We start from the raw sequence: 56233 nt of genomic DNA on the forward strand, positions 1-56233 counted from the left end.
CTTGGGCTTACCGGTGGTGCCCGAGGTGTACATGATCAGCGCGACGGTGTCTTCCGAAACGTCCAGCTCCGGCAGGTCCGAGCCGTCCTCGGCCACGAGCTCTTCGTAGCGCAGGTGCGCCTCGCTGTCGGTGTCGCCGACCACGATCACGTTCTCGATGCCCGTCATTCCGGCCACTGCGTCGGCCAGCGGCGCGAGGAGCGATTCGGTGACGATCATCGTCGAACCCGAGTCCTGCACGATGAAGCCGATCTCCGGCGGCGCCATCCGGATGTTCACCGGCACCGGGATCGCGCCGAGCAGGTTGGCAGCGAAGACCAGCTCCACGTATTCCGAGCGGTTGAGCATCAGGACCAGGATGCGGTCGCCGAAGCCCACGCCGCGGCGACGCAGGGCCGCCGCCAGACGGTGGGTGCGCGCATCCAGCTCGGACCAGGTGGTCACCTCACCCATGAACTTGAGGGCAGGTTTGTCCGGCGTCATCTGCGCGTGGCGACGGCACTGGTTGTTCCAGTGGTTGCGGCGCGAACGCGTCGGTTCGGTATTCAGGTCGATGCCGAGGGCGTTGGTCACGGGGTCTCCTTGATCGGATGTGCAGTGCACGGTCGGGGAATCGGGTCGTCGGGTGTGAACAGTGGTCGGGTCAGCCGTGTGGGCGTCAGCGGCCGGCCGCGGCGAAGGCGGCGATCGCGGCTTGGAACTGGGGGGATTGCAGCAGTCGGGTCTGGCCGGCGATCTCCCGATCGATGGCGCCGTCGTACTGCGGGAGCGTCGCGGCGTCGAGGGCGGCCTTGGTCAGCGCCAGCGCTTCCGGCGACGACGCGCACAGCTTGGCGGTCACCCGAGCGACGACGGCATCCAGACCTTCCGCCTCCTCGATGACGCCGTTGATCAGTCCGACCTCGAAAGCTTCGGTGGCACAGAGCTTCTCGCCGAGCAGCGCCATCGAGTTGGCCCGCGCGCGGCCGAGAGAAGCGGCGAAGGTCGCGGTGGCGGCACCGTCGGGCATGAGCCCGATCCGGACGAACGTCAACAGGAAGTAGCTGCGCGCACTCGCGTAGATCAGATCGGCGGCCACCGCGAGCGAGGCGCCGATCCCCACCGCGGGACCGTCGATCGCCGCGATCACCGGCATCGGCAGCGCGCGGACGGCGCCCACCAAACGGGAACCGTTCTCGATGATGGCCCGCGAATCGGCCTCGTCGAAACCGCCCTTGGCGGACGCAGCGGAGGCCATGCCCGCTACATCAGCGCCGGCACAGAAGGCACCGCCGCGACCGGAGATCACCACCGCCCGCACTCGCGGATCGGCGCGCCATGCATCGCACAGGGCGATGATCCGCCCGGATGCGGCGCCGTCGAGCGCGTTGAGCACCTCCGGGCGGTCGATCTCCAGCCAGGCCACCCCCGCCTCGTCGATCCCGCCCCAGATTCCATCCGCGTACTCGAGCTGCGTCATCGTTTCCTTCTCGCCGGACTTGTCGTTGCCGCACACCATAACACCGCTTGTGATCCAACTCATGAGAATAGCGATTCACTTATTTTTGCCGATAGGGTCGCTGTCCAGGTCTTTCACTCTGGATCACTGAACGTATATCTGAGCTTGCGCCTTCGGCTAACATGGCCTTCCATGTCCCCGACGCCACCTCGGGCACCCGCGCCCACCGGCCGGGTCCGACCGCCAGATCGCCGCGAGCACATCGTCGCCGCGGCGACGATCAGCTTCAGCGAACACGGCTTTCACGGCGCCAAGCTCGCCGAGATCGCCGAGATCGCGGGAGTCTCCGCGCCCGCGCTGTACCGCCACTTCGCCAACAAGGCCGATCTCCTCGGCGCGGTGACCCGGGACATGAGCACCCGGGTGCACGCGGCGCTGGCTGCGGTACCAACCCAACCGGAGGCGCCGGACGCCGAGTTGGCGGCGGTGATCGACGCGTACCTGACCGGCGTGCTGGCTCATCGACGCCACAGCGACGTCTACCGCTGGGAGTGGCAGAGCTTGAGCGACGAGGATCGCGCGTTCGCCCGCGACCTACGGCGCGCATCCCACCGTCGGACGCGCGACCTCATCGGGCGGATGCGTCCAGAGCTGACCAAGAACCAGACCGACACCCTGACCGATGCGATCTACGCCATCGCCTCGAGCCCCGCCAACCACCGAGCCACGCTGCCGCGCAAGGTGATCGGGCCCCTCATCCGGAACGCGGCGCTGGCCGCGGCGCACGCCGAACTACCGGACACACCGTCGACGCCGACACCGGCCGCGGGCCTGCTTCCCACCGGACGCCGGGAGAACATCCTGACCGAGTCGGTGCTGTTGTTCGCCGAGCGCGGTTTCCACGACGTCACCATCGACGACATCGGCGCCGCCGTGGGGCTGCCGCCATCGGGCGTCTACCGCCACTTCCCGTCCAAGCAGGCGATCCTGGTCGCCGCCCTGCAGCGCACGTCCGAGCGCACCACGTCAGCGATCACCGCCGGCCTCGCGCAGAGCGACGGGCCCGACGAAGCGGTGGTGCGACTCGCCGAGCAGTACGCGCGTCTGTGCGTCGCCGAGCCGGCGATCGTCACCGCCTATCGGCGCTGTTTCGGCGCCCTCGGCGAGGAGCAACGCGCCGCGCTGCGTCGCCAGCAGCGCATCAACGTCGACGAGTGGTCCACCTGGTTGCTCGCCGCCCGCCCTGAACTCCCGCCCAATGCCGCGCGGTTCCTGGTGCACGCCGCGCTCGACGTCATCACCGATCTGACCTGCCACACGCATCCGACCGACGCCGCCACCGCGACCGCCGTGGCCCTCGCGGTACTGCAGCAGACGCCGCTCGCCTAGCGGCGTCAGAGCGTGACGAGATCCGACAGCAGCCAGTGGTCACCGTCACGCTGCAGGGTCACGCGCACACGCGTCTGATACGCGAGGCCGTCCTCCCCCGCGCTCGGCAGGTCCGGCGAGGTGATCTTCTGATTCAAGGCCACCAGCACCACGGCTTTCTCGTCGTCGATCGACTCCAGACCGGCCGAGACACCGGTGCCGACCGACGCCGCCTTGGCCTCGTCGGTGCCGCGTCGTGCGTCCTGGGACGACGCGATGTATCGGTCGGCGAACTCCGGCGTGGAGATCTCCCGAATCCGTCGATCCAAGTCGGCGAACTCGCCGGGCGCGTAGGTCACCACGAGCGCCGCATACTCTCGCGCGTCGGTGAGTGCCTGCGTCCCGATGTCCGTGCCGGGTCCGTCCCCCTCGTCGGCGGTCGCGACGAAGTAGCTCAGCACGCCCACCGCGATCAGCAGGGCCGCCACCAATGCCGACAAGGCGATCACCACTGCGCGCCCGCCGGAACCGCCGTCCGGCGCGACCACCTTCCCCGGCACCCGGGACTGGTCGGCGACCAGCTCCTCACGAGTCCTGCGGTTCTCGGCCAGGAGGTCCTCGCGTTCGGCTGCGGTCAACGTGCTCGCCCGGCGCACGGCCGGCTCCCCCGCGTCGGTTGACGCGTCCGCAGCAGCGGCCTCGACGGGAACGGCGTCGGGATCAGAACTCGAAGACATGGCGCCCAATGTATCGGCCATCGGACTCGGATCCGCGGAACCCTTGCGCCTGGGTCAGATATTAAATATATGTTGTACGACAACATCGTCCCATCTCGAGGAGCTCCCATGGTCGTCTTCACCCCGGAACAGTCCGACTTTGCCAAGTCCGTCGCCGACTTCTGCAAACGCGAGACCGGCACCCGCGAACAGCGCAACAAGTGGACCAACAACGGTGACGAGAACCATTCGCAGGAGCTCTACGGCAAGATGGCCGAACTCGGTTGGGCCGGCATCAACGTGGCCGAGGAGTTCGGCGGCGCCGGCGCGGGCAACGTCGAGCTCTGCATCTTCCTCGAGGAGTCAGTGCGCGGCCAGGCCCCGATCGGCGGCATCGGCCCCACCCTGATCACGGCCGCCGCGTACGAGAAGTTCGCCGACGACGCTCTCAAGCGCGAGGTACTGGCGGGCGTCGTCGCCGGCGACGCACTGTCGATCTCGATGTCCGAGCCCGAAGCCGGATCCGACGTCGGCGCCCTCACCTGCCGCGCGGAGAAGGTCGACGGCGGCTGGAAGATCAACGGCCAGAAGACCTGGTGCTCCAACGCCCACTTCGCCAAGTCGATCCTGCTGATCGCTCGCACCGACAGCTCCGGCGGCAAGCACGAGGGCCTTACGCAGTTCCACATCCCGGCCGGTACCGACGGCCTGAAGATCAATCAGATCGACACCCTCGGCGGCCGCGAGGTGAACGACCTGTACTTCACCGACTGCTTCGTCCCCGACGCCGCGGTGGTCGGCACGGTCGGAAACGGCTGGACCCAGCTGATGGCCGGCCTCAACACCGAGCGCCTGATCCTGGCCGCCATGCAGCTGGGCCTGGCCGAGCGGTCGTTCGACGACACACTCACGTTCATCAAGGAACGCAAGCAGTTCGGTCGCCCGATCGGCAGCTTCCAGGCGCTGCGCCACCGCATGGCCGACCACGCCACCGAGATCGCCGCCACCAAGGAACTGGTCTACGCCGTCGCGCAGGCCGCCGACGCCAACCCGGGCAAGATGATGCCGCGCGAGGCATCGATGGTGAAGCTCAAGGCCACCGAGGTGTCCAAGGCGATGACGATCGACGGCATGCAGATGATGGGCGGCTACGGTTACGCCAAGGAGTTCGACGCCGAGCGGCTGATGCGCGGCGCGATAATCTCCACCGTCTTCGGCGGCACCAACGAGATCCAGCGCGACATCATCGGAAAGACCTATGGCCTCTAATTCCACGCCACTCGGACTGCGGCGACGCCCGCAACTGTCCGAGGAGGTCGCGTCCATCCTGCGGCACAAGATCATGAAGGCCGAGCTCCTGCCCGGCACACCGATCCGGATGGACGAGACCGCCGTGGAACTCGGCGTCAGTGTCACACCCGTGCGCGAAGCACTGCTGATGCTGCGCGGCGAGGGGATGGTCGACAGCGCACCGCACCGCGGATACGTGGTCGCCGACCTCTCGCGCACTGACGTCGAGGACATCTTCTGGCTGCAGGGCGAAGCCGCGGCCAAGATCGCGCGACGCACCGCCGGCATGATCGGCGACGAGGACATCGACGTCCTCGTCGCCGCCGTCGACCGCCTACGCGAGGCCGTCGTCTCCGGCGATGCGACGGCGGTCGCGGAGACCGAGTTCGACTTCCACCGCGCGCACAACCGGATCAGCGCGAGCAGCAAGTTGGCCTGGTTCCTGCGTTCGGCGACGCGCTACACGCCGTACCAGATGTACGCGGCCGACCCCGGCTGGGGCGCTGCGACGCTGGACAGTCACCGTCGACTGATCGAGGCCTATCGGGCCCGGGATCCCAAAGCGGCGGAGGCGGCGATCCGCCTGCAGTTCGCCGACGGCGCCCAACGGCTGCTGGAGCATCTGAACTCCACCGACATCTGGACACATAAGAAGCCCTGACCAGTCGTTTTGTGACTATCCGAACGATGGGATAAAGTCTGTTCTCGGTTCGGAAAGAGGTTCTCCTCAGCCCGGGCAAGCAATCCCCCATAGCTCAATTGGCAGAGCAGCCGACTGTTAATCGGCAGGTTATTGGTTCGAGTCCAATTGGGGGAGCAAAAAGACCGCCTGCACGCAGGCGGTCTTTTGCTTTTACGTTTGTCGCGAATACGCCAGGCTGTCGGCGGTCACCCCTACGGTGTCCACGAGACACTGAGCAAAGGAGCCCATCTGTGACGTCATCCGACCCACGCCACATGGGCAGCATTCTGGTGCACGAGCCCCTCAGCGGCCGGGTCGGTCGCGGCTGATGACCTTCACACCCAGCCTTTCCGCCAAAGAGGGCCTCGATCATCTCGCCAAGGTCCGTGCCGTCGCCATCGAGATCGCGACGTACGAGGGACCGACCCATCTCACCAAGGCGTTCTCGCTGCGTGCGAGCAGTTGACGAGCCCCACCGTGCGCACCATCACCGAACGGACCGCCCTCGTCGCCACGACCGCTGTCGCGATCCTCGCGCTGACCGCGTGCGGTGCCGACGTCGGGTCCGGAGCCTCCGCCACACCGACCCAGGGCGCGGTCGGTCCGCCGTCGACCTCACAGTTCTCCCCCACGCCTCGCCCGACGAACCCGGACCGCAGCGGCGACTTGCAGGCCGCAGCGGCGGCCGACGATGCCACCCGAGTGCGCGACCTGATCCGGCGCGGTGCGGTGATCGAGGCCCGAGACGCGCAGGGCCGAACGCCGCTGGTGACCGCCACCAAGAACCGCGCCGTCGAGTCCGCGCGCGCACTGATCGAGGCGGGCGCGGATGTGAACAGCAAGGACGACCTGCAGGATTCGGCCTACCTGTACGCCGGCGCCGAGGGATACGACCAGATCCTGCGCATGACCCTCGATCACGGCGCCGACCTGGCCAGCGTGAATCGATTCGGCGGCACCGCGCTGATCCCGGCAGCCGAGCACGGATCGGTCTCGACGGTCCGCATGCTGATCGACGCCGGGGTCGACGTGAATCACGTCAACACCCCGGGCTGGACGGCATTGCAGGAGGCCGTCGTCTACGGCGACGGTTCGCAGCGATACCTGGATACCGTCACCGCACTGCTGGAGGCAGGCGCCGATCCGAACATCCGTGACGCCGCAGGTCGCACCGCGCTGGAGAACGCAGAGCGCGTGGGCCAGTCGTCGATGGCCGCGACCCTTCGCGGCCACCGACCGAACTAGTCGGGGAGCTAGCTGCGCCGGGCGAAGACGTCGCCGATCGTCGGCGATGACGACGGGGACGAGAGGACGACGATCGGATCGCCGGCTTCCACCGCGCCCCGGGTTACGACGCGGAGATAGAGCCCCGGCCGACCCGCCTGCATGAACCGCCTCACCCAGCCGCGCTCCTCCTCCCCACCGACGCGGCGAGCGAAGGTCTGGCACGGAATGCGCGGCGAGGTCACCTCCACCACGAGCTTCTCCCCGATCTGCCACTGCTCCCCCACGCCAGCACCGGTCAGGTCGACGCCCTCCACCCGCAGATTCTCGCCGTACCAGCCGGCCGGCGTCGGGCGCCCCAACTCGTTCTCCCAGTAGTCGGCATCCTCGGCCGCATAAGCGTAAATCGCCTGGTCCAGGCCACCGTGATACTTGCGGTCGGCTTGCACGTCGGCATACAGCCCGTACGGGCCCACGGAAACGGGACCCTCGACCGGCCGCTTGTCGATCGCCGTGACGCCGACCTTTCCCGGGTCGGGCAGCAGCTGATGAACGACGCAGACGTCGAGCACGCGGGCAGACTTGTCGAACTTCATCCGTTCATCCTGCCCGACTCCCCACTCCGCTGCGTCACGCTGCGGCAGTGCCGTTCGGCACCACCGTTTGACAGAAACTTGCACTGGTGCAAGAATGCACTGGTGCAAGAATCTGCCGAAGTCGCCACCGTCGGTGTCCGCGATCGCAAGCGCGCGGAGACCTTCCGTCGCATCCACGAGGCGGCGGTGGAGCTGACTCTGCGCGACGGTCTGGCCACCGCCACCGTCACCGACATCGCCGAGCGCGCGGGGATCTCCCGACGCACGTTCTTCAACTACTTCCCGTGCAAGGAAGACGCGGTTCTCGGACTGTCCGAACCGCAGATCCCGGCCCATGCCATCGAGGCCTTCCTGCATCCGGCGTTGCCTCCCTCGGACGGCGACACTCCGGGCAAGGAACGCTTCCGACAGGCACTCGAACTGACGGTGACGACCATGGCCTCCCTCGGCTCGTCCGCGAGCCCCCAGGTGCACGCCATCGCCGCCGCCAACAGCGAACTGTTCGACCGCGTGCGCGAGCACCGCGACGCCACCCAGGAACTGCTGGTCAACGTGCTCACCGAACGGATCTCCGAGGAGAACCGGTCCGAGAACACCGCCGACAGCGCCCGTGCCCTGCTCCTCTTGGCCGGCGCCGTTCTCCGCTTCGCCCACGCCGACAACCCCGGCATTCTCGAAAACCCAGACCCCGCCGCGATCAAGAAGGCCATCTCGACCTTCATCGAAGCGTTGAAGGACATTCCATGACACGAACCCCCACCGCTGCGGCGACGACCGAAGAGAAGTCGCCCGACCGCAGCATTCTGTTCCTCTTCATCGGCCTGATGGTCACGATGCTCCTCGCATCGCTGAACCAGACCGTGCTGTCCACGGCGCTGCCGACCATCGTCGGCGAACTCGACGGCGTCGACCAGATGACCTGGGTCATCACCGGTTACATCCTCGCGAGCACCGTCGTGATGCCGGTGTACGGCCGCATCAGCGACCTACTGGGCCGCAAGCCGGTCCTCCTGGTCGCGATCGGGCTGTTCATCCTCGGCTCCATCGTCGGCGGCCTCGCCCAGAACATCGACGTGCTCATCGCTGCGCGCGTGCTGCAGGGTATCGGCGGCGGCGGATTGATGATCCTGTCGCAGGCTGCCATCGCCGACGTCGTGCCGGCCCGCGAGCGCGGCCGCTACATGGGCGTGATGGGTGCCGTGTTCGCCGTGTCCTCCGTCGCCGGACCGCTGCTGGGCGGCTGGCTCACCGAAGGTCCCGGCTGGCGCTGGGCGTTCTGGCTGAACATCCCCTTGGGCATTCTCGCCATCGCCGCATGCACCGTGTTCCTGAAGCTACCGAAGAAGGACGTTGCCGAGCGTCCGAAGCTCGACTACCTCGGCATGGCCCTGATCGCTGCAGCGACCACCGCCCTGGTGCTCGTCGTGACCTGGGGTGGCACCACCTACGACTGGGCGTCAGCGCAGATCATCGGCCTGATCATCGCCACCGTCGTTCTCGCCGTACTGTTCTGCCTCGCCGAGATGCGCGCCGAGCACCCGGTGATCCCGATGGCGCTGTTCTCTGATCGCAACTTCGTGCTGACGACCATCGCCGGCCTCATGATCGGTGTGGCGATGTTCGGCGCACTGGGCTACATGCCGACGTACATCCAGATGGTCACTGGCGTCAGCGCCACCGTCGCCGGCCTGTTGATGATCCCGATGATGGGTGGCCTCCTGGTCGCCTCGGTGGCGTCCGGCCAGGTGGTCAGCCGCACCGGCAAGTACAAGCTGTTCCCGATCGCCGGTTCGATCCTGATCGGCATCGGCATGGGCCTGCTGTCCACGCTGACGGTCGAGAATCCGACGTGGCTGATGTGCACGTACCTCGCCGTCTTGGGCGTCGGCATCGGTCTGGCCATGCAGTTGCTGACCCTGATCGTGCAGAACTCGTTCCCCGGCGCGATCGTCGGCACGGCGACGGCCGCGGCCAACTACTTCCGCCAGGTGGGCGCCACCCTCGGTTCGGCTGTGGTCGGTTCGATCTTCGCCTCGCGCCTGATCGGGATCCTCACCGACAAGCTCGCCAGCAGCGGCGCCGATCTCGGTGCCGCCGGCGCGGCCAGCAGCGACGACTTCCGCAAGCACCTCACGCCGGCCGGCGTGAACAGCCTGCCCGATCAGCTGCGCGATCCGATCATCCACGCCTACAACGAGGCCCTGCTGCCGATCTTCCTGTTCCTGGTTCCGCTGGCGGCGATCGCCCTGATCGCCCTGCTCTTCATCGAGCCGAAGCCGCTGGCGACGTCGGTCGCCGAGGAGATCGCGGCCGAGTCGTTGGCCGAAGGACAGCTTCTGGAGCGGGTCGACGACTCCGCCGGGATCAGCGCCTTCGACAGCCTGCCCGATCCGGAGTCCGAGGAAGGCGCGCCAGCCAGCCGCGTCTGACCAGACGATGCACACCGAATCGACTTCCCCGGCTGAGCGATCAGTCGGGGAAGTCGGCTATCACGATCTTCTTCATGCCCATCATCGCGGTGTAGGCCTCCGGAGTGACCATGGCCGATTCGAGGTCGGCGGGCACCACCTGCCAGCTCACCCCGAACCGATCGGCGCACCAGCCGCACTGCTCGGCCTCCGGCACCGCCGACAGCGACTCCCAATAGCGATCGATCTCGGCCTGGTCGGCGCAATTCACCTGGAGGGAGACTCCGCAGGTGAACGAGAAGTCGTGCGGCAGCGCCGAATCCATCGCCGCCAGCCATTCTCCGGAGAGGGTGAAGTCGGCGTACCTCACCGAACCCGCCGACACCGGCCCCTCCGCGCTCTCATAGTCCACGCGAACACCGACCTCGGCGTCGTCGAACAGCCAGGTGTACAGCGCTATCGCCGGGCCGGCCTGATTCTGGGCGGCACCGCCGAACAGCAGCAACGGCATCACGAAGGGTCGCGGCGGCGAGCCGTCCGGGGATTCGAACACCTGCCACCCGACGCCGTACCGGTCACGCACCCAGCCGTAGCGGGGACTGAAGGGATACTCCCCCAGTTCCATGAGGACCTCGCCGCCGTCGGACAGCCCGGCCCACACCCGATCGAGGGCGACGACGGCGTCCGGATCCTGCGCTGGATCGAAGCTCAGCATCAGGCTGATCGACGGGTTGGGCGGAAACTCCGGACCGGCATTGATCAGGACCACCTGGTAGTCGCCGATCAGCACCTCGACGGTGAGCGGCTTGCCGGCCATCTCCTGCTGAAACTCCGGTAGGCCGTCGCTCGGATAGCGCGCCTGCACGCGACCGGTGGTGTTCGGCAGGACCGACGCGTAGAACGCCGCCACCTCTTCCGCGTTCCCGTCGCACCAGATGTTCGGAACGATCTTCTGCATGGCGACCTCCCACGTCGGCGCCTGGAGAATGGCTTACCTCTCCATCCTGCGCGCCGACGCGGGCAGCGTCCAGGGGGCGCGAGGCCTCTCGCTAACCCTTGACCAGTCCCCCGTCGACGATCAGGTTCTGTCCGGTCACCCCGCGGGCCCACGGGGACGCGAAGAACAGCACCGCGTCGGCGAGTTGCTCCGGCGTGGTCACCGCGCCCAACGGCGTGGCCGCGGCGATGGCGTCGAACACCTCCGGCGGCGTCGCCGCGGAGGCGTCGGTGGTCTGCAACAGTCCCCCGGAAACCATGTTCACGGTGATACCGCGGGGTCCGAGGTCATCGGCGAAGGTGCGGGTCAGCGACAGCAGCGCTGCCTTGGCGGCCGTGTAGTCGTGATACGGGACCACCGGATGCTGGAACAGGTTGGTACCAATGTTGATCACTCGCCCGAAACCGGCCTCGGCCATGCCGGGCAGTGCCGCCTGAATGAGGTTCAGCGGCCCCTGCACGGAGCCCTCGAACTGTGCGGCCAAGTCGCGGTAGCCGATCTCGCCGGCCTGAGCCCGCGCGTCTCCGTTGAAGGCGAAGTCGATCAGCGCATTGTTCACCACGGTGGTGACCGGAGCACCGAAGGCCTCCTGCGCCGCAGCGATCACCGCGTCGACCCGGGCCCGGTCCCGCACGTCACCGGCCACCGCGACTGCGCGAGGGCCGAACTCAGCGGCCAGTGCGTGCGCCGCAGCGCCGGAGGAGTGGTAGTTGATCGCCACGCGGGCACCCTGCCCGAGGAAGGCGCGCGAGATGGCGGCGCCGAGGCCGCGTGCGCCGCCGCTCACGACGACGACCTGGTCATCGAGACCACGAAGTGCAGTTGTCATGCCGAATGTCCTTTTCGAGGATCGGCGAAGGGCTGATCTGACATCCCTTCGCCAGTGCTAACTGGATCAGGTTCGACGGGTGTCATCTCAGCCGCAGGATTCCGGGTCGGAGTAGGTGCGGCACCCCGTGTCGGAAGCCATCCCACCACGGCCGGGGACACAAGACAAGGCGCCGCGGCACCAACCCGGATGCGACAGCGACGGCGGACTGCACGGTGGGGCCACCGGGGCTCGAACCCGGGACCAGCAGATTATGAGTACCAGAATCACTGTCTCCCGTTGGCCATCGCGGTCTATCGGCGCTGGTCAGCGCAGCAGAGAACAACCAGAGACAGCCCGAGATGTGACAAGCCCGTGACAACGTGACACGACGCCCGCACACCAGCGCCCCCGAATCCTCACTGGAGCGGGGGCGCTGGTGCACCGGATCGCCCTCGACAATGGCTGTCTCGCACGGGCGCGCTCGCGCTAGGGTCGGAAACATGCGAGTACTGACCGAGGACTTCCTATTCGAGCGCCAGAAAGCGCACTCGGCGATCTACGACGACTTCATCGACAGGTACGGCGAGGACTGGAACGACGAGCAGGAGGCAGAGTTCCGCGCCGCGGCGCAGGCGAGCGTTGCCGAATGGAAGATCAAGGCCGCGGACCTACTGGACAAGCTCTATGTGCCAGATCCGGCGGCCGCCGACACCTCGGAGTAAGGACGAGTCACCCGCGCAGCAGCAGAACCGCGGCCGTCATACCGTCGACGTAGACGCGGCCCTCAGCGGCGATGGCCAGCTCGCGCGGGCGCGCTCGCGCTAGGGTCGGAAGCATGCGCCTACTCACGCACGGGTTCATCGTCGAGCGCTCGAAGGCGCAGGCGGCGATCTACGACGGATTCATCGACCGGTACGGCGAGGCCTGGACCGACGAGCAGGAGGCAGAGTTCCGAGAGGCGACTCGGGCAAGCATTGCCGAATGGGATGCCAAGGCAGCGGACCTACTAGACAAGCTCTACGGGCCAGATCCGGCCGTACTACGGGGGCGGCGAGTACGTGGCGAGCGATGAGGCGGGCCACCCCTACGCTCCGACCTGGGTCACCGCCCACTGGGCCAAGCTCCTCAGCGAACTGGCCATTGAGCATGTCCGCCTCCACGACGCCCGCCACAATTGTGGCAGCTTGATGCACGCTCGGGGCGTGCCCCCTGTCGCCATCGCGGCATGGCTCGGCCATCACGACCCCGCTTTCACCTTGCGGACGTACGTCCACGCGCAGAGCGACGCACTCAAGGTCGCCGGGCAGACTTTCCGGTGAGTTGTGACAGTCTGTGACAACGCTCGGCGGTCTGGTGCTGGCAAGACCCACTCTGGCCAGACCTGTAAAGGTGGGGCGACCGGGGCTCGAACCCGGGACCAGCGGATTATGAGTCCGCGGCTCTAACCAACTGAGCTATCGCCCCCGAGACCCGCAAGCGGGCCGATCCGAAGCCTAGTCGACCGCCTCGGCGCTCCTCCGCGTCGGTGTGCACCGTGTCGGCGGCGGCGAAGACCCACCGACACCCCCGCCGGCGGAACCATCGCCCTGCACTGACCGTCAACGGGCCCGGTAGATTGGCGGTAATGACGACGATCAAAGAGCCGTTGTGGATCATCGGCCTCAGTTTGCTGGCGGTGCTCCTGGCGGCACTCGTCCTGAGCAAGTTGGCTCAGGTGCTTCTCGGCAGTCGAGCCGATCTGCGCTCGTCCACCGGAATTGTCGTCGCCATCATCGGGTCCGCTGTCGGACTGCTGATCGTCGGCGCTGGCACCTCGGCCACCCGCCTGGTCTCGCCGATCCCCATCCTGGCGTGCCTGATCGGCTCGATCGCCGCGATCGGCCTCTACAGCGCCCTCGCCGCCCGACTCCAACGACCGGTACCGACGAGCATTCCGGACCTGCTGGCCGCCGGAGAATCAGACCGGGTGGAGTTCAAGTCCACCGCGCGCGTCAACCTCAAGACCGGGGAGAAGGATCCCCGCATGGAGTTAGTGATCGTCAAAACCCTTGCGGCATTTCTGAATTCCGACGGCGGCACCCTGATCATCGGGGCCGACGACGCCGGAAATCCGCTCGGGCTCGACGCGGACTACCAGACCCTGCGCACGTCCGACGCCGACCGCTACGAACTCTGGATGAACGACCTGGTGGCCGCCGGACTCGGCCAGAACGCCGCCGCGAGCGCCGACATCGCCATCGAATCGCTCCCCACCGCCGACGGGCCCCGCGAGGTCTGCCGGATCAGCGTCACAGCGTCGCCGCGTCCGGTGTACCTCGCGCCGTCCAAGAATGCCCCGCGCGAATTCTGGGTGCGGATCGGCAACTCGACCCGCCAACTCGCCGTGGACCAGGCGGCCGAGTACATCATGCATCGTTGGCCGATGAACGTCGGCCCCAACCTGGCCGCGCAGTTGCGCGCTACCGTCCGTTTCACCTGACGAAAGCGACTCCCGCATGCCCGCCGAACCGAGCCCCGATGGCGACGCAACCGACGTCCCCGAGTCACCCGACGCCGGCGACTCGTCCCCGGGCTACGTCAAGCGCCTCGGCATCCGCTATCAGCACATCCGACACAACCACCCGCTCGGACATCTGCTTCGGTACGTCACGATCACGGTGGGTGTTCTCGTCACCGCCGTCGGTGCCGTCACCATCCCCTATCCCGGCCCGGGGTGGGCCATCGTCTTCCTCGGTCTGCTGATCCTGTCGCAGGAACTCGAATGGGCCGCGAAACTGCGGCACACAGTCATGGGCCTGCTGAACGACGTCTACCGGAAGTACATCGACGGCAACCTCCTGGCACAGGCCCTGCTTGCGATCGGCACGTGCGCAATCGTGCTCGCCACACTCTGGGTCACCGGCGGACTCGCCCTGTTCGCCGGCTGGGTCGGCATCGAATGGGCCTGGCTCGCCTCGCCGTTCTTCGGCTGACACACCTCCGCTACCGCCGGTCCTGCCTACCACTCTCGCAACAACGGGGTGAATGCATCTCCTCGCTTCGAACATATATGTGAGAAATCTATTGCTTTACTCACTTTTCGGCGTACAGTGGAGAGTGAAAGTAGCGACAACTGTCTTGACCTGCGAAAAGGAGGTGATCGACGTGCACGACGCGAACTTCGACGCCGCCGCCCTGCTGGCCGACTTGCACGACGATCAGCTCCTCGCCGTCCAGGAAGCCGCAGAGAATCGCCTGCAGCAGAGCGCCTTGGCAGCCCACCGCGAGGGCGTCCTCATCGACCTACTCGAGGCTCGGGAGCGCACCCGCCGCAAGGGCGAGATCTTCGACACCGCCCTCTACGTGGAGATCTCCGACCGCAGCGCCTACCGGGTGGCCGGGTCGACGTCCATGTACGACCTCTACGCCGAGGGCCTGCGCCTCGGAGTCGGCGAAGCACGGCGCCGTTCCTCGTCGGCCAAGGCGGTCGGCCGTTTCACCTCGATGACCGGCGAGCGCCTGCAGCCGCGCCTCGTCGAGACGGCCGCCGCACTGGCCGCGGGCCAGATCGGCCGCGAACACGTGACCGTGATCGAGCAAGTGATGGACCGCATCCCGAGTTCGGTGAGCCACGAGGACCGTGTCCGCGCCGAAGCCTCACTGGCCGAGGCCGCCCGCCGCCTCGATCCGCAGGGCGTCATCACCGTCGGCAACCGACTGCTGGCCTATCTCGATCCGGACGGCGCCCTCACCGACGATCGAGAACGCAAGCGCCAACGGATGTTCGTGCTGCAGCCGCAGGACCGGCAGCTGATGAGCAAGGTCCGCGCCATGCTGACCCCGGCCCTCCGCGCCGACCTCGAGGTAGTCCTCACGCAGTGGGCCGCGCCCGGAATGAACAACCCCGACGATCCCGACTCCCCGAGCGGCGCCGCCGACCAACCCGGACTGGATCCCACCCGGCTCGCCGCCGCTGCGGCGCGCGACGATCGCCTCTTCGGCCAACGCCAGCACGACGCCCTGCGCGCCCTCTGCCGGTGGGCGATGGCGCTGGCCGGTCAGCCTGCCCCCGAGCGCATCCCGTCGCAGGTGGTGATCACCGTGTCCGACGAGGACTTGGCCCGACAGTCCGGTGTTGCACTCACCGCGACCGGCACCCGGCTGCCGGTCACCGATCTGGTGGAGTATGCCGCGCACGCCGTTCCGTATCTGGAAGTGTTCGCCGGCGCCACGTCCCAGGTGCTCTACCTCGGGCGCGGCAATCGCTTCGCGTCCCTGGCCCAGCGGCTGGCGCTGTTCGGCCGGGACCGAGGCTGCACCGGCCCCGGCTGCACGGTCCCGTTCCACCGCACCGAGATCCACCACATGCCCGACTGGGCCGAGGGCGGCGTCACCGACATCGACCATCTGGGCGGCGCCTGCGGCCGCCACAATCGATGGAGCGGCCGACACCGCGGCCAGTGGGAGAACACCGTGCTGCCCGCCCAGTCGGCGGCAGGCGCCGCTGCCACCGATGCCGGGCGCGTCGGCTGGCGACCGGCCGGGCGCGAGGGCCCCTGGCAGATCAATCCCGTCTTCCACCCGGAGAAACTCGCCCCGCACCACCAGGTTCCGGGTGCGCACAACCGACTCGATGAGTCCGATGACGACGGCCTCGCCGAACCGACGACGCGACCGCTGGAACGGCCCCGCCCGTCGCCGCTGCGGATCGTCGATCTGACCGACATTCCGCCGCCCGATCCGGATCAGGACGCGTCGGCCCACGAATCGGGCGCCGAGGCGATCCTGGACCTACTGCTGACAGCCTGACCGGCACTGCCGGTCGGGCCGTCAGTCATGTCCGGGGTACCTGTTTCAGAGCACCGACTTGACCGGCGGACCATCGTACGGCGCGGAGGCGACGCTGCGCGTCTTCCGGTACAGCCAGACCACCAGCGCCGCGAAGACGATCACGCCGACCAGCTGTGCCCAGTTGCCGTACCCGTCCGGGATGAACGGCAACTGCAGCGGCTCGTCCTTGCCGCTGGCGGCGACGATGCCGGCGAAGATCACGCCGTACAGGCTCTCACCGACGATCAGGCCGGTCGCCATCAGGACGCCGAGACGCTTGCGGCGCGCCGCATCGGTCACGTCGCGTTCGGCCCACTTGTCGTAGGCGCGGCCGATGAACGCACCGATCGGGATGATCAGCGTCACGGCCATCGGCAGGTACATGCCCATGCCGACCGCGAGCGGCGGGACGCGGAGGCTCTTGGTGGTGCGCTTGAGGACCTCGTCGAGCACGATCACCACGGCACCGATCACCGCGCCGAGACCGAGCAGGCCCCAGTCCAGTTCGTCGCCGAAGATGCCCTCCGCCAACGACGACATCAACGCCGCCTGCGGGGCCGCCAGGGCGTCGGCCTTGGCGCCGGGGGCACCGGCGAAACCGAACGCGGTGTTCATCAGCCCCAGCACCGGCGGGATGATCACGGCGCCGAAGCACACGCCGATGATGAGGGCCACCTGCTGCTTCCACGGCGTCGCACCGACCAGCTGGCCGGTCTTGAGGTCCTGCAGGTTGTCGTTGGAGATGGTCGCGACGCCGAACACCACGGCGGCTGTGAACAGTGTGTACGCGGTCATCGCCAGCGCATCCTCGGAGCCGTGGGTCAGCTTCAGCAGGAGTGCGGCCAGCAGCACGACGACGATGCCGACGCCGGAGATCGGGCTATTCGACGATCCGATCAGACCGGCCATGTAGCCACACACCGCGGCCACCACGAGTCCGATGAGCAGCACGAAGATCACACTCACCGCGATCATCCCGGCACTGTTGCCCGCGAGCGGGGTTCCGCGCAGGAAGTCCCACAGCAGCCACGCGATCGGGATCATCGCCACGAAGACCGAGATCACCACCCACTGGAACGGGATATCGCGCTCGGTGATGTCGACGTCGACGCCGCTCTTGCGCTTGCGCGCGCTCCGCAGCGATTCGGTGATGCCCCGAGCGATCGGCAGCACCAGCGTCAGCAGGGTCCAGACCGCGGCCACCGCGATGGCGCCGGCCCCGATGAAGCGCACGTCGGACGAGAACAGCGCACTGACGCCTGCGAGCAGGTCGCCGTCGCCCAGGTTGTTCCACGACTGCTGCGGCAGCAGGATCCCGTAGGAGATCACCAGGCCCACCAGCATCGCCACGCCGACGCTCACACCGACCAGGTGGCCCACACCGATCAGCGCCATCGACAGGCTCGCGCCGTACATAGTGGCGCCGCTGCCGACCTTGAACGCACCGGCCACCGAGTTGCTGAGGACCTTCAACGACGCCAGCAGCGAGAAGCCGGCCGCGACGAGCGAACCGGTGATAATCATCCGCATGCCGCCGCGATTCTCTTCGGCGCCCGTCTCGCTGTCGCCCACCTTGAGCACCTCGGCGGCGGCCACGCCCTCCGGATAGGGCAGGTCCGAGCCGGTCACCAATGTTCGACGCAGCGGAATCGAATACATGACACCGAGCAGGCCGCCGATCGCGCAGACGGCGACGGTCTCCCAGTACGGGAAGCCGGTCCACCAACCGATCATGATCAGGCCGGGCAGCACGAAGATGATGGCCGAGAGCGTGCCGGCCGCCGACGCGATGGTCTGAACGATGTTGTTCTCGACGATCGAGTGGTTCGCGAAGTACCGCAGGATCGACATCGAGATCACGGCGGCCGGGATGGCGGTGGCGAACGTCAGTCCCACCTTCAGACCGAGGTAGACGTTGGCGGCGGTGAAGACCAGCGTGATCAGACCACCGAGCACCACCGCCCGAATCGTCAACTCCCGCATCGCCGACCGTTGCCCAGAGGCGGTCTCCGTCGTCGTCATCGCACTCTCCATCTCCACACCGGTCGCACGGTCCGCGCCGACCCCACTGTCGCAGAGTCGACGAGGTCGGCATCTGCGGCCTGCCAAGAATAGTCCCCCACCGGGACGCTCACCGACGCGCGTTCTCCCGCATCAGCAGCCAGATCAAGTAGAGGCCGCCCAGGACCACGGTCACCGCCCCGACCGGCAGCCGCACATCGGCAAACATGTACTGCGCCACCAGATCCGCCCCGCTCAGCAACAGCGCACCCATCAGCGCGGACCCGGCGACGGTGAGCGGGGCCCCGGGCCCCTGCAGCCGCCGTGCGATCTGCGGCGCCGCCAGCGCCACGAAGGCGATCGGTCCGGCGATCGCGGTGACCACGGCGGTGTAGCCCGCACCGACGACGATCAACAGCACCCGGGTGCGATCGACCCGCACGCCGAGCGCCGTCGCGGCGTCGTCACCCAACTCCAGCTGGCGGATCCGGAAACTCGCCACCGGCAACGTCGGCAGCAGCACCACAGCGGCTGCGACGGCCCACACCAGCGGCGCCCATCCGACCGTGTTCAACGACCCCGCGCCCCAGATCGCCGCGTGCATCGCATCGTCGAGGTCGGCCTTCACCGAGAACCATTGATTGAGTGACGTCAGGACCGCGCTTACCGCGATGCCGACGATGATCAAGCGAAATCCGTCCACGCCGCCGCGATAGGAGAGCGCGAAGACCACGGCGGCGGCCGCCAGCGAACCGCCGACGGCACCGAGGACCAGCGCGGCATAGCCGGGAGTGCCGAACACCAGCACCGCGACCACGCCGGTGTAAGCGCCCGAGTTCAGCCCGATCACATCCGGGCTGCCCAACGGATTACGCGTCAACGACTGGAAGATCATGCCGCTGATCCCGAGGCACGCCCCGAATACCACCGCTGCCAGCGCCCGGCGGATCCGCCGGTCGAAGGTCAGCTCCACTCGCTTGCCGCCGGTGCCGACGAGCCCGTGAACCACGTCGCCGAGCGACAGACCGTGCTCGCCCAACAGCAGCGCCAGCAGCACGCAAACCGCCGCCCCGACACCGACCAACAGGTTCATCGCCACCGCGCGGGGCCGGTAGCGTACGCTGACCGCGCCCATCGCCAGGATGCGCTGGGCGCTCACCGGTCGGTCCCCACACGACGCACCAGCCAGATCAGCACCGGAGCACCCAGCAACGGCGTCATCACCCCCACGGAGAGCTCGTCGGGCCAGATCACCAGGCGCCCGAGAATGTCGGCAGTCAGCAGCAGCGCCGGCCCCAGCACCACCGCGAAGGCCATCACCCACCGCTGATCGACGCCCGCCGCCAAGCGCACCGCATGCGGAATCATCAGACCGATGAAAGCGATCGGTCCAGCCGCGGCCGTGGCGGCCCCGCACATCAAGACCAGTCCCAGCACCCCGGTCAGGCGCGTGGCGGCCACGCGCGTGCCCATCGCCACTGCCATCTCCTCGCCCAGTGCCAAGGTGTTCAGTGCACGACCGCTCAGCAGCGACAACACCAGACCCACGACGATGAGCGGCGCGACCGCGGCCACGGTGCCTTCCGGCCGGTCGGCGATGCTGCCCACACCCCAGAACCGCATTCTGTCGAAATAGAGCGGGCTCAGCAGCGACAAACCCATCGCGATGCCGTTGAACACCGCGGTCACGGCCACACCCACCAGCGTCAGCCGCAGTCCGGTGGCGCCGCCGGGCGCCCGTGCGGCGATCGCCGCCACCAGAATCGCACCGAGCACCGCGCCCGCCAGGCTGAGTGGCAGATACTGCCCGATCTGTGTCACACCGAAGAATGCGACCCCCGCGGCCACCGCCAGCGCCGCTCCGGCATTGACCCCCAACAGTCCCGGGTCGGCCAACGGATTGCGGGTGAGCGCCTGCATCAGCGCCCCGCCGACGCCCAACGCCGCACCTACCAGCAGCCCGAGCACCGTCCGCGGCAGACGCAGCTGGAGGATCGTGTTGTGATCGATCGAGCCGTCCGGTGCGGTCAACGCCGACCACACGGTGCCCAGCGGCAGCGGCGCCGATCCGACCGCGACGCTGACCACGGTCACCGCCACCAAAATCAGGCAGGCCACGACGAACCAGGCGACCCGGCGCAGCGTCACCGAGGGGCGTGTGTCAGGGAGATCGCCTCGACGCCCCAGCCCAGCGGCCACACCTCGTCGACCGACCAGCCGGCCCGGGCGGCGAGGCGACGAAGATCGTCCCGCGTCCGCGGTCGCGCACCGCACACGGCCACCCGCAGCAGCGCCTGTTCGAGGGCGTCCGGGCCCAGCGCGTCGGTCCCGGTCGCCTCCGCCAGGACCACGGTCGACGCGGTGTGGCGGAGTTCGGAGAGGTAAGCGAAGGCCTCGGCGTCGTCGCGGGCCGCCAGCGCCAGGCCCCCGAGCACCACGGTGTCGCGGCCCCGGGCCCAGACGTCGGTGATCTCCACCTCGGACGCCGCCACGTCCGCAGCGAGCGCGGGGAGCACCGAACGGGGTTCCACGATACGTATCGCGCGGCCCTCGCCGGCCAGCGCCGTGGCCAACACCGCCGCCCCCGGTCCCACCACCGTCACCGGGCCGGAACCGGCCACCGCGGGCACCGTCTTGAGCGCCGGAACCAGAAACGCCAGGCGTCCAGCCGCCTCCATCAGCTCGCGATACTCGGCCGGGTCCTCGGCGGCCTGAGCCCAGAAGCTCGCACCGCGGTGCCGCGCCCAGTTCGACGTGTCCGCACCCAGCGCCTGCTCCAGATCCGCCAACAGCATCACCTGGTCGGCCCGGGCGCCGTCGAACAGCTCCGCCACGTGCTCGTCGTCGATGAGCAGTTCCCCGTCGGGGGTGAGCGACACCGCGCCGTCCTCGAGGCCGACGACGTCCGCGGCGGCGAGCAGCTCGATGAGCGGTCCGAGCTGTTCGATACCGACCCCCAGCCGCTCGGCGAGCGCACGCATCCGGATCGGTCCGGATTCCAAGCGGCGCAGCAGCCCGCTGCGCAGCGCGATCCGCACCGCGAACCACGACACCGGCGAGTGCACCACGCCGGCCAGCACGGGCAGGAGGCGCCCCGCCGCGCGATGACGGTCTTGGTCCACCCCGCCTGCGTGCTCCGCGGCCCCGGCCGTCCGGTGCCAGTAGCCGGTGATATTCACATGCGACTTGGCGATCCCCCAGTCCCGCGTCACCCGCTTGCGTACCGGCAGCAGCGCACGACTCTCCGCTCCGGCCCACACGTAACCGGTGCCGACGGGTCGCGGCAGCGCGCACACAGCCTCGCCCAAGGCGTGCGGGTCACCGGGCTCGGCCACCACGGTGACGAGCGAATCCGCTTGTGCCAGCGGCAGTTCCGGCGTCGCAGCAGCCTCCGCAACCGCCAGCACCACCGTCACCGGTCCGTCGACCGGACGCTCCAGCAGGAACCTCTCGATGGCCGGGATCCCCGTCTCGTCGCCGACGAGCAGCGTCCACTCGGCGTCATCCGGCACGATGGTCGACGACTTCGGCCCCACCGCCCACAGCGTGTGGCCCGGTCGCGCCGCGGCCGCCCAGCGCTCGGCCGGCCCCGCCGCGGAACCGTCGCCGCGTGCACCGTCACCGCTGTGCAACACGAAGTCGAAGCTCACCTCACCGGCCACCGGATCCACCTGCACCGGTGTGTAGTCCCGGGTGACCCGCACCTGTGAGGTGGGCCACTCGATCCCGTTCTCCCGTTGCAGCGGGAGCGCTTCGGCGATGTCGCCGTCGGGCGCGAGCACAAACTTGACGTGGTCGTCGAAGGCCAGACTGGTGAACGCGGGCAACGCCAGGCCATCCCGATCGAAGGCGCCGAGTTCCGGGCCGCCGACGGTGACTCGACGCATCCGCGGACCCCGCTCGGTCACCCTCAGCACCTCGAGTTCGCGCACCACCAAGGGCAGCGCGGTGAATCGTCCGCTCGCCACCCCGCTCACCCCCGCCCGAAGGTCTTCTCGACGATGTTCAGCATCTCGATGGCCTCGTGGAAGTCGCCGCGCTGCACCCAGTACGGCAGGTCGTAGGCCTGGTTCGCGGCGAAGGCCGGGAGCTGCGCGAAGATCGGTTTGCCGCGTAGATCAGCCACTGTCGGGGCGCCTTCGGTGAAGGGGATGACGAACAGGGTGTCCATGGTCAACACCTGGCCCACCTGCTCGGTGGACAGTGCGTACATGTCGCCGCCGGGCGTGTACGGCTCGAAACGTCCGCGGGCGAACAATGGGGCGGGTCGGAAGCCGAGCGCCGCGAACTCCTTCGGAAGCCCCCGATCCTCGATCAGCACGTACACCGAGCCGTCGGCGGTCAACGTCAGGAAAGCACTTTCCCCGGGCGGCACGCTGATGCCATCGCGGACCGCCACGACGCGCGCGTCGTACTCGGCGATCGCATCCCGGTACACCTGAGGCTCGTCGAAGACGTCGACGGCGAGGAACTCGAACTGCTGCTGCCACTGCGTCAGATCGCCGCTGACCACCACCGTGGGAGCGATCGCCGAGAGCTCTCCGTAGGCCTCGGTGGCGTGCCGCAGCGGAAAGCCCAGGCCTCCGGCGATGATCAGATCCGGCTCCTGAGCCAGGATGGCCTCAGTGTCGAAGCCGTCGACGTCCCACGGCAGCCACTGCGTGCCCTGGGTGCGAGCGGCCTCGGCCCACGCCGGCGCGAACACACCGGGTGCGGCCGTGTACTCGGGAGTCATCGCGACTACCGGCACGTCCATGTCGTACAGGTAGCCGGCGAGGGCATAGTTCAGCAGCACCACCCGCTGGGGATCGCTCGGCACCTGCACCTCGCCCTGATCGGTCTGGACCGTCACCGCCCCGCCCTCGGCGGCTTCCGAGGACGAACAGGCGACGATCCCCGTCGCCAAGGCTGCCACGGACAGCAACGCCAGGATTCTTCGTGCCCACATCGGCATCTCTTGCCTCACTTCGACTCTCGGGCTTGCACAGCCTCCAGGAGGCACCACGGCACCTCCGCATTAATTAGGTAAGACTAAGCTTAGAACCGCCGCGAGGCGGGGCGGTTCCCAACCGGACACGACCGCGCGCCCAACCGGACGAATCCACCTAGCACATGAGGAGCGAGCCGATGGAGGCTGCACAGCGCCCTTCGACGGCGGTCGAGCCGCCCCACGCCATTCGCGTCCTCGGCCACTCCGAGCACACCCATCAGCTGCCCCACCTGATCTATGTGGCCGTCGGCGTCGCCCACCTACGGGTGAACAGCCGACCGATGACGCTGCGCGCGCGGGAAGCTGTCTGGCTCGCCCCCGGTGTGCCGCACGCCGCCCGCTACGAGCCCGGCAGCCTCGTCCTGGGACCGCTGCTGTCACCGAACACCGTGCCGCGCGCGGGGGTGCACCGACTGCCGCCGATGACCGAGTTATCGCAACTGATGACCGCCCTGCTCGGGATCGGGTCCTGCACCGAGGACCAGATCGCGATGTTCCGCGGCCGCCTCGACACCCTGCTGAACTCGGTGGCCCTCCCCCTGTTCCCGCTCACACCCCCGCGACATCCGGCCGCCGGTGCGCTCGCCCGCAGCTGCGTCACCACCGAGCAGCCCCTCGTCCAACTGGCCGCGGCGCACGGCCTCAGCGCACGGCAGGCCCAACGCATCTTCGTCGCCGAGACCGGCCTGCCCTTCCGCCGCTGGCGGGTGCAGGCCCGGTTGAACATCGCCGCCGAACGACTACGCGGCGGATCGTCGGTGGATGCGGCAGCCGCCGTCGCCGGGTACGCCACCGCCTCCGGACTCCGCAAGGCGCTGCTGCGCGAGGCCGGCCTCGACATCGACGCGCTGCGCGGTTAGCACCGAGTCAGAGACTATCGACGCCGGCGTCGACGGCCTGCTCCAGCAGGCTGCGCCGGTACGACTCGAGCGCGACGAGGTCGCCGAACAGCGCGTTGTAGCCGTCCGGGTCGCCGCCCGGAGACATGCGGCGCAGCTTGGACTTGAGGTCGCCGATCTGCGCGCCGACCCACACTTCCTGCGACCGCGCCAGCACGCTGGCGATGTAACGCGGGAGCTGCCCCTCCTCCACCGGCAGGTCCTCCACGGCCAGTTCGGTGACCAGCGGGGTGAGCGCCGGATTGTCGACGGACTGACTGATCGCGTCGACCCACGACGCACCGCTCATTCCGCTCGCGGTGCCTCCGATATTCGAGATCGCCTGACGCACCAGGGCATACGCCGGCTCGCTGAAGCACTCCGGCGGGAGCGAGTCAAACACCGTCCCGGCGAGCGCCGGATACTGGATGGCGGCCTTGAGCGCCTCGCGTTGCGGCCACAGCCGCGGATCGTTCGCCAGCGGGCGCGCGGTCGGCGGCGGGGAGGCCGCCTCCGGCGCCTCGTAACGGCCGGGCCGTCGTCCCCGGCCGGGTTGCTGTCTCCCCCGGCCGCGGCCGGCTTGCTGTCGTACGCGGCCGAGCACCTGGGCCACGTCTTCCCAACCGACCCATCCGGCGAGCTGGCGCGCGTACTCGTCACGCAAGGCCACGTCGCGGATCTGCGCGACCACCGGCACGGTGTCGCGCAGCGCGGCCACCCGCCCCTCCGCGGTGTCCAGGTCGTGGTTGGCCAGCAACGCCTTGATGGCGAACTCGAACATCGGGATCCGCTGCGCGATGAGGTCGCGCAGTGCGGCGTCGCCGGAGTTCTGCCGCAGATCGCACGGGTCCATGCCGTCGGGGGCGACGGCCACGAAGGTCTGTCCGGACACGGACTGTTCGCCCTCGAACGCCTTGAGCGCAGCGGCCTTGCCCGCCTCGTCGCCGTCGAAGGTGTAGATCACCTCGCCGCGGAAGTACGAGTCGTCCATCATGAGGCGCCGGATCAGCGCCAGATGGTCCTCGCCGAACGCCGTGCCACAGGACGCGACGGCGGTCGGCACGCCGGCCATGTGCATCGCCATCACGTCGGTGTAGCCCTCGACGATCACCACCTGGTGTCCCTTGGCGATGTCGCGCTTGGCCAGGTCCAGCCCGAACAGCACCTGCGACTTCTTGTAGAGCATGGTCTCGGGCGTATTCATGTACTTGCCGAGATTGTCGTCGTCGAACAGTTTGCGCGCGCCGAAGCCGATCACGTCTCCGGCGAGGTTGCGGATGGGCCAGAGCAAGCGGCGATGAAACCGGTCGATCGGCCCCTTTCGTCCCTGCTTCGACAGCCCGGCAGCCTCCAACTCGTTGAACGAGAAGCCCTGCGTCAGAAGCACTTTGGTCATCGTGTCCCAACCGGCCGGCGCATAGCCGCAGCCGAACGTCTCGGCGGCGGCCTGGTCGAAGCCCCGGTCGGTGAGGAAGTCCCGGGCGGTCTGGGCGTCCGGGGTCCGCAGCTGTTCGGCGTAGTACCGCTGCGCGGCCGCGTTGGCCGCCACCAGGCGCGCACGCGTGCCCCGATCACGCACGATCGCGGTGCCGCCGCCCTCGTAGTTGATGCGGTAGCCGATCCGGTCGGCCAGCTGCTCCACCGCCTCGACGAAGCTGATGTGCTCCTGCTTCTGCAGAAACGAGTAGACGTCGCCGCCCTCGCCGCAGCCGAAGCAGTGATAGTGCCCGTGGTTGGGTCGCACATGGAACGACGGCGTCTTCTCGTCGTGGAAGGGACACAGGCCCTTCATGCTGTCGGCGCCGGCCCGCCGCAACGCGACGTAATCTCCGACGATGTCCTCGATGCGCGTCTGCTCACGGATAGCCGTGATGTCGCGATCGGGGATTCTGCCTGCCACCGGGCCAGTCTAGCCAGCATTCCGACCGGGGCTCCGCCACCTGACGGTTCCGCGACGTCCGGCCCGCTCAGCGCGGCGGACCGTTCTTGTCACACCCCCGCCCTATCGTGAACCACGTATCGAACAGATGATCGATACCCGGCCCGTTCCGCCGGTTCGACGAAGGAGTGACCATGTGTGAACACGATCCGCGCTGCCAGGGCACCGACGACCTCGTGGGCCAGGCGCTCGCCCAGATCATGGCCGGCCGCTGGGCCGTCACCGGCGTCTACAGCGACGAGACCGGCCCGCCGCTGGCCTACACCACCGGACTGGTGGAACACGGCCGCCCCGAGCTTCTGATCTACGGCCTGGAACCCGAGCAGGCCCTCCCGATCGTCAACCGGGTCGCCGAGCTGGTTGTGGCCGACGCCGACGTATTGGCGCAGCCCTACCTCGACCGGGTCCTCCGACCGCCCTACCGGCTGGCACTCCTGCCCGCGGTCCACACCGACGAGCTCACCGTGACCCGCCTGTTGTACGGCCCCGATGTCAGTGCGGTGCAACTGATCTGGCCGGATGTCGACGGGCGCTACCCGTGGGACCACGGCTACGGCTACGCGTCGTACATACAACCGCTCACCGGAGTCCCACGGCCGCTGGCCGGCTGACGCCGTCGTCGGCGGCCAACCACTAATCTGGCGACGATGGTTACCCGAAGTTGGTCCGCGGTCCAGGCAGAGCAGGCGTTGAGCCACCTGCCGATCCCCGACGTGCTCCGGGGCCGCGGCTACGCCAAGCAGGATCGGATCAGCGCGATCGAGTGGACGTCACCCACCGTGCTGCGCGGCATCTGCCGGGGGTCCGGCGCGAACCGCTACCAGAGCACGGTCACGCTGCACACGGCGCAGGGGCAGATCGTCGACGTGTTCGGCGTCTGCTCCTGCCCGGTGGCCGCCGACTGCAAACACTGCGCCGCGCTGATCCTGGCCGCCGTCGACACGGACGAATCCTCCTCGCCGTGGCGCGCCCTGCTCCGGGAAGTGAGCGCCGAACCCGCCGAACCGACCCCGCGACGGGCGGTGGCGCTGCAGTTCCACGTCTCGGTGGCCGACGCGCTCGGTCTGCAGGTGGCCCTGCGCCCGGTGGTCCAGCAGCCCGACGGCACGTGGACGCCGCACCTGCCGTGGGCCATCGTCCTCGACGGCAACGGGGACGGCTACGACGACGCCGACTTCCGCGCGCTCGCCGCCATCGCGTCCGCGTTCTTCTCCCCCGGCAGCCGCCGCACCCGCGGCGTCACCCGACTCCCGGCCGCCGTCGCGCTCGGGACTGCCCCGGCGGCCCTGTGGACAGCGCTGCGCGGCGCCGTCGAGAGCGGGCTGCCGGTGGTGGTGACGGGCCTGGCCGACGACGTGGTGCTGACCGACGAGTTCGCCGTCGCCTACCGCGTCCAGCCGCACAGCGACGGTGCCGCGCTCACCGCGTCGCTCACCCTGGCCGGCGACCACCTCGACGGTTTCCCGTCCGCCGTCGTGGGCCTCCCGAAGAACGGGGCGGCACTGCTGCGCGACCACACCCTGTACGTCGGCGCCCTCCCACAGCTCACCACGGGCGAAGCCGAACTGCTCTCCGGCGGCGTGCTGGAGATCCCCACCGCCGATTTCGCCGAGTTCAGTGCCGCCCTCCCCGAGCTGACCGCCCGTCGCAGCGTCGAGGTGCCCGAGCGCGGCCTGCTGCCGCCGGAGGTGTCGGCACCGTTCCCGCTGCTGCTCATCGAGGTGGAGGAGTCCGGTTCCCGCGTCCGATGGCGGACCGGCTATCTGGTCGACGGCTATCGCCGCGACTTCGACCCGTCGATCCCCGAACGCACGGTCGGCCTGCGCGACGTGGACGCGGAAGCACAGATGTGGCAGCGAGCCCGCCCCGACCTGGAGCTGTTCTGCGGCAGCCTCGGCCGCTGGAACGATGCGCTGACCGCGCGCACCCGCGGTCGCCTCCGTGCCGAGCGGGTGACCCCCGATCAGGCCGCGCTCGGGGACCTGCTGATTCCGATGGGTCTGAATCTCGCCGACACCGCGGTGCTGTGCGCCGAGACCGTCGCCCGGATCACCGCTCCCGGCCTGATTCAGGTCGAGATCACCGGTGCGACAAGGGACTTCCGTCCGGCCGACACGGTGGAGATGGGCTTCCGAGCCTCCGGCGCCTTCGAGTGGCTCGACTTGTCGATCGATGTGCTGATCGACGGTGAGCCCGTGCCGCTGGCGACGGTGATCGATGCCCTGGCCCGCGACGACGACACGCTCGTCCTCACCGACGGCGCCTACTTCCGGCTGGACACGCCGGAACTGCTGCGCCTCAAGGAACTGCTCGACGAGGCCCGCGCGATGGGCGACCTCCAGGGCGCCCGCATCGCCACCGGTCACCCCAACGCGACGCTGTGGGACGAGCTGCTCAGCCTGGGTAGCCTCGACACCCGCCTGGAGGAGTGGCGCCAGCAGCTCCGCCGACTGACCAACGCCCGGCCGCCGGAGCCGGTCCCGGTGCCCGACGGCCTGGACGCCGAGCTGCGCGGCTACCAGCGCGACGGTCTCGACTGGCTGAGCTTCCTGTGGGACAACGGGATCGGCGGGATCCTCGCCGACGACATGGGTCTGGGCAAGACGGTGCAGACCCTCGCCCTCATGACCCGCGCGGTCGCCGAGAATCCGCAGGCACGTTTCCTCGTCGTCGCCCCGACCAGCGTGATCGGCAACTGGGCCGCCGAGACCACCCGCTTCGCGCCCGGCCTGCGCGTGGCGACGGTGACCGCGACGCAGAAGCGGGCCGGCCGACCGTTGGCCGAGCAGATCGGCGACGCGAACTTGGTGATCACGTCGTACACCCTGCTGCGCATCGACAGCGACGCCTTCACCGAGATCGCTTGGGACGGAGCGGTTTTCGACGAGGCGCAGTTCATCAAGAACCACAACTCCAAGACCCATCAGGCCGCCCGTAAGCTCTCGCCGCCGTTCAAGCTCGCCATCACCGGCACCCCGATGGAGAACAACGTGATGGAGCTGTGGTCACTGGTCTCGGTGGTGATGCCGGGCCTGTACGCGAGCCCGCAGAAGTTCCGGGAGCACTTCGCCGGTCCGATCGAATCAGGCACCGCACCCGATCGGCTCGATGTCCTCCGGCGACGTCTGAAGCCGATCATGTTGCGCCGCACCAAAGATCAGGTCGCCGCCGACCTGCCACCCAAGCAGGATTCGGTGCTGACCCTGCAGTTGACCCCGAAGCACCGCAAGCTCTACGACCTCGTCCTCAACCGGGAGCGCCAGCGCATCCTCGGACTCCTGGAGAACTGGCAGGACAACCGCGTCCAGATCCTGCAGGCGCTCACCCGGATGCGGCAGTTGAGCCTGCACCCCGGGCTGGTGAACGAGGAGTTCCGCACCGTGTCCGCCAGCAAGATCGACTACCTGGCCGAGCACCTGCCGATCCTGCTCGACGAGGGCCACAGCGCCCTGGTCTTCAGCAGTTTCACCGGCTTCCTGCAACTGATCGCTCAGGCGCTGACCGACGTCGGGATCACATTCAGCTACCTCGACGGCTCCATGTCGGCCCGCAAGCGACAGGCCGAGATCGACAAGTTCACCGGCGGCGAGACCAAGGTCTTTCTGATCAGCCTCAAGGCCGGCGGCTTCGGCCTCAACCTCACCGCGGCGGACTACTGCTTCGTCGCCGACCCGTGGTGGAACCCGGCCGCCGAAGCCCAGGCCGTAGACCGCGCCCACCGCATCGGGCAGGAACGCCCGGTCACGGTGTATCGCCTCGTCTCGGCCGAGACCATCGAGGAACGGGTGATCGAACTGCAAGACCGCAAGCGCGCCCTGTTCGACGCCCTCATCGACGACGGCGAGCAGTTCAGCGGCAAACTCTCCGCCGACGACGTGCGCCGACTGATCGCCGACGACGAGTAACCGACGGTCCCGGCGAAAAAGAACTCGCGCTCGGGGCGCACCACCCGGCACCATTTGACGGTGACCACTCCGACCACCCGGCTGCCCCGCGTGCTGCAGCCGTTCGCGCTGCGCCAGTATCGCTGGCTGGTGGCGGGTCTGGCACTCGCGCTGTTCGGCGACGGCGTATGGCTGATCGCCCTCATCTGGCAGGTGATCGCCCTCGGCGGCGGTCCGGGCGCGGTCTCGCTGGCCTCCGGGATCGCTGCGGTCGGCATGGTGGCGTCCACGCTGCTCGGCGGCGTGCTCGCCGACCGGGCCTCCCAGCGCAGCATCATCATCGGGCTGGAGACGGTCAAACTCCTGGCGTTCGCGTCGGTGGGGATCGCCGCGCTGCTCCACCTCCTGACCCTGCCGCACCTCGTCGTCGCCGCCCTGCTCGTCGGCATCACCACCGGGATGTACTACCCCGCGTACTCCGCGCTGCTGCCGCGCGTCGTCGACGCCGCACAACTGCTGGCGGCCAACGGCGTCGAGGGCTTCCTGCGGCCGGTCCTGCTGCAGGCCGCCGGACCGTTGATCGCCGGGGTGATCGTCGGCGCCGCCTCCCCGGGCACCGCGATCCTCGTGGGCGCCCTCGCCTGCGTGCTCGCCGCCGCGTGCTACGTCGCGATGGGACCGATCGTCGACGACGTCACCGACTCGGACGCCGTTGCACAGTCCGAACACCCGGCACCCCACCCGATCGCCTCGATCGTCGCCGACCTCGGCGAGGGATTCGCGTACATGTGGCGCACGCCGTGGCTGTGGGCGTCGCTCTTCTACTTCTCGTTCCTGCTGCTGATGGTGATGGGGCCGCTGGAAGTCCTGGTCCCGTTCGCATTGCGCGAGCGCGTCGCGGGCGGCGCCGCCGACCACGCGATGGTCCTCGCGGCCTTCGGCGCCGGGGCCGCGCTCGGCGCGTTCGTCCTCGCATCGCGGCCGATGCCTCGGCGCTACCTCTCGTTGATCTTCGGCTTGTGGGCCGTGGCCGCGCTGCCGCTGGTGGTCATGGGCGTCACGCACAGCACCTTCTGGTTCGTGGTCGCCGGCTTCGGCCTGGGCCTCCTGCTCGACGGTCCGATGGTGCTGTGGGGCACGCTGCTGCAGCGGCGCGTTCCCACGCCTCTCCTAGGCCGGATCTCCGGACTCGACTTCTTCGTCTCCGCCGCCCTGATGCCGGTGTCGATGGCCGTCGTCGCCCCGATCAGCGGAGTCCTCGGCGTCACCGCCACCTTCGTCCTGGCCGGTCTCCTCCCGGTTCCGGCCGCGGTCCTGTTCTACGTGTGGGCCCGCCTGTGGCGCGACGAGATCGACCACCCGTTGCAGATCTCCGAGCTCGACGTTCCGCTGCCGCCGTCGACCCCGCGATGAGCGCACTATGACCTTGGTCTCTGGCCGGACTCGAGAAGCGTTGGGTAGCGTTCGAGGAAAGTTCACCAGGGGGCGGAATGGAACAGTATGCACGGTCCGGTCTGACGTTCGACGTCACCGATTCCGGTATCAAGCGGCACGGCACAGTCGTTCTGCTACACGGCTTTCCGCAGACCTCGCATTCCTGGCGCCAGGTCACCCCGCTGCTGAACACGGCCGGTTATCGCACCGTCGCACCCGACCAGCGCGGCTACTCGCCCGGCGCACGACCGGACGGCCGCACCGCCTATCGCGCCTCCGAGTTGGTCGACGATGTCGCCGAGCTGATCAACGCGCTGGGCGACGGTCCCGTCCACCTCGTCGGGCACGACTGGGGCGCGGCCGTGGCGTGGGGTCTGGCCGCGAGCCGTCCGGACCTGGTCCGCACGCTCACGTCGGTGTCGGCACCGCATCCGGGTGCCTTCGTGAAGTCGTTTCTGCACAGCGATCAGCTGCTGCGCTCGTGGTACATGGCGGCCTTCCAGCCGCCCTTCGTGCCGGAGTTCCTCATCGACCGCTTCCCCGCGCTCTTCGACGACCTGTTGCGGCGCACCGGCATGGACGACGAGCAGCTCGCCGACGTCCACCGCGACGTGATCGACGCGGGCGCGTTGACGAGCGCGTTGAACTGGTACCGGGCCATGCTGCTGAACACCCCGCAGGCTCTGGCCCGCCGCGTCGCGGTGCCGGTGACCCACGTGTGGGGCGCGCACGACACGGCGCTGTCCCGGCGCGGCGCCGAACTGGCGGCGGACTTCGCGATCGCCGACTTCGACCTGCGGGTGCTGCCCGACGGCGGGCACTGGATTCCCGAACACAACGCGTCCGAACTGGCCGATCTCATCCTCGGCCGCGCACACGGTCACTGACCCGCCGCCGAACCCCGCGCGCGACGGCCCGGTCGGTCATAGTGGATGCAAGGCCGCTATCGCACAGTCGACCCCCAGGAGGAGAGCAGCATGCCCGACGACTTCCCCCTCAGCGAAGGCACCACCCTCACCACCGCCGTCTTCGGAGTGCCGGTCGGCGGCCTCGTCCAGGTGTGGACCGACAAGCCCACCGTCTGGCGTCTGGTGGACGTCGGCGGATTCTCCGATGCCGTCGGCATCGGCTCGGTGGCGCGCACGCAGATCGGACCGGGCCGGTACCGCGAGGTGTGCCTGTTCGACGACGAGAACGGCACGGTCGTGCTGCAGGAGCGTCACTTCTTGGAGGCTTCGGACAAGGGCTACCAGGTCGGCGGCCGAGTCTTCCAGGCCGAGCCGCCCAGCGAGGTCTTCGGCGACCCCTGGGAGGACTTGAGCGCCGCCGTCTTCCACGCGGCCGCACGAGCCTTCGACCGGGGCGAACTGATCGTCGTCGAACCGGGCGGCTGGGACGATTCCGACGGACGCTACTGCCTGATCGGCGCCTTTCACGACGGTGCGGTGGACCAGATCGTGCTGGAGACCTCCCCGGTGCCCGCCGGCAGCGAAGTATGGCCGGCCACCGACGAGACCGCGGGCCAGACCATCAGCGCACCGGTCAGCGACGACACGCTGCGCGGCGCCGGCACCCTCGCCATCGACGCGGTGCACCGCTGGGGACTGGCCCCGTGGGACGTCACGATCACCTACGTGGTGCCGCCGGAGGCGTTCACCGAGCAGGCGGCGGCGAACGCGGTGCCGCCCGCCGACGGCTGAGTTCCGCCGAGAGGCCTCGCCGCGGTTTCGGCACTACACTGAACCCGATGACTCCGTGTCGAGAACGGGGCGACGCCGAGGAGGTGCACCGACCATGACCGAAGAACGCGAAGACGACTTCGTCGGCTGCGACACGTGGGCCGCGATGGTCTCCTGGCTGGCCGAATCCCTCCCGGAGATCCCGGTCGGGGTGACCATCGACTTCGGCCCCAAGGACATGCTGCTCGACGACGTCCTCGACGCCGACGACTTCGAGGACGACCCGCTCGAAGCGCTCTGCGCACAGATCGTGGTGCTGCAGCACGGCCGCTTCCTCGTCCGCCGCTCCCGGGTGGTGATGGAGGCCAACAGCTACATCTCCCACGACGCGAGTGCCGCGACGCCGAACCGGTGGTTCGAGGACGACCCGGCGGGCGATTGCACGGCCGGTGCGATCTACGTCGACGACGCCCACCTGGCGGCCGAGATCTGCGTGACCTGGCTGTCCTCGGAGTCCCGCGACGAGGGGCCCCTCGACTTCGGCTTCGACGTCAGCGAAGCGATCCCGCTGCCGGGCAGCGCGCAGGCCGAGCCCGCCTGGACCATCGACGACTTCCTGCGCCGCCTCGGCCACTGACGCCGGGCTCGGCGCCCCAGAACCGGCAGCACGGAGCGGGCGACCGGGGCTCACCCCAGGTGCGCCTGCACCGTTCACCCCAGGTGCGCCTGCACCTCGGCACTCCCCTTGTCGAGCCGTTCCAGCCGCCCCTCGGTCATCGACGCGATCTGATCCACCACCACGCGCATGCGCTGCGCGTCGTCGTCGGCCTGCGACCACCGCGGCACCAGGATCGGGTCGAGGCCGCCGGGAGCGGTGTTCAGCAGCAGCGTCGCCACCCGGTGAATGCGTTCGCGTTGCCGATCCTGCTTGGCCCGATGACTGCGGTCGGAGAAGATGAAGCGCAGGGCGACGGTCTTGAGCATCGCCACCTCGGCCGCGACGTCGGCGGGGATCTCCAGGTCGGCGTCGTAGCGCCGCAACGGCTTGGGCCCCTGCACCTTTCGGGTCGCGGTGATCACCGCTGCGGCGAACCGACCGATCAATTCGGAGGTCAACCGCTTCATGGCGACCAGCGAATCCAGGGAACCGTCGTAGGAACCGAGCGCGCGGAAGATCTCCATCTCCGAGAGTCGTTGCGCCGCAACCACCAACGAGTCCGGATCGAGCCCGTCGAAGTAGCGCACGCCCAGTTCGGCGAGCTCGGTCTGGTCGTCGGCCGACCCCAACTGCCGCAAGTCGATGCGGCCGCTGACGATGCCGTCCTCCAGATCGTGCACCGAATAGGCGACGTCGTCGGACCAGTCCATCACCTGCGCTTCCAGAGAGCGACGTCCCTCCGGTGAGCCGCGTCGAATCCAGGCGAGTGCGGGCGCGTCCTCGAGGTACGCGCCGAACTTGGTGCCGGGCACCTCCCGGGTCCACGGGTACTTCAGGGTGGCGTCCAACGACGCCCGGGTCAGGTTGAGCCCGGCGCTCGCCCCGTCGGGCCCGAGGATCTTGGGTTCGAGCAGAGTCAGGATGCGCAGGTTCTGGGCGTTGCCCTCGAAACCGCCGTACTCGGCGGCCACCTCGTCGAGGGCCCTCTCGCCGTTGTGCCCGTACGGCGGATGGCCGATGTCGTGCGCGAGGCCTGCCAACTCCACGAGGTCCGGATCGCAGCCGAGTTCGGCGGCGATGCCGCGGCCGATCTGCCCCACCTCGAGCGAATGCGTCAATCGCGTGCGGGGCGTGTCGCCCTCCCGCGGGCCCACCACCTGTGTCTTGTCAGCCAGGCGCCGCAGCGCCGCACTGTGCAGCACGCGCGCCCGGTCCCGCGCGAAGGCGCTGCGATGATCGGCGGCCGGCCGCTCCCGCTCCACCTGCTTGAGCGACTCGGGAGCCATCCGCTCCACGTCGTCGGCGTCGTAGGAGGCCAGGAGCGGTTCAGACGGGGAAGTCATCGAAGATCTCTACTCGGTTCCGCCGCCGCAGCGGCGCAGAGGTGACGTTCGGCCGCCGACGGGAGAAACCCGCCGACGGCCGAAGTCGGGAACGTGACGCCAAGAATATGACGCCTGTCGTCAGCTGGTCGGCCAGCCGCGGGCCTCCGCCAGTTCCATCAGCTTGCCGCGCACGGCGTTGATCTGACGAGCGGTGAGGTCCGGGGAGGACTCCAGCAGCAGCTCGGTGAGCTCGTTGAACAGCGGACCGGAGTAGGTCTTACGCTGCGGACGGTCGTCGCGATCACGACGGTCGCGGCGATCGTCCCGGTCGCCGAAGCGGCCGCGGCGGTCGCCCCGGTCCCCACGGTCGTGGCCGCGGCGGTCGTCGCGGTCGCCGAACCGACCGCGGTTGTCGTCGCGACCGCGGTTGTCGTCGCGACGCTGGGCGCGCTCGGCGGCAGGCGACTCACCGGCGGGCGCCTCCTCGGTGACCTTCACATTGGTCGCCTTGGAGCCGCGATCGGTGGCTTCGACGTCGAAGTCCACCTTCGCACCGGGACGCAACTGGCTCTCGTCGATGCCCTGGATGTCGTTGATGTGCAGGAACACATCGTCGCCGCCGCCCTCCGGCGACAGGAAACCGAAACCACGATTCGGGTCGTAATGCACAACCTTGCCGCTGACACTCACCGCAAAACTCACTCTCCGCGACGCCGCTGCAACCGGACCCCTTGCCCGAGCGGCGTTTCACCCGTCTTACTATGCCTCATCTTCACTGCTCACACCCGCTTTGCATCGCACATCGCTCCGCTCGCGTCGTCGTGGTCCCGACCACGGAGGCGGGCGACCCCGCCGTGACGTTCCTCCGTACGGGCGGATTCGTGTCGTCTGCGGCGATTCCCCACCTGGGACGCTCGCGCTCATGCCTAGGCTCGACGAATGCTGAGCCCCGTCTCGCGTCGATCGGCCGCTCACCTGGCAGGCCTCGTCGTCGCGCTCACGACCGTCCTCGTCGTCGCCGGTTGCACCTCCGTCGACGGCACCCCATCGCGCTCGTCGAATACGGCACCCGCGATCACCGCGATCGCCCCCACAGCGATCATTCTCGACGCCTCCGACTCGATGACGAGCGACGACGCCCCCGGACCGCGCATAGCGGCGGCCAAACGCGCCGCGACCGGTTTGATCGACGCCCTGCCCGACGGCTCGGACCTGGCTCTTCTCTCGTACGGCACCGGCACCGGCACGACGCCCGCCGAGGCGGCGGCGGGCTGCCGCGATGTCACCACCCTGGTGCCGCTGGGGCCGCTGGACCGCGCCCCGATGACCGCCGCGATCGAGGCGATCACGCCCCGCGGATTCACCCCGATCGCCGAATCCCTGCGCCGCGCCGCGGCACTGCTGCCCGCGGACAGCGCCGCGGCCATCGTCCTGATCTCCGACGGCGAGGACACCTGCGGCACCCCGCCGTGCGACGTCGCCGGTGAACTCAAGCGGGCCAACGCGCAGTTGCAGATCTCCACCGTCGGTTTCCGCACCGAAGGCGCCGCGTCCGATCAGCTCCGGTGCATCGCCGACGTCACCGGCGGCCTCTTCGTGGAAGCCGCGAACGAGGCGCAACTGGCCGCGCGTCTTCTCGCCACCCAGAACGGGAGCGCGGCGGCCACGGTCAACGGCGCCGCGTTCGAGGGCATCGACCTCGGCCAGTCCCTCACCGACATCCGGCGGCAGCACCCCGACTTCCCGAACACCGGCATCGTCGAGGACGACCTCACGATTGTGCACTGGCACGACTGCGACTGGGCCTTCGACCGCTCCCAGCAGCTGGTACAGATCCGCCCGGCCGAGGAGGTCCGCACCATCGACGGCGTCGGCGCGGGCAGCACCGTGGGCGATGCGCAGCGGTTCTACGGCCCACCGGTGGCGACGGTGAAAGAGTCCGACGGCACGTACACGCTGACCTTCGACGCGGGCGGCGACAAGGCCGCCTACCAGGTCACCGCGTCCGGTACCGACGGCTCCGCCGTCATCACCCGGATCGTCGTCTGCCGCTGCCTGCCGACCACCGCGGCCGACCTGCCGAGCGCCCCGCCCACCGGCCTGTGCTCGGCGAATCATGTGACCAGCCAGGCCGATTACACGCATCCTCGGCTCGGCCTGATGCGGCTGTTCACCCTCACTCGCGGCGCCTCCAGCGGGGACGGGAACAGCTGCGTCGTGGCGGTCCCCGCCGATGCCGACCGCGCACCGATCGTCGTCGACAAGATGTCCGTCTACAAAGACGAGCTGACGCTCGCCGAACCGGTCTCCGACTCCACCGGCAACGCCTTCGTCAACTACAACCCCGGCCGGTACAACGGCGTTCTCATCCTGGTGCCGACCGACTCCGGTTTTCAGCCCCTCACACCGCAAAAGTTCGGTGAACCCTCTACCGGTGTCCGCAACTTCTACGGCGCCGAGCTGATCGGGCCGGGCGCCAACGGCCAGTACGTCATCGAGCAGAGCAGCAACGACTGCACCCCGGATTGCGCCGGCGGCACCATCACCAAGACCAGGTATCGCTGGAACGGCAGCGACTACGTGCAGTAGGCGACGAGGTGAAGGAGTAGCCGCGCGCCGCTACGGTGGAGGCCAGCGTCGTTGACTGGAGGAAACCATGGCGTACACCGTCGCCGATCTGATCGTGGAAACCATCCGAGAGGCTGGGGCACAACGAGTTTGGGGCATTCCCGGTGATTCGCTGAACGGTTTCACCGACGCGCTCCGCACCCATCCGGAACTGCCGTGGATGCATGTGCGGCATGAGGAAGCCGGAGCGTTCGCGGCGAGCGGCGAGGCCGCGATGACCGGTGAACTCGCCGTCGTCGCCGGCAGCTGCGGGCCGGGCAACCTGCACTTCCTCAACGGCCTGTACGACGCCCACCGTTCCCGCGTCCCGGTGCTGGCCATTGCCTCGCACATCCCCGGCGACCAGATCGGCACCAACTACTTCCAGGAGACCCACCCGGAGAACCTGTATCGCGAGTGCAGCGTGTACTGCGAGGTGGGCCGCACTCCCGAACAGCTCATCCGGATCCTCGACATCGCGATCCGCACGGCGATCTCCGAGCGCGGCGTCGCCGTCCTGGTGATTCCGGGCGAACTCTTCACCGCCAAGATCGATCGCCCCGAGCGAGTGCCGCGAATCCGCGCCACCAGCCCGGTGATCCGTCCGTCCGACGAAGAAGTGCATCTGGCCGCCGCCATGCTCAATGCCGGCAAGCGGGTGACGATCTTCGCCGGCGCCGGGTGCGCGGGCGCCCATGACGACGTGGTCGCGCTCGCCGAGCGGTTGCGCGCCCCCGTGGTGCACGCCTACCGCGGCAAGGAGCACCTGGAGTACGACAATCCGTGCGACGTCGGGATGACCGGCCTGGTCGGCTTCTCCTCCGGCTACCGAGCCATGGAGAGCTGCGACACGCTCCTGATGCTCGGCACGGATTTCCCGTACGACCAGTTCCTGCCCCGGCACGCGCGCATCGTCCAGCTCGATATCCGGGGCAGCCAGCTCGGCCGGCGCACGCGCGTCGATCTGCCGCTGGTCGGCTCCGTCGTCGACACGCTCCCCTTGCTGACCCCGCTGATCGACGACGACCGCGACCGCACCCATCTCGACGCGGCCCTGCAGCACTACGCGTCGACCCGCAAGCTGCTCGACGAGTTGGCCGTCCCCGACGACCACATCCCGATCCGGCCCGAGTACCTGACGACGCTGCTCGATCAGCTCGCCGACGACGACGCGGTCTTCGTCCCCGACGTCGGCTCCCCCATCATCTGGGCGGCCCGCTACCTCACCATGAACGGACGACGACGCCTCCTCGGCTCGTTCAACCACGGCTCCATGGCTAACGCACTGACCATGTCGACCGGCATCGCGGCGGCTTCGCCGGGGCGGCAGGTGATCTCGCTGTCCGGCGACGGCGGTTTCGCGATGCTGCTCGGCGAACTGTTGACCCTGGTGCAGAACGATCTGCCGGTCAAGACCGTCGTCTACAACAATTCGTCGCTGAACTTCGTGGAGCTGGAGATGAAGGCCGACGGCTTCGTGAACTTCGGCACCGACCTCACCAATCCGAGCTTCGCGGCGGTCGCCGAGTCGGTCGGCATCCGCGGCTGGGCGGTGACGACGTCGTCGGAGCTGCCCGCCGCCGTCGCCGAGTTCCTCGCGCACGACGGCCCGGCCGTCCTCGACGTGACCGTCGCCCGCCAGGCGCTGTCCATCCCGCCGGCGATCACCGCCGCGCAGGCCAAGGGGTTCACGCTCTGGTCGCTGCGGACCGTGCTGTCCGGCCGCGGCGACGAGCTCATCGACCTCGCCGAGGTCAACCTGCTGAGTCGGCTGCGTCGCCCCAAGGAGTAGTCCGCCCCAAGGAGTGGGCGGTCCGCAGCGCGGTACGGCCCGCCCGCGACGTCGTACCCGGGTGGTTCACTGCGTTCAGGCGCCGTCGCATCCGGCGGCGGCCCTGATCGGGGGATCATCATGACACTCAACCGCAAACTCAGCCCGGGCGACGTGTACCGCCTGCTCGCCGAGCTCCGCGCTCAGCTGCCGCCGGACTACGACCCGTACGACGACTACTGGGCCGCCCCGTACGACTGCGACCCGGCGATCTGCGCCCTCGACGACGAAGACCGCCCCGAGGAGATCCTCCGGGCGGTCTTCATTCCGTATCCCGAGCGCGGGGCGCCGCCCTGGCGACGCGTGGCCGGCTGACGCCCACCCCGCCGACCTGCCGTGTCGCGACCCTGTCTGCGGGTCGCTCCCGGAGCCGGCGGCGGCGACCCGCGATTCGGGTCGCGACACGCGCGGTCGCGGGTGGGCGGGCGCGGGTGGTGTCAGGCGCCGAGCAGCTTGCCGCCGAGGTATTCGGCGACCCGGTCGAGCGACACGCGCTCCTGCGACATGGTGTCGCGCTCACGCACGGTGACGGCGTCGTCCTCGAGGGTGTCGAAGTCGACGGTGACGCAGAACGGCGTGCCGATCTCGTCCTGGCGGCGGTAGCGCTTGCCGATGCCCTGCGCGTCGTCGAACTCGATGGCCCAGTGCTTGCGCAGCTCGGCGGCGAGGTCGCGGGCCTTCGGCGAGAGCGACTCGTTGCGCGACAGCGGCAGCACCGCCACCTTGATCGGCGCCAGACGACGATCCAGCTTCAGCACCGTGCGGGTGTCGGTGCCGCCCTTGGCGTTCGGCACCTCCTCCTCGGTGTACGCGTCGCACAGGAAGGCCATCATCGACCGGCCGAGACCGGCCGCCGGCTCGATCACGAACGGCGTGTACTTCTCGCCGCTCGCCTGGTCGAAGTAGCTCAGGTCCTCGCCCGACTCGCGGCTGTGCGTCGACAGGTCGTAGTCGGTGCGGTTCGCGATGCCCTCGAGCTCGCCCCACGGGTTGCCGCTGAAACCGAAGTCGTACTCGATGTCGGTGGTGCCCTTGGAGTAGTGCGAGAGCTTCTCCAGCGGGTGCTCGTACAGGCGCAGGTTGTCGCGCGCGATGCCGAGGTCGGTGTACCAGTCCATCCGCGCGTCGATCCAGTACTGGTGCCACTTCTCGTCCTCGCCCGGCTTGACGAAGAACTCCATCTCCATCTGCTCGAACTCGCGGGTGCGGAAGATGAAGTTGCCCGGCGTGATCTCGTTGCGGAAGCTCTTGCCGATCTGCGCGATGCCGAACGGCGGCTTCTTGCGCGTCGTGGTCATCACGTTCTTGAAGTTCACGAAGATGCCCTGCGCGGTCTCCGGACGCAGGTAGTGCAGACCCTGCTCGTCGTCAACCGGCCCCAGGAAGGTCTTGAGCAGACCCGAGAATGCCTTCGGCTCGGTCCACTCGCCGCGGGTGCCGCAGTCGGGGCAGACGATGTCGCTCATCGGGGCGTCGTCCGGGTTGTCGAGGCCCTTCTTCAGGGCGTACGCCTCCTGCAGGTGGTCCTGCCGGTGACGACGGTGGCAGTTGGTGCACTCGATCAGCGGGTCGGTGAAGACCTCGACGTGACCGGACGCCTCCCACACCTGGCGCGGCAGGATCACCGAGGAGTCCAGGCCCACCACGTCGTCACGCGAGGTGACCATACTGCGCCACCACTGGTCCTTGATGTTGTTCTTCAGCTCCACGCCGAGGGGGCCGTAATCCCACGCCGAACGCGTACCGCCGTAGATCTCACCGCACGGGAACACCAGGCCGCGACGCTTGGCGAGGTTGACGACGGCATCGACTTTGGACTGCACAGCCACGGTTACTGTTCTCCACGCTTGAGGGGTTGGACTCATCCGCGGCGCACCATGCCGTTCGGCACGCGCACCACGACCTACAGGGTATCTCCCCCGCGCAAACCGCCCGCGCTCACGTCAGGATGAGTTCGACGTACGGGATCGCCTCGAGCGTGCTGCCGATGGACTCCTCGATCACGCCGGCCAACTCGTCGTACGCCTTCGGGTGGGCCACCCGGTACCGCTCGATCACGCCCTCGGCGACTTCCGGCGGCAGAGTTCGGGCGATCGCCGGTCGACGCCGCGCGAAACCGATGGACACCCAGCAGTGCTGATCGGCCCTCAGATTGGCGTACCACTGCGACCTCTCACCGAACCCCGAGGCGACCACCACCCGGTGCTTGGCCGGGCGTTCCACGCACTCGAGCACGACGAACCGGTGCACACCGGACTTGCGCCCGAGGTGCTCCACCAGGAGTAGCCGCCCACCGAAGACGAAGCCGAGACCGGCACGGAAGAGCGGGATCGGCGCCCGCACCAGCCATCGGGTGTGCAACATCCTCGACGCCAGACTCGCCATGTCACCATGCTATTGAGCACGTCTCGACCACGCAGCGACCCGTGCAATTGGGAACCGATGCTAATAAGCTGGCGGCAGATCGTCCGGAAGGGGACCCAGTGACGCAGCCCGACCTCGCAACCGCCGGCCATGCCGCCGCAGGCGAACTGCTGCGCGCCCTCGCCGCCCCGGCGCGCGTCGCGATCGTCCTCGCCCTCAACGAGCGGGCGATGTGCGTGCACGAACTCGTCGACACCCTCCATCTCAATCAGCCGCAGGTGAGCCAACACCTGCGTGTGTTGAAGAACTCCGGCGTCGTCGTCGGCCATCGCCGCGGCCGCGAGGTGGAGTACACCCTCGTCGACGACCACATCGCTCACATCGTCACCGACGCCCTGATTCACGTCACCGAAGGCAGCCACGGGGAAGACGGCCACGGGGTAGTCGACCACGGGGCGGGGGGCCACTCCGAGGTCCCGGCATGACCGACCCCAAACCGGTCACCGGTCAGCGCACCACCAAACAGCGCGCCGCGATCGCCGACCTGCTGACCCAGAACGACGACTTCCTCTCCGCGCAGCAGTTGCACGACCTGCTCACCGCGCGCGGCGACTCCATCGGCCTCACCACGGTCTATCGCAACCTCCAGGCCCTGGTGGACGCCGGACAGGTGGATGCCATCTGGGACGGCTCCGGCGAGACCCGCTACCGCCACTGCTCCACCGAGCATCATCACCACCTGGTGTGCCGATCCTGCGGCGCGACCGTCGAGGTGCAGGGCGAGCCGGTGGAACGCTGGGCGGACGCCATCGCCAAAACGCACGGCTACCGGGACATCGCGCACACCGTCGAGATCTTCGGCACGTGCGCCGCCTGCGCCGCGGCCGACTGACCCACGGATCGTCAACCAAACGTTGACGATCATCCAATCGTCAACCTATGGTTGACGCATGACCTCTCCCACTCCCCTCGACCCGCCGGTCCGACTCGACGATCTCATCGTCGCCATCAAGAAGGTGCACGACGACCCGCTGCTCCAACTGACCGACGCCATGCTCGCCGCCGACCACCTCGGCGACATCGCCGACCACCTGATCGGCCACTTCGCGGATCAGGCACGACGCAGCGGCGCGTCGTGGACCGACATCGGCACCAGCATGGGCGTCACCAAACAGGCCGCCCAGAAGCGCTTCACCCCCAAGAATCCCGGCACCTCCGCCGACCTGGACCCCAATCAGGGTTTCAACGCGTTCACTCCGCGCGCCCGCAACGTCGCCGCCGCGGCGCACAACGAGGCCAAAGCCGCCGGATATCCCGAGGTGACCACGACCCACCTGGCGCTCGGCCTGCTCGACGATTCCGAGTCGCTGGCGGTCGCACTGATCCGGGAGTCCGGCGTCGATCCGACCGCGCTCGCCGCGGCCCTGCGCGCAACGCTGCCGACCGCCGCGGCCGAGGTCGGCGAACTCATCCCCTATGACGCCGCGGCCCGCAAGGTCCTCGAGCTCACCTTCCGCCAGGCGCTGCGCCTGGAGCACGGTTACGTCGGTACCGAGCACATTCTGCTCGCGCTGCTGGAGAACGAAGTCGGCACCGGCCCGCTCACCGCGGCCGGACTCGAGGCCGCCGCGCTGGAGGAGCGCCTGATCGCCCTGCTGGCGGCCATGCAGCCCGACGCCGCCGAGTAGGTCCTACTTCCCCGGCGTATCAGGCGCTGCCGAAGCGGCGGTCGCGCTTGGCGTACTCCAGGCACGCGTCCCAGAGGTCGCGCCGGTCGAAGTCGGGAAACAGCTTCTCCTGGTACACCAGCTCGGCATACGCCGACTGCCACAGCAGGAAGTTGGAGAGCCGCTGCTCGCCGGACGGCCGCAGGAACAGGTCCACGTCGGGCATGTCCGGCTCGTCGAGGTACCGGGCGAACGACGTCTCGGTGATGCGTTCCGGATCGATCTCGCCCCGCGCGGCCCGCCGGGCGATCTCCCGGGCCGCGTCGGCGATCTCGGCGCGGCCACCGTAGTTCACGCACATCACCAGGGTCAGCACGTCGTTGTCCTGGGTGAGTTCTTCAGCCACCTCCAGTTCCTTGATGACGCTTCGCCAGAGGCGGGGCCGACGACCGGCCCAGCGCACTCGCACGCCCATCTCGTGCATCTCGTCGCGACGACGCCGGATCACGTCCCGGTTGAAGCCCATCAGGAACTTCACCTCGTCCGGGCTGCGCGACCAGTTCTCGGTGGAGAAGGCGTAGGCCGAGAGCCATTTGACGCCGATCTCGATGGACCCGCACACCGAGTCCATCAGGACGGCCTCGCCCCGCTTGTGGCCTTCGGTGCGCGGCAAGCCGCGTTCCTGCGCCCACCGGCCGTTGCCGTCCATCACCAGGGCGACGTGGTTCGGCACGAACTGCGCCGGGATCGCCGGCGGGGTGGCCCCGGAGGGGTGCGGATCCGGCGGCCGGATCGCGCGCGGTGCGGCGGCGGGCTGCGAGCGGCGGGTCAGTCGTGCCATCGGGGGGCCTCTCCCATGGTGTCGGCGAGCGTGTCTCGGTGGTCTCGGGTCAGGCAGTGGTGGCAGTGGTGACCGTGCTTGCGGCCGGGCTGGGTCGGTCGGCCGGAACGGTCCGGTCGATCAACGGCAGCGTCCGGAGTCGTCGTTCCAGATGCCATTGCAGGTGCGCGGCGATCAGACCGGTGGCCTGCCGCTGCTGCGACGCGGTGGTGGTGGCGACGTGATCCCAGTGTCCCTGGGCGAGCGCCTCCATGAGCTCCAGCACCCCGACCGACGGGGTCGCGGCCCCGGCCGGCCGACAGTACACGCACACCGCGCCGCCGGCCGCGACGTGAAAAGCCTTGTGCGGCCCCGGGTTAGCGCAGTGCGCACAGGCATCCAGCGACGGCATCCAGCCGGCCGCGCCCATGGCGCGCAGGAGGAAGGCGTCCAGAATGTGCTGCTGCTCCCGCCGCTCCTCCGCCAGCGCCGTCAGCGCTCCGACGGTCAGCCGGTACAGCTGCAACGCGGGCACCCGTTCCTCACCGGCGAGGCGTTCAGCGGTCTCGAGCACCGCGCAGGCCGTGGTGTAGCGCGTGTAGTCGCGCGCCATCGCCTCACTGAAGGCGTTGAGCGTGTGCACCTGCGTCACGATGTCCAGATTGCGGCCGGGATAGAGATTCACGTGCACGTGCGCGAACGGCTCCAACCGGGCCCCGAACTTGGACCGGGTACGTCGAATGCCCTTCGCGACGGCACGGACCAGACCGTGCTCGGCGGTGAGGAGCGTGATGATGCGGTCGGCCTCGCCCAGCTTGTGCTGGCGGATCACCACCGCTTCGTCCTGATAGTTCCTCACCGCTGCATTCTCTCACCGAACGACGACACAAGCGCATCCCGACGCGCACCCCCGACGCCCGGGCCCGGAGGCCGGGCTCAGTTCTTGCCCTTGCCGCCCTTCGCCTCCCGGCGGGCCAGCGCCGCGTCGGCCGCGGAGTTCTCGGCCTCGGCCGCCTGCTTGCGGTCCCACCAGCGCTCCAAGATCAGGAAGCCGAGGCACCAGGTCAGCAGGGCACTGGCGAACCAGACCACCACGGTCGAGGCCAACCAGGAACTGAAGCCGTCGATGCGCAACGCCCCGGAGACCAGCGTGGTGATCCACAGTGCCACCAGCGTCGACAGCAGGCCGATGCCACCCAGCATCGCCGAGGCGTACTTGCGCGCGATGTTGAAGCTGAACGGCCCCAGCAGCGACTGCACCGCGGTGAAGATGGCGACGGCGATGAAGAAGCCGCCGAGCGAGATGTGGAAACCGCCGACCACGGCCCAGCAGATCAGAAAGGCGACCGCCGCGGACACCAGGTTGACGGCGATGCTCAAGAGGAACCGAATCAAGGCAATTCTCCTTCTAGGACGACACTTCTTCGCCGACCGCGCTCCGCGTTCGCGTGAGAGTGTTCGCCTCACATCATGCCTGTCGACGCGCCGATCAGAAGCCTAGACGCCCCAGCTGTTTCGGATCTCGCTGCCAGTCCTTGGCTACCTTCACGTGGAGATCGAGATAGACGCGGCAGCCCAGCAGCTTCTCGATCTGCGCGCGCGCCGCGGTGCCGACCTCTTTCAGGCGTGCCCCGCGGTGCCCGATGATGATGCCCTTCTGGCTGTCGCGCTCCACGTACAGCACCGCGTGGACGTCGACCATCGGCGGATCCGAGCCCTCCCGGTCGATGACCTCTTCGATGGTCACCGCGAGCGAGTGCGGCAGCTCGTCGCGGACGCCTTCGAGGGCGGCCTCGCGGATGAACTCGGCCATCAGCACCTGCTCGGGCTCATCCGTCAGTTCACCGTCCGGGTAGAACGCCGGCCCCGGCTCGCACAGGGAGACGAGGAGGTCGGCGAGCACGTCGAGCTGTTTGCCGGACTTGGCCGACACCGGGATCACGTCGGCCTCCGGACCGAGCACGTCGGCCAGCGCCATCAGCTGTTCAGCGATCTTCGCCGGCCCCACCTTGTCGAGCTTGGTGACGATGCCGACCACCTTGGTGCGTCGGGACAGCGGCTTGATCTGCTCGATGATCCACCGATCGCCGGGGCCGATGGGCTCGTCGGCGGGGATGCACAGGCAGATCACGTCCACTTCGGAGAGCGTGTCGAGCACCAGGTCGTTGAGCCGCTTGCCGAGCAGGGTCCGCGGCCGGTGCAGGCCCGGGGTGTCGACCAGCACGAGCTGGGCGTCCGGTCGGGTCACGATGCCGCGGATCGCGTGCCGCGTGGTCTGCGGCCGATTGGACGTGATCGCCACCTTGTCGCCCACCAGCGCGTTGGTCAACGTCGACTTGCCGGTATTAGGGCGCCCCACCAGGCAGATGAATCCGGAACGGAACTCGGGGTCGGTCACTGCTGATCTCCTCGTCGCGCGGCGCCGCCGCTCTTCTTCTCGCCCCGAGACTTCTCCCCCGGGACCTTCTCACCCTTGGTCTTCTCGCCCCGCGCCTTCTCACCCCGGGCCTTGTCGCCCGGGGCCTTCTCACCGGAGGCCTTCGCCTTGTCGCCGTTCTCCCGCCGCACCAGGACGGTCGTGATGCGCTGGCGACCCACGCGATTCGGTCCGCCCTCGGCGGTCATCCGCAGGCCGGCCGTCTTCACCCGGGTGCCCGGCAACGGCACGCGGCCGAGCTTCCAGGCGATCAGCCCACCCACGGTCTCCACCTCGTCGTCGCGCAGGTCGACGTCGAACAGTTCGCCGAGGTCTTCCACCGGCAGCCGCGACGACACGCGGTACACGCCCGGCTCGATCTCCTCGATCGGGGCCACCTCGTCGGTGTCGTACTCGTCGGCGATCTCCCCGACGATCTCCTCCAGCACGTCCTCGATGGTCGCCAACCCGGCGATACCGCCGTACTCGTCCACCAGCAGCGCCATGTGGTTGTGGTGCGCCTGCATCTCCTCGAGGAGGTCGTCGAGCCGCTTGGAGTCGGGCACGAACCGCGGCGCGCGCATCACGTCGGCGACGGTTAACTCGTTCTGAACGGTGCCGCGCGGCAGCATGTGCTCGACGATGTCCTTGAGGTACACCACGCCCACCATGTCGTCGGGGTTCTCCCCGATCACCGGGATGCGCGAATGCCCGGACCGCACCGCCAGACTCAGCGCCTGGGTGGCCGACTTATCCGACTCGATCCAGACGATCTCCGGGCGCGGCACCATCACCTCGCGGGCGTTGGTCTCGTCGAGCTCGAAGACCGACTGGATCATACGCCGCTCGTCGTCGTCGACGACGCCCTGCACCTGCGCCAGATCCACCACTTCGCGCACTTCCACTTCGGTCGCGAACGGACCGTTGCGGTAGCCGCGGCCGGGTGTCATCGCGTTACCCAGCAGGATCAGCAGTCGGGTCACCGGCCGCAGCAGCACGCCGATACCGGTGAGGAAGGGCGCCGCGACCAACGCGATGGAGTAGGCGTGCTGGCGGCCGATCGTGCGCGGCCCGACGCCGACGGCGACGAACGAGACCACCATCATCGCGAGGATCGCCACCACGATGCCCCAGGTCAGGCCGAGACCGTCGACCGCGACGATCGCCACCAGCACCGTGGAGGCCGTTTCGAAGCCGATCCGCAGCAGCACCGACAGGCCGACGTAGGTGGGGCGCTGACGCACCACCTGGGCCAGCCGCTTCGCGCCGCCCCGCTCGTCCTTGACCATCTCGTCGATACGCGCCACCGAGACGGTGTTCAGCGCCGAGTCGGTGGCCGCGAGGACTCCGGCCACCACGGTGCACAGCACCGCGACGATCAGAAAGATGATGTCGAGCACCATGCGTCAGCGGCCGTCGGCGGAGTCGCCGGTGGCATCGAAACCGATGTTGCGCATCAGCCGCGCGTCCTTCTCCGCCTGACGCTCGGTGCGCGCCCGCACCTCCCGGGCGTCGTACCAGTCGGCCAGGATCCGGTTCTGCAGACCGAACATCTCCTTCTCCTCCTCCGGCTCGGCGTGATCGAAGCCGAGGAGGTGGAGCACGCCGTGCACGGTCAGCACCGCGAGTTCGTGTTCGTAACTGTGCCGCTGCGTCTTGGCCTGTTCGGCCGCGAACTCGGGACACAGCACGATGTCGCCGAGCATGGCCGGTCCGGGTTCGTCGGCGTCCGGACGGCCGCCGGGGGTGAGCTCGTCCATCGGGAAGCTCATCACGTCGGTGGGACCGGGCAGGTCCATCCACTGCATGTGCAGGTCGGCCATGGTGTCGTTATCGACCAACTGGATCGACAGTTCCGCGGCGCGGTGCACGTCCATCGCACCGAGCGCGAACCGCGCCACCTCGATGATCTGGCCTTCCGGCGCATCCATGCCGGACTCGTTGAACAATTCGATACTCATCGACGACGACCTGTCTGTCCGCCCTGGGCACGACGCTGGGCGCGGTTACCCGCGAGCACGTCGCCTTCTTCGGCGCGGCCGTAGGCGTCGACGATGTCGGCCACCAACCGATGCCGCACCACATCGGCACTCGTCAGTTCGGCGAAGTAGATGTCGTCGATACCGTCGAGAATCCGGGTGGCGGTCCGCAGACCGCTCTGCTTGCCGCCGGGCAGGTCCACCTGTGTGGTGTCGCCGGTGACCACCATTTTGGCGCCGAAACCGAGGCGGGTGAGGAACATCTTCATCTGCTCGCCCGTGGTGTTCTGCGCCTCGTCGAGGATGATGAACGCGTCGTTGAGGGTGCGACCGCGCATGTAGGCCAGCGGCGCCACCTCGATCACCCCGGCCTCCATCAGCTTGGGGATGGCTTCCGGATCCATCATGTCGTGCAGCGCGTCGTACAGCGGCCGCAGATAGGGATCGATCTTCTCGCTCAGCGAGCCGGGCAGGAAGCCGAGACGCTCGCCGGCCTCCACCGCCGGGCGGGTCAGGATGATGCGGCTGACCTCTTTGCGCTGCAGCGCCTGCACGGCCTTGGCCATGGCGAGATAGGTCTTGCCGGTACCGGCCGGGCCGAGTCCGAAGACGATGGTGTTCGCGTCGATCGCGTCCACGTACCGCTTCTGATTCAGGGTCTTGGGCCGGATCGCGCGACCGCGGCGCGCGATGATGTCCAGGCTGAGCACCTGCGCGGGCGTCGCCTCCACCTCGTCGTCGGAGATGATGGACATCGATTGCCGCACCAGGTCGGGCGTCAGTTCGGTGCCGGTGCGCACCAGCGCCAGCAGTTCGGCGATCACCCGCTCGGAGGCGGCCACCTCGGCCGACGGACCGCTCAGGGAGAGTCGGTCGCCACGCACATGGATCGACGCAGGCAGCTGCGATTCCAGCGTCCGCAGGTTGACGTCCGCGGGACCCAGCAGGCCGAGCATCTCCTGCTGGCCGATCTCCATGCTCGAAGTCACCGGGCGGCCGGGCCGGTCGTCGTCGCTCACTAAGGTATTCACTCCTGAAAAATCACTGGTGGTTGCTTTGATCCTAGCCCGACGAGTCGGGGCGCGACGTGGTCAGAGGCCGAGCTCCCGCAGGGTCTGTCGGTGCGCGCGGCTGGACAGATCCAGGAAGGCCGCGTGGTCGCCGGGCACCTCGGCCAGCGTCACGCGCTGCCCGCGCTCGCGCATCACCTCGACGTAGTGCCTGCTCAACTCCACCGGCACCGCGCGATCCTCGGTGGTGTGCACCACCGCGATCAGCGCGTCGACCACCGGAGCCTGCGCCGGGGAGGCGGCGGCGAAGCGCTGCGGCGCCTCGTCGTAGGAGGTGCCGAGGAAGCGCACCACGGACGGCTTGTCGTGGAGACCGGGAATCGTGAGGTCGAGCACCGCCGACTGCGGGATCACCGTGGTGATCCGGTACCGCTCGGTGCGCGCGCCGAGATTCGCCACCGCCCAGACGGCCAACTGACCGCCGGCCGAGTGGCCCACGACGGCGACGTGCTGCCGGTCGACGGTGATGCCCGCCAACGCGAGCTCCTCGGTGATCGGGCCGTCGAGCAGGCGCAGCGCGGCGAGGACGTCCTGTCCGGTCTGCGGCCAGCCGCCGCCCTCTTCGACCCGGCGGTACTCGATGTTCCAGACCACCGCGCCACGCTTCGCGAGATCGCGGGAGACGGCGCCTGCGATGGTGAGACCGAACTCGGTGGACCACGAGCCGCCGTGGATCATCACCACGAGCGGTACGCATTCGCCGGCTTCGACGTCGGGCAGGTACAGGTGGCCGAACTGGGACGCGTGCTCACCGTAGGCGATCTTGCGACGCTTCATCGTCGACGTGCCCACCGGTCGGTCACCGCGCCGAGCGCACCGAGCGCCACCGCCCCGGCCGCCGCGGTGCGCAGCACTTCCGGGCCGAGCACCACCGAGCGGGCGCCCAGCGCGGACAGGTCGGCCACTTCCTCGTCGGTGAGGCCGCCTTCGGGTCCGATCACCAGCACCACTTCGGGCGCACCGCGGAAGTCGACGGCGCCGAACGGGGTGGCGCCGTCCTCGTGCAGCATCGCCACCACGCCGCCGGCGGCGTGCACCCGCCCGCACAGCTCCCGGACGTCGATGGTGGTCGACAGTTCCCGCACCTCGGGAATCCACGGGCGGCGGGCCTGTTTGGCGGCGGTGGCCGCGACGGTGCGCCACTTCTCGACGCCCTTGGCGGCCTTCACCCCGGACCAGCGGGCGATGCTGCGCGCGGCCTGCCAGGGCACGATCACGTCCACTCCGGCCTCGGTCATCAGGTCGACGGCCAGCTCGGAGCGTTCGGCCTTCGGCAGTGCCTGCACGATGGTGACGATGGGCGTGGGTCGCGCGACGAACTCGACCTGACCGGCACGCACGGTGAGCCGATCTTTGCCGCTCACTTCGCTGACGGTACCCGCCACCGTGGTGCCGCGACCGTCGCCGAGTACCACCGACTCCCCGACCTTCAGCCGGGTCACGGTCACCGCATGGCGGCCTTCCGGGCCGGTGACCAGCACGCTCTCTCCAGCGCGCGGCACCTCGTCGACCCAGAAGACCGGCGGGCTCATCGGCCTGCGAACGCGTTGCGGAGGCGGGAGAACAGTCCGTCCTTGCCTGCCCCCTTGGATCCGGCGGTGACCAGTTCCACCGAGTCGTCGGTGCTGTCCCGGAGGCTGCGCAGCAGGTCCGCCTGCGTGCTGTCGACCTTGCTCGGCACCACCACTTCCAGGTGGGCGTGCAGGTGACCGCGCAGACCGGTGTTCAGGTGCGGCAGGCCGCGGCTCTTCACGGTCACGACGGTGCCGGGCTGGGTGCCGGGCTCGATGGTGATCTTCGCGGTACTGCCGAGAACGGTGTCCACCTCGATCTCCGAGCCGAGCGCGGCGTCGACCATCGGCACCCGGAGGGTGCAGTGCAGGTCGTCCTTGTCGCGGATGAAGACGTCGTTCGGCTTCTCGCTGATCTCCACGTACAGGTCGCCCGCGGGCCCGCCGCCGGGGCCCACCTCACCCTGCCCGGCCAACCGGACGCGCATGCCCTGCTCCACGCCGGCCGGGATCTTCACGGTCAGGGTGCGGCGGGCGCGGACGCGGCCGTCGCCGCCGCACTTGGTGCACGGATCGGGGATCACTTCGCCCGCGCCGTGGCACTCCGGGCATTCGCGCACCGACATGACCTGGCCCAGGAAGGACCGCTGCACGGACTGGATCTCGCCCTGGCCCCTGCAGGTGCCGCAAGTCACCGGTCGGGAGTTGTCGCGGGTGCCCGCGCCCTCGCAGAGCTCGCACAGGACCGCGGTGTCGACGGTGATCTCGCGGTCGGCGCCCGCAGCGATCTCGTCGAGATCGAGCGTCAGTCCGACTAGCGCGGGCTCACCGGGGCGGACGCGGCCACGCGGCCCACGGCTGCCGCCGAAGCCACCGCCGCCGCCCCCGAAAAAAGTGTTGAAGATGTCGCCGAGGCCGCCGAAGTCGCCACCGCCGCCGCCACCGAAACCGCCCATGCCCGAGGACAGCGGATCGCCGCCGGCGTCGACGATGCTGCGCTTCTGCGGATCGCTGAGCACCTCGTAGGCGGTCGTGACCTCTTTGAACCGCTCTTCCTCGTCCGGGTTCACATCGGGGTGCAGTTCCCGGGCCAGACGCCGATAGGCGCGCTTGAGATCTTGGTCGGAGGCATCCCGGGACACACCGAGAATGCCGTAGTAATCACGAGCCACGTGCAGACAGTCCTTTACTTACTTCCAACTAGCGGCCGGCGAGCACTTCGCCGACGTATCGCGCCACCGCCGCGACCGAAGCCATGGTGCCCGGATAGTCCATCCGAGTCGGCCCGACCACACCCACGCCGCCGAAAACGGTGCCCGAAGCACCGTACCCGGTCGACACCACGGAGGTGCCGCGCAGGTCTTCCACCAGCGTTTCTTCACCGATCTGCACGGTGACGCTGTCGTTCTCGCGGGCATGCGCCAACAGACGCAAGACCACAACCTGCTCTTCCAACGCTTCGAGCACCGTGTCCATTCCACTGCTCGCCAGTGCGAAGTCGCCCGCGCTGCGCGCCAGGTTCGACGTCCCGCCGAGCACCAGCCGATCCTCCGGCCGCTCCACCAGCGTCTCGATCAGGACCGTCGCGATCTCCAGGATGGGGCGCTGCAGTTCCGAGGGCGAGTCCTCGGTGAGGGCGGAGACCTCCGCGGTCGCCTCGTCCAGCCGCTTCCCGTCGAGCGCACCGCCGAACAGGTTCCGCACCTGCGCCAGCGACTCGTCGGCCAGCGGTTCGCGCAGCGTCACCATGCGCTGCTCCACCCGGCCGGTGTCGGTGATGACCACCAGCAGCAGTCGCTGCGGCGTCAGCGCGACCACTTCGAGGTGGCGCACGCGCGCGGTCGACAGCACCGGGTACTGGATCACCGCCACCTGCTGGGTGAGTTCGGCGAGCAGTTTCACCGAGCGGCGCAGCACGTCGTCGAGGTCGACGGCGTGATCGAGGAACGACAGGATGGCGCGACGTTCCGGCTTCGACAGCGGCTTCACGTCGTGAATGCGGTCGACGAAGAGCCGGTAGCCCTTATCCGTCGGCACCCGCCCGGAACTGGTGTGCGGCTGGATGATCAGGCCCTCGGCCTCGAGGACCGCCATGTCGTTGCGGACGGTGGCGCTGGAGACGCCGAGCTGGTGCCGGTCGACCAGAGCCTTGGAGGCGATCGGCTCCTGCGTGGCGACGAAGTCGGTCACGATCGCGCGCAAGATCTCGAAGCGGCGGTCGTCTGTGCTCGACACTCGGGCGCCTCCTGAAGGGTCTTGTGCATATGGTGGATCGGAACCATCGTGCGATGGTGTCCCCTCAATTCTAGTAGTTCGACAGGAAGAACTGGGAAACGATGATCTTCAAGGGCGTGCGGGAGGGTCGGCCGTATCCGGAACAGCGCCTGTCGACGCGGGAGTGGGCGCAGATTCCGCCGCGCCAATTCCGCCTGGATCAACTCACCACGGTGACCACCGTCCTCGCGCTGGACAAGCTGTTGTCCGAGGACAGCACCTTCTACGGCGACCTGTTCGCCCACGTGGTGCAGTACCGCGGCGAGCTGTACCTGGAGGACGGGCTGCACCGCGCCGTCCGGTCCGCCCTGCGGAATCGCACGATCATCCACGCGCGACTCCTCGACCTCGACGCCGATCCGGCTCTCGCGACCCCGATGGAGAGCACCGACCAGTTGGCCCCGGTACTCGCCCGTCCGGTGAATCCGCGGCGCGTCGGCCGCGGCGCCCACCGCGCCGGCGAGTGACGCCGCTCAGTCGACGAGGATGTCGCGGATCACGCCGTCGGCCAGCAGCCGACCGCGGTCGGTGAGGACGTAGGCGGCATCGCGCAGGGTCAACAGTCCGCTGTCGACCGCCCGCCCCGCCCGTTCGGTCTCCTCCGCGGACAGTTCGTCGGCGGGCAGTCCGGACCGCATGCGCAGCCGCAGCATCACCGTCTCGGTGTGCGCGTCCTCGTCGGTCAGGATCTCGTAGCCGCCCACCGGCAGCGCCCCGGCGGTCAGCGAGTCGGCGTAGGTGGCGGGGTGCTTCTGGTTCCACCACCGCACGCCGTTCACGTGCGAGTGCGCGCCCGGACCGATGCCCCACCAGTCGTCACTGCGCCAGTAGGCCTCGTTGTGTCGGCAGGCCGTCTCCGTCGGAATCGAATCCGCTTCCGCCGCAGCCCAATTCGACACTTCGTACCACTGCAGTCCGGCCGCGGACAGGCGCGCGTCGATCTGTTCGTAGCGCGCGGCCAGGACGTCGTCGTCGGGCATCGGGACCTCGCCGCGGCGCACCTTCCGCGCAAAGGCCGTGCCGTCTTCGACGATCAGCGCATACGCCGACACGTGGTCCACCGGCACCGACAGCACCGCGTCGAGCGAGGCGGCCAGGTCGTCGTCGGTCTCCCCCGGCGTGCCGTAGATGAGGTCGAGGTTCACGTGCGCGAAGCCGGCCTCGGCCGCCTCCCGCGCCGCCGCGAGCGCCCGGCCCGGCGTGTGCCGTCGATCCAGGATCCGCAACACGTGCGGCGCGGCGGACTGCATCCCGAGCGAGATCCGCGTGAACCCGGCGTCGGCGAGACCGGCGAAGAACTCCGGCGACGTCGACTCCGGATTGGACTCGGTGGTCACCTCGGCGCCGGGCGCCAGTTCGAAGGAGTTCCGGACGGCCCCGAGGAGATCGGCCAGACCGTCCGCGCCCAGCAGCGACGGCGTGCCGCCGCCGACGAACACCGTCTGTACCGGTCGGTCCGGCGCGAGCAGTGCGGCCGCGGCGTCCAGTTCCCGGCGCACCGCCTGCGCCCACGACTCCGGGGAGCTCGAAGAGCCCAGCTCACCGGCGGTATAGGTGTTGAAGTCGCAGTAGCCGCAGCGCGTCGCGCAGAACGGCACATGCAGGTACAGACTCAGCGGCCGCTCCGGGTCCACGGCGGTCAGACGAGCCGCCGCATCACTGGGCAACACCGTCGGGGGCACACGCAGACTCATGCCTCCATCATGGCTCACCACCGCGGCGCGAAGTTAAAATCATGGTGCAGATAATTGGCCCGCGGACTAGCCGAACGGCCCCCGCCCGTGCCACCATGGTCGGCATGACCACGACGGGAGTCCGCCTCATCGCACGGCGGCACATCGACCTCATGCGCTGCGACAGCGCATCGTGTCGAGCCTGACTCTCCCCCGTTCGTCGATTCCGTACGTCTTTCCGGACGCCCCGCGGCACCTGTCGCAGCGCTGATCCCTTCGCATTTCCGCCAGCCCCCGTGGCGCATCGCACCCTCGATGCGCGAGGAGAACCATGACTCTGACCACCCCCGCCCCGCTGACCGACGAACCCGCTGTCGCCGCGCCCGCGCCGCGCAAGAGGGCGCCGCGGAAGAAGGCCACCGAGGGCCAGTGGGCGCTCGGCTACCGCGAGCCCCTGAACCCGAACGAGCAGATCAAGAAGGACGACAACCCGCTCAACGTCCGGGCCCGGATCATCGACACCTACTCGAAGGTCGGCTTCGACGGGATCGACAAGGCCGACCTGCGAGGCCGTTTCCGCTGGATGGGCCTGTACACCCAGCGCGCCGAAGGGTACGACGGCACGCACACGCACGACGACAACATCGACTACCTCGAGGCCCCGTATTTCATGATGCGGGTCCGCACCGACGGCGGTCAGCTCACCCTCGACCAGGTGCGCACGTTGGCCGGCATCTCCCGCGACTTCGCGCGCGGCACCGCCGACATCTCCGACCGCCAGAACCTGCAGTACCACTGGATTCGGATCGAGGACGTGCCGGAGATCTGGCGTCGCCTGGAAGAAGTCGGCCTGCAGACCACCGAGGCGTGCGGCGATTGCCCGCGCGGCATGCT

Annotated in this window: 56 protein-coding genes, 2 tRNA genes and 1 riboswitch (2 of these 59 running past the window's edge); of the genes, 29 read left to right on the top strand and 29 right to left on the bottom strand. The window is 68.8% G+C overall.

Annotation, left to right across the window (positions count from 1 at the left end; genetic code table 11):
• Positions 1 to 573, bottom strand: partial view of a fatty-acid--CoA ligase FadD5 gene (gene fadD5, locus ABD989_RS13880; RefSeq protein ID WP_345313936.1) — the 5' end (the start) only. It extends 1023 nt beyond the left edge of the window; 573 of the gene's 1596 nt are visible here — the first part of the coding sequence; its start codon is at positions 571 to 573; the stop codon falls past the left edge of the window.
• An 85-nt stretch (positions 574 to 658) separates the two neighbouring features.
• Complete coding sequence (locus tag ABD989_RS13885; protein WP_345313937.1) at positions 659 to 1459, bottom strand: enoyl-CoA hydratase-related protein; 801 nt, start codon at positions 1457 to 1459, stop codon at positions 659 to 661.
• 171 nt (positions 1460 to 1630) lie between these two features.
• On the opposite strand from ABD989_RS13885, the gene ABD989_RS13890 reads away from it, so the two are divergent.
• Positions 1631 to 2827 (top strand): TetR/AcrR family transcriptional regulator, encoded by a 1197-nt coding sequence (locus tag ABD989_RS13890; RefSeq protein WP_345313938.1) that lies wholly within the window; start codon positions 1631 to 1633, stop codon positions 2825 to 2827.
• A gap of 5 nt (positions 2828 to 2832) precedes the next feature.
• Here ABD989_RS13890 and ABD989_RS13895 read toward each other — a convergent pair whose 3' ends face one another.
• Positions 2833 to 3543 carry a hypothetical protein gene (locus ABD989_RS13895; protein ID WP_345313939.1) on the bottom strand — a complete coding sequence of 237 codons (711 nt, stop codon included), beginning with the start codon at positions 3541 to 3543 and terminating at the stop codon, positions 2833 to 2835.
• 108 nt (positions 3544 to 3651) lie between these two features.
• Between ABD989_RS13895 and ABD989_RS13900 the strand changes: the two genes are divergently transcribed.
• From ABD989_RS13900 to ABD989_RS13920, 5 genes are all read left to right on the top strand, one after another.
• Positions 3652 to 4791, top strand: coding sequence for an acyl-CoA dehydrogenase family protein (locus ABD989_RS13900; RefSeq protein ID WP_345313940.1), 1140 nt, complete (start codon positions 3652 to 3654; stop codon positions 4789 to 4791).
• Positions 4781 to 5473, top strand: coding sequence for a GntR family transcriptional regulator (locus tag ABD989_RS13905; protein WP_246991029.1), 693 nt, complete (start codon positions 4781 to 4783; stop codon positions 5471 to 5473). The genes ABD989_RS13900 and ABD989_RS13905 overlap by 11 nt, the downstream gene beginning before the upstream one ends.
• An 83-nt stretch (positions 5474 to 5556) precedes the next feature.
• Positions 5557 to 5629, top strand: a tRNA-Asn gene (locus ABD989_RS13910).
• 193 nt (positions 5630 to 5822) lie between these two features.
• Complete coding sequence (locus ABD989_RS13915) at positions 5823 to 5960, top strand: hypothetical protein (protein ID WP_246991031.1); 138 nt, start codon at positions 5823 to 5825, stop codon at positions 5958 to 5960.
• Complete coding sequence (locus ABD989_RS13920; RefSeq protein WP_345313941.1) at positions 5957 to 6739, top strand: ankyrin repeat domain-containing protein; 783 nt, start codon at positions 5957 to 5959, stop codon at positions 6737 to 6739. Before ABD989_RS13915 ends, ABD989_RS13920 begins: the two co-directional genes overlap by 4 nt.
• A gap of 8 nt (positions 6740 to 6747) precedes the next feature.
• Here the strand turns inward: ABD989_RS13920 and ABD989_RS13925 are convergent, their stop codons facing one another.
• Complete coding sequence (locus tag ABD989_RS13925) at positions 6748 to 7314, bottom strand: MOSC domain-containing protein (RefSeq protein WP_246991035.1); 567 nt, start codon at positions 7312 to 7314, stop codon at positions 6748 to 6750.
• A 102-nt stretch (positions 7315 to 7416) separates the two neighbouring features.
• Here ABD989_RS13925 and ABD989_RS13930 point away from each other — a divergent pair, with 102 nt between their 5' ends.
• Positions 7417 to 8061 carry a TetR/AcrR family transcriptional regulator gene (locus ABD989_RS13930; protein ID WP_246991037.1) on the top strand — a complete coding sequence of 215 codons (645 nt, stop codon included), beginning with the start codon at positions 7417 to 7419 and terminating at the stop codon, positions 8059 to 8061.
• On the top strand, positions 8058 to 9743 hold the full coding sequence (locus ABD989_RS13935; protein WP_246991039.1) for an MDR family MFS transporter: 1686 nt from the start codon (positions 8058 to 8060) through the stop codon (positions 9741 to 9743). Before ABD989_RS13930 ends, ABD989_RS13935 begins: the two co-directional genes overlap by 4 nt.
• A gap of 40 nt (positions 9744 to 9783) precedes the next feature.
• On the opposite strand, the gene ABD989_RS13940 is transcribed toward ABD989_RS13935, so the two are convergent.
• The gene (locus tag ABD989_RS13940; protein WP_345313942.1) at positions 9784 to 10680 is read right to left on the bottom strand and encodes a VOC family protein; all 897 of its coding nucleotides are present in this window, start codon (positions 10678 to 10680) and stop codon (positions 9784 to 9786) included.
• A 91-nt stretch (positions 10681 to 10771) separates the two neighbouring features.
• Positions 10772 to 11548: a 3-oxoacyl-ACP reductase gene (locus ABD989_RS13945; RefSeq protein ID WP_246991041.1), complete on the bottom strand. Its 777-nt coding sequence runs from the start codon at positions 11546 to 11548 to the stop codon at positions 10772 to 10774.
• A 26-nt stretch (positions 11549 to 11574) separates the two neighbouring features.
• Positions 11575 to 11686, bottom strand: a riboswitch (TPP riboswitch).
• Between the two features lie 344 nt (positions 11687 to 12030).
• Between ABD989_RS13945 and ABD989_RS13950 the strand changes: the two genes are divergently transcribed.
• From ABD989_RS13950 to ABD989_RS13960, 3 genes are all read left to right on the top strand, one after another.
• A complete protein-coding gene (locus tag ABD989_RS13950) occupies positions 12031 to 12252 on the top strand; it encodes a hypothetical protein (protein WP_246991042.1) in 222 nt (73 codons plus the stop codon).
• A 113-nt stretch (positions 12253 to 12365) separates the two neighbouring features.
• Complete coding sequence (locus ABD989_RS13955) at positions 12366 to 12602, top strand: hypothetical protein (RefSeq protein WP_345313943.1); 237 nt, start codon at positions 12366 to 12368, stop codon at positions 12600 to 12602.
• Complete coding sequence (locus tag ABD989_RS13960) at positions 12589 to 12849, top strand: tyrosine-type recombinase/integrase (protein WP_345313944.1); 261 nt, start codon at positions 12589 to 12591, stop codon at positions 12847 to 12849. Before ABD989_RS13955 ends, ABD989_RS13960 begins: the two co-directional genes overlap by 14 nt.
• 71 nt (positions 12850 to 12920) lie before the next feature.
• On the opposite strand, the gene ABD989_RS13965 is transcribed toward ABD989_RS13960, so the two are convergent.
• Positions 12921 to 12994 (bottom strand) — tRNA-Ile (locus ABD989_RS13965).
• A gap of 160 nt (positions 12995 to 13154) precedes the next feature.
• Here ABD989_RS13965 and ABD989_RS13970 point away from each other — a divergent pair.
• The 3 genes from ABD989_RS13970 to ABD989_RS13980 all read left to right on the top strand — a co-directional run bounded on the left by ABD989_RS13970 (position 13155) and on the right by ABD989_RS13980 (position 16318).
• Positions 13155 to 14009, top strand: a complete 855-nt coding sequence (locus tag ABD989_RS13970) for an AlbA family DNA-binding domain-containing protein (protein ID WP_246991046.1) — start codon at positions 13155 to 13157, stop codon at positions 14007 to 14009.
• 16 nt (positions 14010 to 14025) lie between these two features.
• A complete protein-coding gene (locus ABD989_RS13975) occupies positions 14026 to 14502 on the top strand; it encodes a PGPGW domain-containing protein (RefSeq protein WP_246991047.1) in 477 nt (158 codons plus the stop codon).
• Positions 14503 to 14647: 145 nt separating this feature from the next.
• A complete protein-coding gene (locus ABD989_RS13980) occupies positions 14648 to 16318 on the top strand; it encodes an HNH endonuclease signature motif containing protein (RefSeq protein ID WP_246991049.1) in 1671 nt (556 codons plus the stop codon).
• A 45-nt stretch (positions 16319 to 16363) separates the two neighbouring features.
• Here ABD989_RS13980 and ABD989_RS13985 read toward each other — a convergent pair whose 3' ends face one another.
• The 5 genes from ABD989_RS13985 to ABD989_RS14005 form a co-directional block, all read right to left on the bottom strand.
• Positions 16364 to 18361 (bottom strand): OPT family oligopeptide transporter, encoded by a 1998-nt coding sequence (locus ABD989_RS13985; RefSeq protein WP_246991050.1) that lies wholly within the window; start codon positions 18359 to 18361, stop codon positions 16364 to 16366.
• Positions 18362 to 18470: 109 nt separating this feature from the next.
• Positions 18471 to 19499: a FecCD family ABC transporter permease gene (locus ABD989_RS13990; protein ID WP_345313945.1), complete on the bottom strand. Its 1029-nt coding sequence runs from the start codon at positions 19497 to 19499 to the stop codon at positions 18471 to 18473.
• A complete protein-coding gene (locus ABD989_RS13995; protein WP_345313946.1) occupies positions 19496 to 20488 on the bottom strand; it encodes an iron chelate uptake ABC transporter family permease subunit in 993 nt (330 codons plus the stop codon). Before ABD989_RS13995 ends, ABD989_RS13990 begins: the two co-directional genes overlap by 4 nt.
• The gene (locus tag ABD989_RS14000; RefSeq protein ID WP_345313947.1) at positions 20485 to 22308 is read right to left on the bottom strand and encodes a siderophore-interacting protein; all 1824 of its coding nucleotides are present in this window, start codon (positions 22306 to 22308) and stop codon (positions 20485 to 20487) included. The genes ABD989_RS13995 and ABD989_RS14000 overlap by 4 nt, the downstream gene beginning before the upstream one ends.
• A gap of 5 nt (positions 22309 to 22313) precedes the next feature.
• On the bottom strand, positions 22314 to 23288 hold the full coding sequence (locus ABD989_RS14005) for an ABC transporter substrate-binding protein (protein WP_345313948.1): 975 nt from the start codon (positions 23286 to 23288) through the stop codon (positions 22314 to 22316).
• A 179-nt stretch (positions 23289 to 23467) separates the two neighbouring features.
• Here ABD989_RS14005 and ABD989_RS14010 point away from each other — a divergent pair, with 179 nt between their 5' ends.
• The gene (locus ABD989_RS14010; RefSeq protein ID WP_345313949.1) at positions 23468 to 24190 is read left to right on the top strand and encodes a helix-turn-helix domain-containing protein; all 723 of its coding nucleotides are present in this window, start codon (positions 23468 to 23470) and stop codon (positions 24188 to 24190) included.
• A gap of 7 nt (positions 24191 to 24197) precedes the next feature.
• On the opposite strand, the gene dnaG is transcribed toward ABD989_RS14010, so the two are convergent.
• Positions 24198 to 26108 carry a DNA primase gene (dnaG, locus tag ABD989_RS14015; RefSeq protein ID WP_246991068.1) on the bottom strand — a complete coding sequence of 637 codons (1911 nt, stop codon included), beginning with the start codon at positions 26106 to 26108 and terminating at the stop codon, positions 24198 to 24200.
• A 173-nt stretch (positions 26109 to 26281) separates the two neighbouring features.
• Between dnaG and ABD989_RS14020 the strand changes: the two genes are divergently transcribed.
• From ABD989_RS14020 to ABD989_RS14045, 6 genes are all read left to right on the top strand, one after another.
• Positions 26282 to 26758 carry a DUF4262 domain-containing protein gene (locus tag ABD989_RS14020; RefSeq protein ID WP_345313950.1) on the top strand — a complete coding sequence of 159 codons (477 nt, stop codon included), beginning with the start codon at positions 26282 to 26284 and terminating at the stop codon, positions 26756 to 26758.
• A 36-nt stretch (positions 26759 to 26794) separates the two neighbouring features.
• Positions 26795 to 30052 (top strand): DEAD/DEAH box helicase, encoded by a 3258-nt coding sequence (locus ABD989_RS14025; protein ID WP_345313951.1) that lies wholly within the window; start codon positions 26795 to 26797, stop codon positions 30050 to 30052.
• 54 nt (positions 30053 to 30106) lie between these two features.
• Positions 30107 to 31444: an MFS transporter gene (locus ABD989_RS14030; protein ID WP_372493274.1), complete on the top strand. Its 1338-nt coding sequence runs from the start codon at positions 30107 to 30109 to the stop codon at positions 31442 to 31444.
• A 77-nt stretch (positions 31445 to 31521) separates the two neighbouring features.
• Positions 31522 to 32352, top strand: a complete 831-nt coding sequence (locus ABD989_RS14035) for an alpha/beta fold hydrolase (protein WP_246991077.1) — start codon at positions 31522 to 31524, stop codon at positions 32350 to 32352.
• Between the two features lie 90 nt (positions 32353 to 32442).
• Positions 32443 to 33165 carry a hypothetical protein gene (locus ABD989_RS14040; protein ID WP_246991079.1) on the top strand — a complete coding sequence of 241 codons (723 nt, stop codon included), beginning with the start codon at positions 32443 to 32445 and terminating at the stop codon, positions 33163 to 33165.
• Positions 33166 to 33259: 94 nt separating this feature from the next.
• Complete coding sequence (locus ABD989_RS14045) at positions 33260 to 33781, top strand: hypothetical protein (RefSeq protein ID WP_345313952.1); 522 nt, start codon at positions 33260 to 33262, stop codon at positions 33779 to 33781.
• A gap of 74 nt (positions 33782 to 33855) precedes the next feature.
• Here ABD989_RS14045 and ABD989_RS14050 read toward each other — a convergent pair whose 3' ends face one another.
• Together ABD989_RS14050 and ABD989_RS14055 are read right to left on the bottom strand one after the other, a co-directional pair.
• On the bottom strand, positions 33856 to 35145 hold the full coding sequence (locus tag ABD989_RS14050; protein ID WP_246991084.1) for a deoxyguanosinetriphosphate triphosphohydrolase: 1290 nt from the start codon (positions 35143 to 35145) through the stop codon (positions 33856 to 33858).
• A 120-nt stretch (positions 35146 to 35265) separates the two neighbouring features.
• Positions 35266 to 35817, bottom strand: a complete 552-nt coding sequence (locus ABD989_RS14055; protein ID WP_345313953.1) for a cold-shock protein — start codon at positions 35815 to 35817, stop codon at positions 35266 to 35268.
• A 249-nt stretch (positions 35818 to 36066) separates the two neighbouring features.
• Between ABD989_RS14055 and ABD989_RS14060 the strand changes: the two genes are divergently transcribed.
• The 3 genes from ABD989_RS14060 to ABD989_RS14070 all read left to right on the top strand — a co-directional run bounded on the left by ABD989_RS14060 (position 36067) and on the right by ABD989_RS14070 (position 39880).
• A complete protein-coding gene (locus tag ABD989_RS14060) occupies positions 36067 to 37716 on the top strand; it encodes a vWA domain-containing protein (RefSeq protein ID WP_345313954.1) in 1650 nt (549 codons plus the stop codon).
• Positions 37717 to 37783: 67 nt separating this feature from the next.
• Positions 37784 to 39526 carry a ubiquinone-dependent pyruvate dehydrogenase gene (gene poxB, locus ABD989_RS14065; RefSeq protein WP_345313955.1) on the top strand — a complete coding sequence of 581 codons (1743 nt, stop codon included), beginning with the start codon at positions 37784 to 37786 and terminating at the stop codon, positions 39524 to 39526.
• A 120-nt stretch (positions 39527 to 39646) separates the two neighbouring features.
• Positions 39647 to 39880, top strand: a complete 234-nt coding sequence (locus ABD989_RS14070) for a hypothetical protein (RefSeq protein WP_345313956.1) — start codon at positions 39647 to 39649, stop codon at positions 39878 to 39880.
• Between the two features lie 122 nt (positions 39881 to 40002).
• On the opposite strand, the gene ABD989_RS14075 is transcribed toward ABD989_RS14070, so the two are convergent.
• Together ABD989_RS14075 and ABD989_RS14080 are read right to left on the bottom strand one after the other, a co-directional pair.
• Entirely contained in the window at positions 40003 to 41394 is a 1392-nt protein-coding gene (locus ABD989_RS14075) for a glycine--tRNA ligase (protein WP_345313957.1), read from the bottom strand.
• A gap of 109 nt (positions 41395 to 41503) precedes the next feature.
• A complete protein-coding gene (locus ABD989_RS14080; protein WP_345313958.1) occupies positions 41504 to 41950 on the bottom strand; it encodes a nitroreductase family deazaflavin-dependent oxidoreductase in 447 nt (148 codons plus the stop codon).
• Between the two features lie 98 nt (positions 41951 to 42048).
• Between ABD989_RS14080 and ABD989_RS14085 the strand changes: the two genes are divergently transcribed.
• The 3 genes from ABD989_RS14085 to ABD989_RS14095 are packed head-to-tail and all read left to right on the top strand — an operon-like array spanning position 42049 to position 43617.
• Positions 42049 to 42414 (top strand): ArsR/SmtB family transcription factor, encoded by a 366-nt coding sequence (locus ABD989_RS14085; protein ID WP_345313959.1) that lies wholly within the window; start codon positions 42049 to 42051, stop codon positions 42412 to 42414.
• Positions 42411 to 42821 carry a Fur family transcriptional regulator gene (locus tag ABD989_RS14090; RefSeq protein WP_345313960.1) on the top strand — a complete coding sequence of 137 codons (411 nt, stop codon included), beginning with the start codon at positions 42411 to 42413 and terminating at the stop codon, positions 42819 to 42821. Before ABD989_RS14085 ends, ABD989_RS14090 begins: the two co-directional genes overlap by 4 nt.
• Before the next feature lie 58 nt (positions 42822 to 42879).
• Positions 42880 to 43617 (top strand): Clp protease N-terminal domain-containing protein, encoded by a 738-nt coding sequence (locus ABD989_RS14095; RefSeq protein ID WP_345313961.1) that lies wholly within the window; start codon positions 42880 to 42882, stop codon positions 43615 to 43617.
• Between the two features lie 19 nt (positions 43618 to 43636).
• On the opposite strand, the gene ABD989_RS14100 is transcribed toward ABD989_RS14095, so the two are convergent.
• The 11 genes from ABD989_RS14100 to hrcA all read right to left on the bottom strand — a co-directional run bounded on the left by ABD989_RS14100 (position 43637) and on the right by hrcA (position 53627).
• Positions 43637 to 44437, bottom strand: a complete 801-nt coding sequence (locus ABD989_RS14100; protein WP_345313962.1) for an isoprenyl transferase — start codon at positions 44435 to 44437, stop codon at positions 43637 to 43639.
• Positions 44438 to 44486: 49 nt separating this feature from the next.
• On the bottom strand, positions 44487 to 45275 hold the full coding sequence (gene recO, locus ABD989_RS14105; protein ID WP_345313963.1) for a DNA repair protein RecO: 789 nt from the start codon (positions 45273 to 45275) through the stop codon (positions 44487 to 44489).
• A gap of 77 nt (positions 45276 to 45352) precedes the next feature.
• Positions 45353 to 45811: a phage holin family protein gene (locus tag ABD989_RS14110; RefSeq protein WP_345313964.1), complete on the bottom strand. Its 459-nt coding sequence runs from the start codon at positions 45809 to 45811 to the stop codon at positions 45353 to 45355.
• Positions 45812 to 45905: 94 nt separating this feature from the next.
• On the bottom strand, positions 45906 to 46814 hold the full coding sequence (era, locus tag ABD989_RS14115) for a GTPase Era (RefSeq protein ID WP_345313965.1): 909 nt from the start codon (positions 46812 to 46814) through the stop codon (positions 45906 to 45908).
• The gene (locus ABD989_RS14120; protein ID WP_345313966.1) at positions 46811 to 48235 is read right to left on the bottom strand and encodes a hemolysin family protein; all 1425 of its coding nucleotides are present in this window, start codon (positions 48233 to 48235) and stop codon (positions 46811 to 46813) included. Before ABD989_RS14120 ends, era begins: the two co-directional genes overlap by 4 nt.
• A gap of 3 nt (positions 48236 to 48238) precedes the next feature.
• Positions 48239 to 48793 (bottom strand): rRNA maturation RNase YbeY, encoded by a 555-nt coding sequence (gene ybeY, locus ABD989_RS14125; RefSeq protein WP_345313967.1) that lies wholly within the window; start codon positions 48791 to 48793, stop codon positions 48239 to 48241.
• Positions 48790 to 49788 carry a PhoH family protein gene (locus ABD989_RS14130; RefSeq protein WP_345313981.1) on the bottom strand — a complete coding sequence of 333 codons (999 nt, stop codon included), beginning with the start codon at positions 49786 to 49788 and terminating at the stop codon, positions 48790 to 48792. The genes ybeY and ABD989_RS14130 overlap by 4 nt, the downstream gene beginning before the upstream one ends.
• Before the next feature lie 114 nt (positions 49789 to 49902).
• Entirely contained in the window at positions 49903 to 50673 is a 771-nt protein-coding gene (locus ABD989_RS14135) for an alpha/beta hydrolase family protein (protein ID WP_308221313.1), read from the bottom strand.
• Positions 50655 to 51413, bottom strand: a complete 759-nt coding sequence (locus ABD989_RS14140) for a 16S rRNA (uracil(1498)-N(3))-methyltransferase (protein WP_246991125.1) — start codon at positions 51411 to 51413, stop codon at positions 50655 to 50657. The genes ABD989_RS14135 and ABD989_RS14140 overlap by 19 nt, the downstream gene beginning before the upstream one ends.
• A complete protein-coding gene (dnaJ, locus tag ABD989_RS14145; RefSeq protein WP_345313968.1) occupies positions 51410 to 52564 on the bottom strand; it encodes a molecular chaperone DnaJ in 1155 nt (384 codons plus the stop codon). Before dnaJ ends, ABD989_RS14140 begins: the two co-directional genes overlap by 4 nt.
• A gap of 28 nt (positions 52565 to 52592) precedes the next feature.
• Positions 52593 to 53627: a heat-inducible transcriptional repressor HrcA gene (hrcA, locus tag ABD989_RS14150; protein WP_345313969.1), complete on the bottom strand. Its 1035-nt coding sequence runs from the start codon at positions 53625 to 53627 to the stop codon at positions 52593 to 52595.
• A 101-nt stretch (positions 53628 to 53728) separates the two neighbouring features.
• On the opposite strand from hrcA, the gene ABD989_RS14155 reads away from it, so the two are divergent.
• On the top strand, positions 53729 to 54133 hold the full coding sequence (locus ABD989_RS14155) for a type II toxin-antitoxin system VapB family antitoxin (RefSeq protein ID WP_345313970.1): 405 nt from the start codon (positions 53729 to 53731) through the stop codon (positions 54131 to 54133).
• 6 nt (positions 54134 to 54139) lie between these two features.
• On the opposite strand, the gene hemW is transcribed toward ABD989_RS14155, so the two are convergent.
• Complete coding sequence (gene hemW, locus ABD989_RS14160) at positions 54140 to 55360, bottom strand: radical SAM family heme chaperone HemW (protein WP_345313971.1); 1221 nt, start codon at positions 55358 to 55360, stop codon at positions 54140 to 54142.
• Between the two features lie 310 nt (positions 55361 to 55670).
• Between hemW and ABD989_RS14165 the strand changes: the two genes are divergently transcribed.
• Positions 55671 to 56233, top strand: partial view of a nitrite/sulfite reductase gene (locus ABD989_RS14165; protein WP_345313972.1) — the beginning only. It continues 1162 nt past the right edge of the window; the window shows 563 of its 1725 coding nt (coding positions 1–563); its start codon is at positions 55671 to 55673; its stop codon lies off the right edge, out of view.

Source organism: Gordonia alkaliphila (assembly GCF_039542465.1).
In the GTDB taxonomy this organism is placed as follows: domain Bacteria; phylum Actinomycetota; class Actinomycetes; order Mycobacteriales; family Mycobacteriaceae; genus Gordonia; species Gordonia alkaliphila.

What these genes read in the sequence shown, in the direction of transcription:
- ABD989_RS13950 (WP_246991042.1), top strand. Translation starts at nt 12,031, where the DNA reads ATGCGAGTACTGACCGAGGACTTCCTATTCGAGCGCCAGAAAGCGCAC.
- ABD989_RS14025 (WP_345313951.1), top strand. Translation starts at nt 26,795, where the DNA reads ATGGTTACCCGAAGTTGGTCCGCGGTCCAGGCAGAGCAGGCGTTGAGC.
- ybeY (WP_345313967.1), bottom strand. Translation starts at nt 48,793, where the DNA reads ATGAGTATCGAATTGTTCAACGAGTCCGGCATGGATGCGCCGGAAGGC.
- ABD989_RS14100 (WP_345313962.1), bottom strand. Translation starts at nt 44,437, where the DNA reads ATGGCACGACTGACCCGCCGCTCGCAGCCCGCCGCCGCACCGCGCGCG.
- ABD989_RS13925 (WP_246991035.1), bottom strand. Translation starts at nt 7,314, where the DNA reads ATGAAGTTCGACAAGTCTGCCCGCGTGCTCGACGTCTGCGTCGTTCAT.
- ABD989_RS13975 (WP_246991047.1), top strand. Translation starts at nt 14,026, where the DNA reads ATGCCCGCCGAACCGAGCCCCGATGGCGACGCAACCGACGTCCCCGAG.
- ABD989_RS14095 (WP_345313961.1), top strand. Translation starts at nt 42,880, where the DNA reads ATGACCTCTCCCACTCCCCTCGACCCGCCGGTCCGACTCGACGATCTC.
- ABD989_RS14140 (WP_246991125.1), bottom strand. Translation starts at nt 51,413, where the DNA reads ATGAGCCCGCCGGTCTTCTGGGTCGACGAGGTGCCGCGCGCTGGAGAG.
- ABD989_RS14010 (WP_345313949.1), top strand. Translation starts at nt 23,468, where the DNA reads ATGGAGGCTGCACAGCGCCCTTCGACGGCGGTCGAGCCGCCCCACGCC.
- poxB (WP_345313955.1), top strand. Translation starts at nt 37,784, where the DNA reads ATGGCGTACACCGTCGCCGATCTGATCGTGGAAACCATCCGAGAGGCT.
- ABD989_RS14020 (WP_345313950.1), top strand. Translation starts at nt 26,282, where the DNA reads ATGTGTGAACACGATCCGCGCTGCCAGGGCACCGACGACCTCGTGGGC.
- ABD989_RS13985 (WP_246991050.1), bottom strand. Translation starts at nt 18,361, where the DNA reads ATGACGACGACGGAGACCGCCTCTGGGCAACGGTCGGCGATGCGGGAG.
- ABD989_RS14070 (WP_345313956.1), top strand. Translation starts at nt 39,647, where the DNA reads ATGACACTCAACCGCAAACTCAGCCCGGGCGACGTGTACCGCCTGCTC.
- ABD989_RS14040 (WP_246991079.1), top strand. Translation starts at nt 32,443, where the DNA reads ATGCCCGACGACTTCCCCCTCAGCGAAGGCACCACCCTCACCACCGCC.
- ABD989_RS13970 (WP_246991046.1), top strand. Translation starts at nt 13,155, where the DNA reads ATGACGACGATCAAAGAGCCGTTGTGGATCATCGGCCTCAGTTTGCTG.
- ABD989_RS14080 (WP_345313958.1), bottom strand. Translation starts at nt 41,950, where the DNA reads ATGGCGAGTCTGGCGTCGAGGATGTTGCACACCCGATGGCTGGTGCGG.
- ABD989_RS13955 (WP_345313943.1), top strand. Translation starts at nt 12,366, where the DNA reads ATGCGCCTACTCACGCACGGGTTCATCGTCGAGCGCTCGAAGGCGCAG.
- ABD989_RS14120 (WP_345313966.1), bottom strand. Translation starts at nt 48,235, where the DNA reads ATGGTGCTCGACATCATCTTTCTGATCGTCGCGGTGCTGTGCACCGTG.
- ABD989_RS14050 (WP_246991084.1), bottom strand. Translation starts at nt 35,145, where the DNA reads ATGACTTCCCCGTCTGAACCGCTCCTGGCCTCCTACGACGCCGACGAC.
- ABD989_RS14035 (WP_246991077.1), top strand. Translation starts at nt 31,522, where the DNA reads ATGGAACAGTATGCACGGTCCGGTCTGACGTTCGACGTCACCGATTCC.
- ABD989_RS13935 (WP_246991039.1), top strand. Translation starts at nt 8,058, where the DNA reads ATGACACGAACCCCCACCGCTGCGGCGACGACCGAAGAGAAGTCGCCC.
- ABD989_RS13905 (WP_246991029.1), top strand. Translation starts at nt 4,781, where the DNA reads ATGGCCTCTAATTCCACGCCACTCGGACTGCGGCGACGCCCGCAACTG.
- ABD989_RS13945 (WP_246991041.1), bottom strand. Translation starts at nt 11,548, where the DNA reads ATGACAACTGCACTTCGTGGTCTCGATGACCAGGTCGTCGTCGTGAGC.
- ABD989_RS13915 (WP_246991031.1), top strand. Translation starts at nt 5,823, where the DNA reads ATGACCTTCACACCCAGCCTTTCCGCCAAAGAGGGCCTCGATCATCTC.
- ABD989_RS14090 (WP_345313960.1), top strand. Translation starts at nt 42,411, where the DNA reads ATGACCGACCCCAAACCGGTCACCGGTCAGCGCACCACCAAACAGCGC.
- ABD989_RS13940 (WP_345313942.1), bottom strand. Translation starts at nt 10,680, where the DNA reads ATGCAGAAGATCGTTCCGAACATCTGGTGCGACGGGAACGCGGAAGAG.
- ABD989_RS14045 (WP_345313952.1), top strand. Translation starts at nt 33,260, where the DNA reads ATGACCGAAGAACGCGAAGACGACTTCGTCGGCTGCGACACGTGGGCC.
- ABD989_RS13895 (WP_345313939.1), bottom strand. Translation starts at nt 3,543, where the DNA reads ATGTCTTCGAGTTCTGATCCCGACGCCGTTCCCGTCGAGGCCGCTGCT.
- ABD989_RS13885 (WP_345313937.1), bottom strand. Translation starts at nt 1,459, where the DNA reads ATGACGCAGCTCGAGTACGCGGATGGAATCTGGGGCGGGATCGACGAG.
- ABD989_RS13900 (WP_345313940.1), top strand. Translation starts at nt 3,652, where the DNA reads ATGGTCGTCTTCACCCCGGAACAGTCCGACTTTGCCAAGTCCGTCGCC.
- ABD989_RS14130 (WP_345313981.1), bottom strand. Translation starts at nt 49,788, where the DNA reads ATGGAGATCGGCCAGCAGGAGATGCTCGGCCTGCTGGGTCCCGCGGAC.
- ABD989_RS14060 (WP_345313954.1), top strand. Translation starts at nt 36,067, where the DNA reads ATGCTGAGCCCCGTCTCGCGTCGATCGGCCGCTCACCTGGCAGGCCTC.
- ABD989_RS14005 (WP_345313948.1), bottom strand. Translation starts at nt 23,288, where the DNA reads ATGTGGGCACGAAGAATCCTGGCGTTGCTGTCCGTGGCAGCCTTGGCG.
- ABD989_RS14155 (WP_345313970.1), top strand. Translation starts at nt 53,729, where the DNA reads ATGATCTTCAAGGGCGTGCGGGAGGGTCGGCCGTATCCGGAACAGCGC.
- ABD989_RS13890 (WP_345313938.1), top strand. Translation starts at nt 1,631, where the DNA reads ATGTCCCCGACGCCACCTCGGGCACCCGCGCCCACCGGCCGGGTCCGA.
- hemW (WP_345313971.1), bottom strand. Translation starts at nt 55,360, where the DNA reads ATGAGTCTGCGTGTGCCCCCGACGGTGTTGCCCAGTGATGCGGCGGCT.